Source organism: Candidatus Methylomirabilota bacterium (assembly GCA_035936835.1).
Lineage (GTDB): Bacteria > Methylomirabilota > Methylomirabilia > Rokubacteriales > CSP1-6 > AR37.
Genome location: DASYVT010000215.1, coordinates 1 through 55,856, shown reverse-complemented (window position 1 = coordinate 55,856; position 55,856 = coordinate 1). Strand labels below are relative to the sequence as shown.

57 protein-coding genes and 1 pseudogene (1 of these 58 running past the window's edge) are annotated in these 55,856 nt (G+C 68.3%); 33 read left to right on the top strand and 25 right to left on the bottom strand.

Going from position 1 to position 55,856, the window contains the following annotated elements; all coding sequences use genetic code 11:
- The 3 genes in view from VGV06_19780 to VGV06_19770 are tightly spaced (each overlapping or abutting the next) and all read right to left on the bottom strand, a layout consistent with a single transcriptional unit that may run on beyond the window.
- A protein-coding gene (locus VGV06_19780) for an MmgE/PrpD family protein (protein ID HEV2057382.1) crosses the window boundary here: on the bottom strand, positions 1-93 show its start. The gene continues 1,302 nt to the left of window position 1, outside the view; the window shows 93 of its 1,395 coding nt (coding positions 1-93); it begins with the start codon at positions 91-93; its stop codon lies off the left edge, out of view.
- Complete coding sequence (locus VGV06_19775; protein HEV2057381.1) at positions 93-1,508, bottom strand: amidohydrolase family protein; 1,416 nt, start codon at positions 1,506-1,508, stop codon at positions 93-95. Before VGV06_19775 ends, VGV06_19780 begins: the two co-directional genes overlap by 1 nt.
- Positions 1,505-2,389 carry a nitrilase-related carbon-nitrogen hydrolase gene (locus VGV06_19770; protein ID HEV2057380.1) on the bottom strand — a complete coding sequence of 295 codons (885 nt, stop codon included), beginning with the start codon at positions 2,387-2,389 and terminating at the stop codon, positions 1,505-1,507. Before VGV06_19770 ends, VGV06_19775 begins: the two co-directional genes overlap by 4 nt.
- Positions 2,390-2,673: 284 nt before the next feature.
- On the opposite strand from VGV06_19770, the gene VGV06_19765 reads away from it, so the two are divergent.
- Complete coding sequence (locus VGV06_19765; protein HEV2057379.1) at positions 2,674-2,958, top strand: type II toxin-antitoxin system RelE/ParE family toxin; 285 nt, start codon at positions 2,674-2,676, stop codon at positions 2,956-2,958.
- Between the two features lie 10 nt (positions 2,959-2,968).
- Complete coding sequence (locus VGV06_19760; protein ID HEV2057378.1) at positions 2,969-3,301, top strand: HigA family addiction module antitoxin; 333 nt, start codon at positions 2,969-2,971, stop codon at positions 3,299-3,301.
- Between the two features lie 192 nt (positions 3,302-3,493).
- On the opposite strand, the gene VGV06_19755 is transcribed toward VGV06_19760, so the two are convergent.
- From VGV06_19755 to VGV06_19745, 3 genes are read right to left on the bottom strand one after another with little or no spacing between them, the layout of a single operon-like run.
- Complete coding sequence (locus tag VGV06_19755) at positions 3,494-3,721, bottom strand: type II toxin-antitoxin system MqsA family antitoxin (protein HEV2057377.1); 228 nt, start codon at positions 3,719-3,721, stop codon at positions 3,494-3,496.
- Positions 3,722-3,759: 38 nt separating this feature from the next.
- The gene (locus VGV06_19750) at positions 3,760-3,993 is read right to left on the bottom strand and encodes a DUF4926 domain-containing protein (protein HEV2057376.1); all 234 of its coding nucleotides are present in this window, start codon (positions 3,991-3,993) and stop codon (positions 3,760-3,762) included.
- The gene (locus VGV06_19745; protein ID HEV2057375.1) at positions 3,990-4,331 is read right to left on the bottom strand and encodes a hypothetical protein; all 342 of its coding nucleotides are present in this window, start codon (positions 4,329-4,331) and stop codon (positions 3,990-3,992) included. The genes VGV06_19750 and VGV06_19745 overlap by 4 nt, the downstream gene beginning before the upstream one ends.
- A gap of 372 nt (positions 4,332-4,703) precedes the next feature.
- Between VGV06_19745 and VGV06_19740 the strand changes: the two genes are divergently transcribed.
- Genes VGV06_19740 through VGV06_19725 form a run of 4 tightly spaced genes read left to right on the top strand, consistent with a single transcriptional unit; the run spans position 4,704 to position 9,282 of the window.
- Positions 4,704-5,030: a DUF6569 family protein gene (locus VGV06_19740; GenBank protein ID HEV2057374.1), complete on the top strand. Its 327-nt coding sequence runs from the start codon at positions 4,704-4,706 to the stop codon at positions 5,028-5,030.
- A gap of 19 nt (positions 5,031-5,049) precedes the next feature.
- On the top strand, positions 5,050-5,970 hold the full coding sequence (locus tag VGV06_19735; protein HEV2057373.1) for an HNH endonuclease: 921 nt from the start codon (positions 5,050-5,052) through the stop codon (positions 5,968-5,970).
- Between the two features lie 54 nt (positions 5,971-6,024).
- On the top strand, positions 6,025-8,088 hold the full coding sequence (locus tag VGV06_19730; protein ID HEV2057372.1) for a DUF2075 domain-containing protein: 2,064 nt from the start codon (positions 6,025-6,027) through the stop codon (positions 8,086-8,088).
- Between the two features lie 6 nt (positions 8,089-8,094).
- Positions 8,095-9,282, top strand: coding sequence for a Gfo/Idh/MocA family oxidoreductase (locus VGV06_19725; protein HEV2057371.1), 1,188 nt, complete (start codon positions 8,095-8,097; stop codon positions 9,280-9,282).
- A gap of 96 nt (positions 9,283-9,378) precedes the next feature.
- Here the strand turns inward: VGV06_19725 and VGV06_19720 are convergent, their stop codons facing one another.
- Complete coding sequence (locus tag VGV06_19720) at positions 9,379-9,594, bottom strand: type II toxin-antitoxin system HicA family toxin (GenBank protein ID HEV2057370.1); 216 nt, start codon at positions 9,592-9,594, stop codon at positions 9,379-9,381.
- Positions 9,584-9,838 carry a hypothetical protein gene (locus VGV06_19715; protein HEV2057369.1) on the bottom strand — a complete coding sequence of 85 codons (255 nt, stop codon included), beginning with the start codon at positions 9,836-9,838 and terminating at the stop codon, positions 9,584-9,586. The genes VGV06_19720 and VGV06_19715 overlap by 11 nt, the downstream gene beginning before the upstream one ends.
- Positions 9,839-10,379: 541 nt before the next feature.
- Here VGV06_19715 and VGV06_19710 point away from each other — a divergent pair.
- Entirely contained in the window at positions 10,380-11,990 is a 1,611-nt protein-coding gene (locus VGV06_19710; GenBank protein HEV2057368.1) for an AMP-binding protein, read from the top strand.
- Positions 11,991-11,993: 3 nt separating this feature from the next.
- On the opposite strand, the gene VGV06_19705 is transcribed toward VGV06_19710, so the two are convergent.
- Genes VGV06_19705 through VGV06_19695 form a run of 3 tightly spaced genes read right to left on the bottom strand, consistent with a single transcriptional unit; the run spans position 11,994 to position 14,245 of the window.
- Positions 11,994-12,380 (bottom strand): carboxypeptidase regulatory-like domain-containing protein, encoded by a 387-nt coding sequence (locus VGV06_19705; GenBank protein ID HEV2057367.1) that lies wholly within the window; start codon positions 12,378-12,380, stop codon positions 11,994-11,996.
- Positions 12,381-12,394: 14 nt separating this feature from the next.
- On the bottom strand, positions 12,395-12,865 hold the full coding sequence (locus VGV06_19700; GenBank protein ID HEV2057366.1) for a tetratricopeptide repeat protein: 471 nt from the start codon (positions 12,863-12,865) through the stop codon (positions 12,395-12,397).
- A complete protein-coding gene (locus tag VGV06_19695; GenBank protein ID HEV2057365.1) occupies positions 12,866-14,245 on the bottom strand; it encodes an amidohydrolase family protein in 1,380 nt (459 codons plus the stop codon).
- 57 nt (positions 14,246-14,302) lie between these two features.
- Here VGV06_19695 and VGV06_19690 point away from each other — a divergent pair, with 57 nt between their 5' ends.
- On the top strand, positions 14,303-15,463 hold the full coding sequence (locus tag VGV06_19690) for an amidohydrolase family protein (GenBank protein ID HEV2057364.1): 1,161 nt from the start codon (positions 14,303-14,305) through the stop codon (positions 15,461-15,463).
- Between the two features lie 11 nt (positions 15,464-15,474).
- Here the strand turns inward: VGV06_19690 and VGV06_19685 are convergent, their stop codons facing one another.
- Positions 15,475-15,672 (bottom strand): hypothetical protein, encoded by a 198-nt coding sequence (locus VGV06_19685; GenBank protein HEV2057363.1) that lies wholly within the window; start codon positions 15,670-15,672, stop codon positions 15,475-15,477.
- A gap of 13 nt (positions 15,673-15,685) precedes the next feature.
- Positions 15,686-16,072, bottom strand: a complete 387-nt coding sequence (locus VGV06_19680) for a hypothetical protein (protein HEV2057362.1) — start codon at positions 16,070-16,072, stop codon at positions 15,686-15,688.
- Positions 16,073-16,565: 493 nt separating this feature from the next.
- On the opposite strand from VGV06_19680, the gene VGV06_19675 reads away from it, so the two are divergent.
- Positions 16,566-18,884 (top strand): xanthine dehydrogenase family protein molybdopterin-binding subunit, encoded by a 2,319-nt coding sequence (locus VGV06_19675; GenBank protein HEV2057361.1) that lies wholly within the window; start codon positions 16,566-16,568, stop codon positions 18,882-18,884.
- Between the two features lie 22 nt (positions 18,885-18,906).
- Here the strand turns inward: VGV06_19675 and VGV06_19670 are convergent, their stop codons facing one another.
- The 6 genes from VGV06_19670 to VGV06_19645 all read right to left on the bottom strand — a co-directional run bounded on the left by VGV06_19670 (position 18,907) and on the right by VGV06_19645 (position 24,260).
- Entirely contained in the window at positions 18,907-19,236 is a 330-nt protein-coding gene (locus VGV06_19670; protein HEV2057360.1) for a type II toxin-antitoxin system RelE/ParE family toxin, read from the bottom strand.
- Positions 19,233-19,502 carry a type II toxin-antitoxin system prevent-host-death family antitoxin gene (locus tag VGV06_19665; protein ID HEV2057359.1) on the bottom strand — a complete coding sequence of 90 codons (270 nt, stop codon included), beginning with the start codon at positions 19,500-19,502 and terminating at the stop codon, positions 19,233-19,235. Before VGV06_19665 ends, VGV06_19670 begins: the two co-directional genes overlap by 4 nt.
- 83 nt (positions 19,503-19,585) lie before the next feature.
- Positions 19,586-20,413, bottom strand: coding sequence for an ABC transporter permease (locus VGV06_19660; protein ID HEV2057358.1), 828 nt, complete (start codon positions 20,411-20,413; stop codon positions 19,586-19,588).
- A complete protein-coding gene (locus VGV06_19655) occupies positions 20,406-21,356 on the bottom strand; it encodes an ABC transporter permease (protein HEV2057357.1) in 951 nt (316 codons plus the stop codon). Before VGV06_19655 ends, VGV06_19660 begins: the two co-directional genes overlap by 8 nt.
- Positions 21,357-21,366: 10 nt before the next feature.
- On the bottom strand, positions 21,367-22,932 hold the full coding sequence (locus tag VGV06_19650) for an ABC transporter substrate-binding protein (protein ID HEV2057356.1): 1,566 nt from the start codon (positions 22,930-22,932) through the stop codon (positions 21,367-21,369).
- Positions 22,929-24,260 carry an aminotransferase class III-fold pyridoxal phosphate-dependent enzyme gene (locus VGV06_19645; GenBank protein ID HEV2057355.1) on the bottom strand — a complete coding sequence of 444 codons (1,332 nt, stop codon included), beginning with the start codon at positions 24,258-24,260 and terminating at the stop codon, positions 22,929-22,931. Before VGV06_19645 ends, VGV06_19650 begins: the two co-directional genes overlap by 4 nt.
- Positions 24,261-24,344: 84 nt before the next feature.
- Here VGV06_19645 and VGV06_19640 point away from each other — a divergent pair, with 84 nt between their 5' ends.
- Positions 24,345-26,399 (top strand): hydantoinase/oxoprolinase family protein, encoded by a 2,055-nt coding sequence (locus VGV06_19640; GenBank protein HEV2057354.1) that lies wholly within the window; start codon positions 24,345-24,347, stop codon positions 26,397-26,399.
- Positions 26,396-28,441 carry a hydantoinase B/oxoprolinase family protein gene (locus tag VGV06_19635; GenBank protein ID HEV2057353.1) on the top strand — a complete coding sequence of 682 codons (2,046 nt, stop codon included), beginning with the start codon at positions 26,396-26,398 and terminating at the stop codon, positions 28,439-28,441. Before VGV06_19640 ends, VGV06_19635 begins: the two co-directional genes overlap by 4 nt.
- A 13-nt stretch (positions 28,442-28,454) precedes the next feature.
- Here VGV06_19635 and VGV06_19630 read toward each other — a convergent pair whose 3' ends face one another.
- On the bottom strand, positions 28,455-29,510 hold the full coding sequence (locus tag VGV06_19630; protein HEV2057352.1) for an isocitrate/isopropylmalate family dehydrogenase: 1,056 nt from the start codon (positions 29,508-29,510) through the stop codon (positions 28,455-28,457).
- A 329-nt stretch (positions 29,511-29,839) separates the two neighbouring features.
- On the opposite strand from VGV06_19630, the gene VGV06_19625 reads away from it, so the two are divergent.
- The 21 genes and pseudogenes from VGV06_19625 (at position 29,840) to VGV06_19525 (ending at position 50,998) form a co-directional block, all read left to right on the top strand.
- Entirely contained in the window at positions 29,840-30,544 is a 705-nt protein-coding gene (locus tag VGV06_19625; protein HEV2057351.1) for a hypothetical protein, read from the top strand.
- 178 nt (positions 30,545-30,722) lie between these two features.
- Positions 30,723-33,533, top strand: a complete 2,811-nt coding sequence (locus VGV06_19620; GenBank protein ID HEV2057350.1) for an insulinase family protein — start codon at positions 30,723-30,725, stop codon at positions 33,531-33,533.
- A gap of 43 nt (positions 33,534-33,576) precedes the next feature.
- A complete protein-coding gene (locus VGV06_19615; GenBank protein ID HEV2057349.1) occupies positions 33,577-33,882 on the top strand; it encodes a hypothetical protein in 306 nt (101 codons plus the stop codon).
- 12 nt (positions 33,883-33,894) lie between these two features.
- A complete protein-coding gene (locus tag VGV06_19610; protein HEV2057348.1) occupies positions 33,895-34,854 on the top strand; it encodes a TauD/TfdA family dioxygenase in 960 nt (319 codons plus the stop codon).
- Positions 34,855-34,924: 70 nt separating this feature from the next.
- A complete protein-coding gene (locus VGV06_19605; GenBank protein ID HEV2057347.1) occupies positions 34,925-35,680 on the top strand; it encodes an N-acyl homoserine lactonase family protein in 756 nt (251 codons plus the stop codon).
- Positions 35,681-35,705: 25 nt separating this feature from the next.
- Positions 35,706-36,035, top strand: a complete 330-nt coding sequence (locus tag VGV06_19600; GenBank protein ID HEV2057346.1) for a carboxymuconolactone decarboxylase family protein — start codon at positions 35,706-35,708, stop codon at positions 36,033-36,035.
- A 9-nt stretch (positions 36,036-36,044) separates the two neighbouring features.
- Entirely contained in the window at positions 36,045-36,983 is a 939-nt protein-coding gene (locus VGV06_19595; protein ID HEV2057345.1) for an NAD(P)-dependent oxidoreductase, read from the top strand.
- A gap of 33 nt (positions 36,984-37,016) precedes the next feature.
- Entirely contained in the window at positions 37,017-38,165 is a 1,149-nt protein-coding gene (locus VGV06_19590; protein HEV2057344.1) for an amidohydrolase family protein, read from the top strand.
- Positions 38,166-38,220: 55 nt separating this feature from the next.
- Positions 38,221-39,345: a hypothetical protein gene (locus tag VGV06_19585; GenBank protein ID HEV2057343.1), complete on the top strand. Its 1,125-nt coding sequence runs from the start codon at positions 38,221-38,223 to the stop codon at positions 39,343-39,345.
- Positions 39,342-40,145 carry an alpha/beta hydrolase gene (locus tag VGV06_19580; GenBank protein HEV2057342.1) on the top strand — a complete coding sequence of 268 codons (804 nt, stop codon included), beginning with the start codon at positions 39,342-39,344 and terminating at the stop codon, positions 40,143-40,145. Before VGV06_19585 ends, VGV06_19580 begins: the two co-directional genes overlap by 4 nt.
- Before the next feature lie 45 nt (positions 40,146-40,190).
- Entirely contained in the window at positions 40,191-41,420 is a 1,230-nt protein-coding gene (locus VGV06_19575) for an LLM class flavin-dependent oxidoreductase (protein HEV2057341.1), read from the top strand.
- 30 nt (positions 41,421-41,450) lie between these two features.
- Entirely contained in the window at positions 41,451-42,215 is a 765-nt protein-coding gene (locus VGV06_19570; protein HEV2057340.1) for an SDR family NAD(P)-dependent oxidoreductase, read from the top strand.
- A gap of 89 nt (positions 42,216-42,304) precedes the next feature.
- Positions 42,305-42,775 (top strand): cupin domain-containing protein, encoded by a 471-nt coding sequence (locus VGV06_19565; GenBank protein ID HEV2057339.1) that lies wholly within the window; start codon positions 42,305-42,307, stop codon positions 42,773-42,775.
- Positions 42,776-42,786: 11 nt separating this feature from the next.
- Positions 42,787-43,602 (top strand): class I SAM-dependent methyltransferase, encoded by an 816-nt coding sequence (locus VGV06_19560; GenBank protein ID HEV2057338.1) that lies wholly within the window; start codon positions 42,787-42,789, stop codon positions 43,600-43,602.
- Positions 43,603-43,628: 26 nt separating this feature from the next.
- Positions 43,629-43,778: pseudogene (gene tatA / locus VGV06_19555) on the top strand (twin-arginine translocase TatA/TatE family subunit).
- Between the two features lie 189 nt (positions 43,779-43,967).
- On the top strand, positions 43,968-45,089 hold the full coding sequence (locus tag VGV06_19550) for a zinc-binding dehydrogenase (protein HEV2057337.1): 1,122 nt from the start codon (positions 43,968-43,970) through the stop codon (positions 45,087-45,089).
- Positions 45,086-46,621 carry an ABC transporter substrate-binding protein gene (locus VGV06_19545; protein HEV2057336.1) on the top strand — a complete coding sequence of 512 codons (1,536 nt, stop codon included), beginning with the start codon at positions 45,086-45,088 and terminating at the stop codon, positions 46,619-46,621. The genes VGV06_19550 and VGV06_19545 overlap by 4 nt, the downstream gene beginning before the upstream one ends.
- Before the next feature lie 24 nt (positions 46,622-46,645).
- Entirely contained in the window at positions 46,646-47,788 is a 1,143-nt protein-coding gene (locus VGV06_19540) for an amidohydrolase family protein (protein ID HEV2057335.1), read from the top strand.
- Positions 47,789-47,790: 2 nt separating this feature from the next.
- Positions 47,791-48,987, top strand: a complete 1,197-nt coding sequence (locus VGV06_19535; GenBank protein ID HEV2057334.1) for an amidohydrolase family protein — start codon at positions 47,791-47,793, stop codon at positions 48,985-48,987.
- Entirely contained in the window at positions 48,984-49,946 is a 963-nt protein-coding gene (locus VGV06_19530; protein HEV2057333.1) for a D-2-hydroxyacid dehydrogenase, read from the top strand. Before VGV06_19535 ends, VGV06_19530 begins: the two co-directional genes overlap by 4 nt.
- Positions 49,943-50,998, top strand: coding sequence for an LLM class flavin-dependent oxidoreductase (locus tag VGV06_19525; GenBank protein ID HEV2057332.1), 1,056 nt, complete (start codon positions 49,943-49,945; stop codon positions 50,996-50,998). Before VGV06_19530 ends, VGV06_19525 begins: the two co-directional genes overlap by 4 nt.
- A gap of 10 nt (positions 50,999-51,008) precedes the next feature.
- Here VGV06_19525 and VGV06_19520 read toward each other — a convergent pair whose 3' ends face one another.
- The 3 genes from VGV06_19520 to VGV06_19510 form a co-directional block, all read right to left on the bottom strand.
- On the bottom strand, positions 51,009-51,677 hold the full coding sequence (locus VGV06_19520; protein HEV2057331.1) for a hypothetical protein: 669 nt from the start codon (positions 51,675-51,677) through the stop codon (positions 51,009-51,011).
- A 6-nt stretch (positions 51,678-51,683) separates the two neighbouring features.
- A complete protein-coding gene (locus VGV06_19515) occupies positions 51,684-52,559 on the bottom strand; it encodes an alpha/beta hydrolase (protein HEV2057330.1) in 876 nt (291 codons plus the stop codon).
- Between the two features lie 75 nt (positions 52,560-52,634).
- Positions 52,635-53,429 carry an enoyl-CoA hydratase gene (locus tag VGV06_19510; protein ID HEV2057329.1) on the bottom strand — a complete coding sequence of 265 codons (795 nt, stop codon included), beginning with the start codon at positions 53,427-53,429 and terminating at the stop codon, positions 52,635-52,637.
- Positions 53,430-53,704: 275 nt separating this feature from the next.
- Here VGV06_19510 and VGV06_19505 point away from each other — a divergent pair, with 275 nt between their 5' ends.
- A complete protein-coding gene (locus tag VGV06_19505) occupies positions 53,705-54,025 on the top strand; it encodes a DUF411 domain-containing protein (protein HEV2057328.1) in 321 nt (106 codons plus the stop codon).
- Between the two features lie 178 nt (positions 54,026-54,203).
- Here the strand turns inward: VGV06_19505 and VGV06_19500 are convergent, their stop codons facing one another.
- Positions 54,204-54,641 carry a universal stress protein gene (locus tag VGV06_19500; GenBank protein HEV2057327.1) on the bottom strand — a complete coding sequence of 146 codons (438 nt, stop codon included), beginning with the start codon at positions 54,639-54,641 and terminating at the stop codon, positions 54,204-54,206.
- Between the two features lie 209 nt (positions 54,642-54,850).
- A partial coding sequence (locus VGV06_19495) for an LLM class flavin-dependent oxidoreductase (GenBank protein HEV2057326.1) occupies positions 54,851-55,856 on the bottom strand: 1,006 nt, incomplete at its 5' end.

The following is a 55,856-nucleotide window of genomic DNA, read 5'->3' as shown; positions in this document are numbered from 1 at the left end:
CAGCACGAGCTTCCCGGCGGCGATCGCGCTCGCCGGCAGCGCCGGGAGCCGCGTCTCCTCCACGAAGCGAGCGAGGCGGTCCAGGTAGTCCATCAGCGGACCCTTCCAGCGATGGGAGCCTGCGGCCCGCCCCGCGGCAGGTAGCATCCGAAGCCCGGCTTCTGCTCGATGGCGCCATCGGGGCCGAGCACCGTCTGGCCCCGCACGAGCGTCATCCACGGCCTGCCGCGCGCCGGCCAGCCCTCGTAAGGCGTGAAGCCCGCGATCCCGAGATGCTGCGTGCGCTCGATCGTCCACGCCGGCTCGGGGTCCCAGATCGTGAGGTCCGCGTCCGCGCCCACACGGATCACGCCCTTGCGTGGATAGAGGCCGAAGATGCGGGCCGGGTTCTCGGACAGCACGCGCGCCATCCAGGTCATCGGGAGATGACGGTTGGCCACGCCCTCGGTGTAGACGAGCGCCACCAGTGTCTCGAGCGACGGGGCGCCGAAGGGAATCGGCTTCCCCTCCGCGTCGACGAAGATGTTCTTCCATCCCGGCTCCTTGGCGGCCGGCACCCGAGGGGAGTGATCGCTGGCGACCGTCGAGACGAAGCCCCGCTCCAAGCCCGCCCAGAGCGCCGCGCGGTCGGGACCGCCGGAGGGCCTGAGCGGCGGACCGATCTTCGCGAAGGGCCCCAGGCGCTCCATCTCCGTGTCCGTGAGGAGGAGATACTGCGGACAGGTCTCCGCCCACACCCTCTGCCCGTCTCCTTGGGCCCGCACGATGCGCTCGAGCCCGACCTTGGTCGAGAGATGAACGACATAGACGGGGCAATCGGTCAACCGCCCGATGAGGATCGCGCGGTTGATCGCCTCCTCCTCCGTCCAGTCCGGGCACGTTGCGGGGAAGTCCGTCGGGGCCGTGCGGCCCTCGGCGATCGCCTTGTCCTCCAGGTAGCAGAGGATGTCGCCGTTCTCGCAGTGGAGCTGGCAGAGGCCGCCGAGAGGGCTCAGGCGCTCCATCGTCTTCGCGATGAACTCGTCGGAGACCATGCGCTTGCCGCGCTTCTTGTACGTCATGAACAGCTTGAACGAGGTCACCCCGAGCCGCACGGCTTCGGGGAGGCCGTCCAGGATCGCCGGCTCGTGGTTCAGGATGAAGTGGAAGCCGAAGTCGAGCACGGAGAGGGCCTGCGCCTCCTCGCGCAGCCGGACCAGCGCCTTCGGCAGCGTCTCACCCTCGTCGCACACGACGAAGGGCAGGAGCGTCGTAAGCCCCGTGCGGGCTGCGGCGAGCGGCGCCGTCTTCCAGTCGTCGTACTCCGGCCCGATGTGGAGGTGGCAGTCGATGAGCCCGGGCAGGACGTACTTGCCGGAGGCGTCGATGACCCGATCGGCGGGCGGCAGGAGCGCCTCGGACCCGAGAGCGACGATCCGGTCTCCCTTGATCGCCACCGCCGTCTCCACGACGTCGGAGGCGGTGACGACCTGCCCGCCACGGACGATCAGGTCCACGCCGGCCGTCATCGGTGCGGCTCCTTCTCGGTCACGGGCGTGAGCACGGCCGCGTAGTGCTGGGGCTGCCGCCGGCCGAGGAAGTTCCACCGCTTGCGGACGGGCGCCATCTGGTCGAGGTCCAGGCGGGCGATCACGAGCTCGTCGCCGGTCGTCGTCGCCTTGGCCATCACCTGGCCGAGCGGGTTCACGATGCAGCTGCCGCCGATCAGCTCGACGCCGTCCTCCACGCCGGCCTTGGCGATGCCCACCACGAAGCACGCGTTCGCGTACGCGCCGGAGCGCAGGCAGAGCTCGTTGAGGTCGAGCGCCAGCGCCGAGAGCGGGGTGTTGTAGCCGATCAGGATGACCTCGGCGCCCTGGAGAGCCAGGCACCGGTAGCTCTCCGGATAGCGCCGGTCCTGGCAGATCGCGATACCGACCTTCGCGCCGCACGCCTCGAAGACCTTGTAGCCGGTGTCGCCGTGCTCGAAGTAGTAGGGCTCGTACACCTGCGCGAAACCGTCCGCCGCCTTCGTGCCGGGCAGGTGGATCTTCCGGAACGTGCCGCAGAGCCGGCCATCGCGGTCGGTGAGGAGGGCGGTGTTGAAGTACTTCCCGTCCGCCTTCTCGCAGAAGCCCACGTGGACCGCCACGCGGGCCTCGGCCGCGCGCCGGAGCAGGGGCTCGAGGGCCTTGGGAGGAACCTCCGTCTCGAAGAACTGGTCGAAGTCTTTCCGGATACGCTTCGGGAAGTAGGTGGTCAGCGCCATCTCGGGATACGCGATCAGCTCGACGCCTTGGTGAACGGCATCGGCAAGCAGGGCGAGCATGCGCTCGACGATCTCGTCGCGGCTCGCGCCCTCCTGGTTCGGGCCCATCTGGGCTGCGGCGATCTTCAGATAGCGGGCCATAGTCGGCTCTCCTTGTCCCCGCCTCGCGGCCTGACGATCAGCCGGCGGAGGGGCCCAATTGTAGCGAACACGCAGAGCGCAGGTCCGGCTCTTTTGGGCCGCTGCTCGTAGCAGGGCGGTTGAGGACAACCTCCTCAGCAGAGGACCTGCCGAACGCCGCGGCCGCAGGTGTATCCGCGCAGCGACATTGACGAGACGCGGGAGCGCGGAGAAACTTGGGCCGTGGACCCCAAGCTCCCGATAGTTACGCTTGACGTAACGCGTACTCCTCGATACCCTTCGAGGTGATCCTCGGGTATCGAGACAAACGAACCAGGGCCTTCGCCGCCGGCAGGCGAGTCAAGGCGTTCTCCGCGATTGAGCGGTCCGCGCAGCTCAAGCTCGACCGTCTCGAGGCGGCTACGGCACTCAAGGACGTTGCTGGGTTACCGGGCAACCGTTTCGAGGCGCTGAGCGGCGACCGAGAGGGCCAGTACAGCATTCGCATCAACGACCAATGGCGGATATGTTTCGAATGGCCAGACGGTTCGGCCGGGCCCGTCAATGTCGAAATCGTGGACTATCACTAGGGAGAAACACATGGCACGCATGGCAATCCCCCCTGGCGAGCATCTCGCCGAAGAACTGAAGGCGCTCCACATGAGCGCTGCCGAGCTCGCACGCCAGCTGAATGTGCCGACCAATCGCGTAACCGGGATCCTCAATGGCCGGCGGGCCATTACCGGCGATACCGCGCTACGCCTCGGTCATTTCTTCCACACGAACCCCGAGTTCTGGCTCAACCTGCAAACCCTCTACGACCTGCGTCTCGCCGAGGGGAAGGTGGGGAAGACCCTCAAGACACTGCGCACGCTTCGGCATTGGAAGAGTAGGCAACGCCGCCATTCCCCCCATGCGGTTGCGCGCGGTTGAGTGCTGGTCAAGGGTTGCGCTGAAGAAGAGCGAAACGAGCGATTGCAGGGTCAGCGGGTATTGGCGGGAGGCACGGTCAGAAGAAAATAACCCCGCCCGAGGCCTTTCGGCATATCGAACGGGGAGGAAGTACTGGCAGAGTCTAACAGGCGGGCCTTGCGCGTCAAGTGCAGAACTAATGCAATTATAGATTCACGGCCCCACGTACTCGCGCACGTCTACCTCAACGCCCGCCCGCGACACCTCTTCAGCGGTGCGCAACAGGTGCGCCGTCGTGGCTTCACCGACGTACTCTTCACCGCAGTTGGCGCAGACGTCGGCGGGAACTCCCTTGATCACCAAGACCGTGGAGTCGTGCTTTACGGTGACCGTAGCAATGCCCGGGCGGGTCTCGCCGCGCTTACAAATCACGCATTCCATGGCCGCCGCCTTTGCCGGAAGCCCAGGGCTCGGCCGGCTCAAGCCGAGCGATGGCAGGGTCTGACAGATACCAAGTCGTCATCTGACACCGGGCGCACGTCCCGGTCGTTCAGCGTCAACAGCGCCGCGCTTCGCCCGGACGCGGTTACAAACTCGACCTCGAGCCCATCGGCCTCGTAGACTTCCACCACCGAGCCGAGATCGCCCTTGCGCAACCCGTGCTGAGGTAGGTCACGATCGAGAACGATGGTATCGAGAACCTGGTAACTCATCTGCCGCCCTCCGGATAGGCAGTCAGGAATCTAGGGAACTCCTCGCCTGTACGCACGACCCAGACGCTCACCACGTCCGCCCAGCTCCCCGATGGCCCAACCAGTGTAGCGCGGATCGCGTATTTTTGCCCATACCGCGTCTCCTCCCCGCGCGCGGCATCCTGAGGCAGGTGCTGGCCCCGAAGGTCCGCCTCGAGCTGGCGCCAGCCCTCCGGCGAGTATCCGAGTGTCAGAAAGAATGCCGCCTTGAACCGGCCGACCGGATGGTTGCGTGAAAGCAAGTACCCATGAAGCTTCGCCGGGTCGATGACAGCACGATCCGCATTCGGAATCTGCATGCGCTCGAGCCTCGTACCTGACCAACTTCATCGCTTGGCGTCCCTCGCACCGTCGCTGATGTACTTCCCTGTAGCACTCGAGCCGTGGCGATCCAATGCCTCGAATTGGATACACCCGCCTCAGCAGACTCACGACCACTCGCCGGGCCGGGAAGCGTTCTCCGAAAGACTGAGGAGCCGGTTGGCGAGCTGGCCTGCCTCGCTTCGTTTCCGTCTCCCTACCGCCTCCGCCGTGACAGCCGGGGTCACAGCCACCCGGCGGCAGCGAAAAGTCCCCTCACAGGCCGTGACCCTCCCTGTCACAGCACGGATACACACTGGCTGTCCGGGTCCAGAGACCGCGCAGCGCCCTCTACTAATAGGAGGCCCTACATGCCCACAGTCGCCGACGTCGAGATCATCGCGAAGACCCTCGGCAGCATCCTGGCCGGCCAGCCCCAGCGCCACGGCGCGCTGACCGTGATCCCAATCCTGGCGCCCATGCAGACGGAGCCCGAGTGGGTCACCCTGGCCGAGGCCGGGGACCGCGTACGCATCACGGAGGTGGACGAGGAGGGCTCCGTGCCCGACCTCCGGGTGGCCAACCTGGGGGACCTGCCCCTGCTGCTCCTGGACGGCGAGCAGCTGGTGGGCGCCAAGCAGAACCGCATCCTGAACATGACCGTGCTGGTGGCGGCGCAGAGCGTGGAACAAGCCTGACTCTGCTAGACTCCCGCCCGTGCGCGCTTACGTTGCCGTCACGGACCGGGACTGGTACCGCTTCCTGCGGGACCGCCCCGATCTGGACGAGGTGAACTTTTGGCAGCCCGGCGGCAACCGGTTGTTCGGAACGCTCAAGCCCGGCGAACCCTTCCTGTTCAAGCTCCACTACCCAGAGAACGTCATTGCCGGCGGAGGCTTCTTCACGCATGCCTCGCTGCTTGATGCCAGCATTGCCTGGGACGCGTTCGACCAGAAGAACGGGGCGCCCTCGTATCCCGAGATGTGCCGGCGGATTGACAAGTATCGCCGGGCACCCGTGGGTCCGCATGCGCAGTACACGATCGGCTGCATCATCCTGCAAGAGCCCTTCTTCTTCCGTGAGCGTGACTGGATCCCAGCCCCGGCTGATTTCAGCCGGAACATTGTCCAGGGCAAGACATACGATCTCGAATCAGGCACGGGCCGTCAGCTGTGGGAAGCTGCGCTCGAGCGCTATCGTTTCACTCGAGCGTCCGCTAGCGCCGAACCTGAGGGGCCCGTGCAGGGCCGAGTCGTCCCGGTGTGGCAGCGGCTGGGGCAGGGTGCGTTCCGCGTGCTCGTCACCGACACGTATGAGCGGCGGTGCGCGGTGACACGCGAGAAGGCCTTGCCCGTCCTTGAGGCCGCGCATATCCAGCCGGTTGCCGAAGGTGGACCACACAGCGTCAGCAACGGGTTACTGCTCCGCTCCGACGTCCATACGCTCTACGATCGCGGGTACGTGACCATCGCGCCCGACCTTCGGTTCCGTGTCAGCCGCCGGCTCAAGAAGGACTTCGACAACGGCGAGCACTACTATCAGCTAGACGGCAGCACCATCTGGGTGCCGCGAGGGGCTGATGAGCGCCCCAGGCGCGAGCTGCTCGAATGGCACGCCGACACGGTGTTCCGTGGCTAGAGCAGATGGCTGACCACCAGCGAGGGGTCGTTCCAGTTCTTCACCGAGGCCGAGTTGAAGCAGAACTGGTTCGATATGCGCGACGACGCTCGCCCTAGACTATACTTCTCCTCCGTGAAGAGTTCTTCGCTTCGCGCGGCAGCACAACGGTCCTACTACTCGGGCACGATCACGGAGTTCTGTGCGGCCGACCTAAACGAGATTTTTGCGCGAATGGCGCGGCGGAACGATTTCGACCTGACGGGAACCCAGCGGGACGCATGGCTCGAGCAGGCCGAAATCCTCAAGCGCGTTCTGGCGGGCCGTCAAGGCGCGCTCTACCTAGAGTTCACCATTCCCCGCATGGGTCGCCGAATCGATGCGCTTGTCATCATCGGACCGGTTATCTTCGTCCTCGAGTTCAAGGTCGGGGAACAAGCCTTTTCGTCCCAGGACGTAGATCAGGTCGTAGACTACGCCCTGGATCTCCACAACTTCCATGAAGGCAGCCACGACGCATACATCGCCCCCGTGCTGATCTGCACGCGGGCCCGTCGAGATCATCAGCGTATTCCGGACACGCGCCCCTCGGATCGTTTGTTCGAGGCGGCGCGGACGAACTCCGATGGCTTGGCGGCGGCCATCGAGGGAATCCTGAGTCTCGTTGGGTCGCCGGAAATCCGGATCGAACAATGGGAGGAGAGCGGCTACAAGCCCACACCAACGATTATCGAAGCGACGTTGGCGCTCTATCGTGGGCATTCGGTCAGCGAGATCTCACGGAGTGACGCAGGCGCCACCAATCTCAGCAAGACTGCGGGCACCGTCGCCTCTATCATCGCGGCGACGAAGGCTCGCTCGCAGAAGGCCATCTGCTTCGTGACCGGCGTCCCCGGAGCGGGCAAGACACTGGTCGGCCTTGACGCGGCCACGAAGCACATCGACCATCGAGATGAGCTCTACAGTGTGTTCCTGTCGGGCAACGGGCCCCTTGTGGAGATCCTGCAGGAGGCCCTAGCCCGGGACAAGGTCCGTCAGGAGCGGCTCCGGGGCCGGGTCGTACGCAAGGGCACGGCGTTGAGCGAGGTCCGCGCATTCGTCCAGAACGTCCATCACTTTCGGGACGAATGCCTCGTCGACGCGGAGAAGCCTCCGATCGAACACGTCGCTATTTTTGACGAAGCCCAGCGTGCCTGGACCCTGAAACAGACGGGCGACTTCATGAAGCGCAAGAAGGGCCGTCCGAACTTCAACCAGTCCGAACCCGAGTTCCTGATCTCCTGCCTCGACCGGCACGAGGACTGGGCGGTGGTCATCTGTCTCGTGGGGGGCGGTCAGGAGATAAATACCGGCGAGGCAGGGATCAGCGAGTGGCTGAATGCGCTGGATCAATCCTATCCGGACTGGAGGATCTACGTGTCCGACCGACTCGTAGATAGCGAGTACGGAGCAGGTCCGATCGTCGAAGCCCTGCGACACCGGGCGCACGTGGAGTTCAAATCGGATCTTCACCTAGCCACGTCGATTCGATCGTTTCGGAGCGAGAACGTGTCGAAGTTGGTCAAGGAGCTTCTGGACCTGGAGCTCGGTGCGGCCCGCGAGACCCTCCGGCACGTGCAGGAGCGCTACCCGATCGCGCTGACCCGGGACCTGAACAAGGCCCGGAAATGGCTCCGCGGCAAGGCTCGGGGTTCAGAACGGTACGGCATCGTGGTATCCTCTCAGGCTGAACGCTTGAAACCGCATGCGCTGGACGTCAAGACTCCCGTCAATCCCGTGCACTGGTTCCTCGACGGCAAGGACGATGTTCGCTCGTCCTACTATCTGGAAGACGTCGCCACCGAATTCCATATCCAGGGCCTGGAGCTGGACTGGGCTTGCGTGGTGTGGGATGCGGATTTCCGCTTCACGCCCGAAGGCTGGCAGCACTGGTCATTTCGCGGCAACGGCTGGCAGCGCATCCTTGCGAATGAGAGGAAGAGGTACCTGAAGAATGCTTATCGGGTCCTACTGACCCGGGCTCGGCAGGGCATGGTGGTGGTCGTGCCGTGGGGCGATAGCGAGGATCCAACGAGGGATCCCGTCTACTACGACCAGACGTTCGACTATCTTAGCCGCTCCGGGATGTCCCTGATCTAATAGGCCGTGGACGAGCCTAGGACGCTTCGTGTTGGATTCATCGGCGCCGGTTTCTCCGCGCGTCTGCACGCCGAGGCCTATCATCAGGTCCGCGGCGTGGACGTGGCGCTCACGCGGGTCGCGGCAGCCCGGCCGGAGCGGGCCGCGCGGTTCGCCGAGGAGTTTGGCGTCACCACGGTTGCGGCCAGCGCCGAAGAGGTGCTCGCCGCGCCCGACGTGGACGTAGTCGACCTCTGCGTGCCGACGTCGCTCCACGCGCCGCTGGCCATTGCGGCGGCACGGGCCGGCAAGCACGTGATCGTCGAGAAGCCGCTCACGGGCTGCTTCGCCCCGGCCGCGACCCCGCGCGCGGAGATGCTCCGCCGCGCCCTCGCTGCCAGTGACGAGATCCTCGCCGCCTGCCGTCAGGCAGGCGTCCGGCTCTGCTACGCGGAGAACTGGGTCTACGCCCCGCCCATCCAGCGGGCGCGGCGCCTGCTCACCGCCGCGGGGGGTCCCATTCTTCGGATCGTCGGCGAGGAAAGCCATGGCGGGACGCACGCGCCCATCAACAAGCGCTGGGAGACGGGCGGGGGCGGCTCGCTCATCGGCAAGGGATGCCATCCGCTCGGCGCCGCGCTCTACCTCAAGGCCGACGAAGGTCGCCGGCTCCGCGGCCGGCCCGTGCGCCCGCGCGCCGTCATGGCCGAGACCGCCCAGCTCACGGAGACGGACGTGTTCACGGCGGCTGGGCGGCCCTTCCTTAATACTGTGGCCGGCGCGGACGTGGAGGACTGGGGCACGCTGCTCCTCACGTTTGACGACGGCACCGTGGCGCAGATCACAGGCGGCGACACCGTGCTGGGCGGCATCCGGAACCAGTTGGCCGTGTACGCGGCGCGCGCCGTCGTCTTGTGCAATATCAATCCGAACGACGCGGTCCAGGCCTATGCGCCCGACGCGGCCGTGTTCGGCGACGAGTATCTCGTCGAGAAGCTCGAGACCAAGGCGGGCTGGAGCGCGCCCCAGCCCGACGAGGACTGGATGTCCGGCTATCCTCAAGAAATTCAGGACTTCGTGGAGGCCATCGCGCACGGCCGCGAGCCGCTCTCGGGCGCCGCGCTGGCCCGCGACGTGATCGCGGTCATCTACGGCGCGTACCTCTCGGCCGCGGAGGGGCGGCGCGTGGACCTGGCGCCGTATCTGGCGGACTAGAGCCCCCTCACCCTGCCCTCTCCCCCTTCGGGGGCGAGGGTACTGGGGGAGTCCCTCTCCCCCTCGGCGGGGGAGAGGGACTCCGGTTGGTCGCGCTTACAGGGTTTCCCAGTTCTCGACGCTCAGGCCGGCCTGACGAAGGATCGAGCGCAGGACTGGAACGGGAACGTCGCCGGGATGCATCGGGACAGTGACTCCACGGCCGTCTGGATGAACGTATCTGGTGTGGCTGCCGCTCTGCCGGCGGTACACAAAACCCGCCCGTTCAAGTTTTCGGATGATTTCCCGGGCTCTGAGGGGCCTAAGCGGCATGGGGAGGAAGCTTGACGCGAAGGTAGAACCCCGCTTCCTCCCTTTCTTCGGTGGGAACTGGCTTGCCCTCTTGAATCAGGCAATCGAGGTGGAAGGTCGCCATAGATTGCAAGCGATCCAACGCCTCCGGGACGTCTACCCCGAAGTCAGCGATCTGAAGCGCTGCAATCTCCGCTACCACGCTTGCAGTCTCCGGATCGCGCGTGAATGCGACCTGGTACTGCAAGACCGCCGGCCCACCCATGGATTGGACCTCCTTGTGATCCTTGCTCTAGGAGATTCTAACATGTCGCGGAATCCGCTCGTGGAGCTCTGCGATTGGCCCATCGAGCAGGGCTTCCCTCTCCCCCATCGGGGGAGAGGGCAGGGTGAGGGGGCGAGCCGCATTGACAAGGTGCGGGAGCGCGGCGAGACTTGGGCAGTGGACCCCGCGTTGGTCGCCCACGTTTGCGACGACATAGCCGCGTAGAATGCCGAAACATGCCGCCATATCGATGAGGTTGGCGAGCCGCTTCGTGCGGACGTCCGCGGCCTTGCCGTTCTCATTGCTCGTTATGGGGAATCGTTGGACCGGCGGTTCGACCAGCAGGCGAGGCGATTGGACCGCCTCGATGGCTGGATCTCGACGCTCGAGACGCGCACCTCGAGCCTGGAAGACGATCGGAAGCCTCGCCGGACCCGCCGGCCTCGGTAGCCTAGGGCGGTGGATGTCGGCAGCTTGGCAGGCCCCCTCACCCTGCCCTCTCCCCCTCGACGGGGGAGAGGGATGAGGAGAGGGTAGAGGTATGGACACGGTCTTCGACGCTTTCGTGGCCACGGCGAAGGCCGCGCCCGATCATTCCTTCCTCTGCGCGCCAGCTTCCCCCGGTCGCGCCTACCATCCGGAGGGCGTCGAGTACACCTACGCGCAGGTGCGCGCCGAGGCGCTGGCACTGCGCGAGCGCTACGCGGCCGCCGGGTATGGCCACGGCCATCGCGTGGGCCTCCTCTTCGAGAACCGGCCGGAGTTTTTCTTTCACTACCTGGCCCTGAATGCCCTCGGCGCCGGCGTGGTGCCCATCAATCCCGACTATCGGCATGACGAGCTCCTCTACCAGATGGATCATTCCGGGGCGGAGCTGGCGGTGACGATCCCGGCTCGCGTGGGCTCTCTAGAGGCGGTGGCGCGCGAGCGCGCGAAGCCGCTGCCGGTGGTCGACGCCGAGGCGCTGCCCGCGTCGTTCCCCAAGGCGGGCCCGGCGCCGCGCGACGGCGCGCCGGGGCTCGACACCGAGTGCGCCCTCCTCTATACCTCGGGCACCACGGGGCGGCCAAAGGGCTGCATCCTCAGCAACCTCTACTACCTCAACGCCGGGGCCTGGTACCGAGACCTGGGCGGGCGCCTCGCCATTGAGCGCGGGCGCGAGCGCTTTCTGAATCCGCTGCCGCTCTTCCACATGAACTGCATGGCCGTCACGGCCACGTGCGCCATGCTTACGGCCAACTGCTTGATCCTGTCCGAGCGCTTCAGCCCCCGCCGCTGGTGGCCCGACGTGGCCGCCTCGCGCGCCACGATCATCCACTATCTGGGCGTGATGCCCCCGCTTCTCCTCAACCAGGAGCCCGCGCCTGAAGACCGCGAGCATCGCATCAAGTTCGGTCTCGGCGCCGGCGTCGAGCCCCAGCTCCATGAGCCCTTCGAAAAGCGCTTCGGCTTCCCTCTCGTGGAAGTGTGGGGCATGACCGAGACCGGCCGCATCCTGGCCGATCGCTTCGAGCCGCGCGAAATCCACACGCGCGCGTTCGGCCGGCCCCACGGTGGGCTCGAGGCGCGCGTCGTCGACGAGCAGGACCGGGAGCTGCCCGCCGAGACGCAGGGCGAGCTTGTTGTCCGCTGGGGCGGGCCGGAAGGCGCCCGGCACGGATTCTTCGCCGGGTATCTCAAGAACGCGGAGGCGACGGAAGACGCGTGGCGCGGGGGCTGGTTCCACACGGGCGATGCGGTGCGCCGGGACGCGAGCGGCATGCTCTACTTCGTCGACCGCAAGAAGAACATCATCCGACGTTCAGGCGAGAACATCGCGGCGGCGGAGGTGGAGGCCTGTCTCCAGGCCCACGAGGCCGTGGCCCAGGTGGCCGTGGTCGCCGTGCCCGACGAGATCCGCGAGGAGGAGGTCATGGCCTGTGTCGTCGCCATGCCGGGCTCGGTGGCCGACGCGCGGCTGGCGGGCGAGCTCGCCGACTGGTGTCTCGGCCGGCTCGCCTACTTCAAGGCCCCGGGCTGGGTCCTCTTCGTCGATCGCCTGCCCACCACCGGCACCCAGAAAGTGCAGAAGACCCAGATTTTCCCTCCGGGCGAAGACCCGCGCCAACGGCCCGGCTCCATCGACCTCCGCGCCCGGAAAAAGCGCGGCTGAGTCCTACCAGCGAAGGTCCACCTGCCGCAGCCCCTGCGCCGCGATGGTCACTGTCCGGGTGAGCGTCTGACCGCCAGAGGTGGCCCTGATGGTGTACGTCCCGGGAACCAGCTTGGCCAGGAGAATCGGTCCCGTCATCGTGGCGTCGAGGACCTGCTCCTTCTTGGCCGACTCGATCACGACCTTCACGCCCGCCAGGTAGTCGCCGGATTTGTCGGCGGTGATGACCTTGAGGTTGTATTCCTTCTCCTTGGCAAGGAGCTCTTCTCGCGAGTCCGCGCCGGCTCCGCCGGAAATGTAAGGCGCGGGCACGTCGGCGGCTCGAACCTCCATAGGGAATGTGAGAAGGACGACCACCATCGTGGCGAGCACCTGGATGCGCCTGTTCATCGCGTGGCCTCCTCTTAGTTCAGCTTCACGATTTCGGCTAGGGCTGTCCGGAGATTGTCGCGCGCGCTGCCGAGATGCGGGTGCACGGCGAGCGTCCGGCGGAAGAGCTCCGCGGCCTCGTGGAACTGGCCCAGCATGAGGTGGCAGAGCCCCTGGCCGGAGAGCGCGCCGAAGTGGTTGGGATTGCGCGCGAGCGTCTCCCGGCAGTCCGCGATCGACGCCGCGTAGTCGTCGGCCATGTAGCGAACGGTGGCGCGCTTGTTCCAGCCTTCGGCGAAGGCCGGCGCCTCGTCGATCAACCGCGTGAACATCGCGTCGGCGGTGGGCAGGTCCTGGCGCTCCATCGCCTCGATACCTTCCTGCAGGAGCCCGTCGAGCCGCGGTTCGCCGGAGCGGTGCCACATCTCCCAGAGGACGCCGGCCGCGCGCGCCGCCTGGGCGACATCGTCGCCGCGCAGGGCCGTCAACGCCTCGCGCTCGGTCATTCAGACGATCGGCCAGCGCGAGCGGGGGAACGTGATGCCGGTCCTGGCCTGGAGCCGCTCTCCGATCTCCTGCACCTTGCCAAAAAGCCGGCCCTCGTCGACGAACGACTGACGGTGGTCCTCCACGACGACGCGACCGTCCACGACGACCGTGTGCACGCTGCGCCCGTCGGCGTTATAGACGAGGTTGTTGACGGGATTGAAGAGCGCCTGCCACTCCGGCCGCTCGGTGTCGAACAGCACCAGGTCCGCCCGCTTGCCGGGCTCGATGGAGCCCTGCTGGTCGCCGACGCCGAGAGCCTGCGCGCCGAGCAGCGTGGCCATCTCCAGCGCGGATTCAGCGGGAATCTGGCGCGTGTCCTGGCGGGCGTCTTTGTACTGGATCGCCGCCATGTTCATGGTCCGGACCATGTCAAGATGGTTGGAGTTGTTCGGCGAGTCGCAGCCGAGGGCCACCTTGACACCTTTCGCCAGCAGCTCCGGCATCCGGCCGTGCTCGGGCACGCCGCGGCCGCTCTTCGCGGAAGTGACGGGGCACATCACCACGCCGGTTCGCGTACGGGCCAGGCAGTCGATCTCGGCGTTGTCTATCCCGAGCACGTGGGCGAGGAGCACGTTCGGTCCGAGGACGCCGAGGGATTCGAGGTATTCGGTCGGTCGGAGGCCATGGCGGGCGGCGTATTCCTGGCGCGCCTTGGGTCCGCTGTTGTGGTGGAGCGTCAGGGAAGTGCCGCGCTCGTCCACCATGCGCTTGAGCGCCTGCAACAGCTCGGCGCTGCACGTCTCCGGCGAGAAGGGCATCGCCCAGGCCCGCACGCGGCCTTGCAGGCGGCCGTGCCATTTCTCGATGAACCCCGCCGTCCGGGCGATAGCCTCGTGGGTGGCGTAGCGCGGCACCTTGAACGGGGCGTCCCCGTCGGTGACGCACTCGCCCAGCATCACCCGGATGCCGGAGTCCTCGTAGGCCTGCAGGCACGCGTCGGGGAACTTCGTGCTGCCCGGATCCACGAAGCAGACCGTGCCGTTCTTCAGCAGCTCGACGAGGCCGAGCAAGGTTGTGAGGTACTCCTCTTCCTCGGTCATGGCGCCCTGCAGGGCAAACACGTGGACGAGCGGGCTCGCCAGCTCGTCGGGGAAGATTCCGCGCACGGCGTGCGCGTAGCTGATGTGCATGTGGCCGTTGACGAAGCCCGGCGTGACGAGCCGGCGCTTCGCGTCGATCACGCGGTCAGCACGGACCGCGGCAAGCTCGGCCGCCTTGGCAACGCGCGTGATCCGGCCGTCCTCCACGAGGATCGAGGCGTCGCGGATGATTCGGCGCTCCCCATCGAGCGTCAGGACGTACTGCGCGTTCTCGATTTTCAGGGTGCGGTCGGGCATGGGCGGATTCTAGCACCGTCCTTGACGTCTCCGGCCCGCCAGACTAAGCTCTCCGCCATGAAGAACGGATTCCGGGTCCTGGATAGCGATCTGCACACGATGGAGCCGGACGGCCTCTGGGAGCAGTACCTGGACGAGCCGTTCAAGAAATTCGCGCCCCGCTTCATGCGGTCCGCCGAGGGATCGGTGAACCAGCCGGTCATCCGGATCGGCGACGTCGAGATCGCCGAGATGTCGAAGCGCGCGCGGACGGCAGTGGTTGGCAAGAGCCTCCAGGAGCGCTCCTTCGCCCGCCATCCGCACTACGCGGTGGCGCACGCTCGCGGCTACGACGCGCCGACCCATCTCCAGGCGATGGATATCGAGGGCATCGACGTCGCCGTTATTTACGGCACGCGCGGCCGTCAGGTCCTGATGCACGATGATCTCGACCCGCAGGTGGCGGCCGCCCTGGCGCGCGCGCACAACAACTGGACGCGCGATTTCTGCTCGATCGACCCGAGCCGGCTCAAGTTCGCCGCCCAGCTGGCTTTCCACGACATCCCGGGCGCGATTGCCGAGGCCAAGCGAGCCGTGCGTGAGCTGGGCGCCGTTGCGGTGATCGGCAACCCGAACCCGATCAACGGCCGCCACGTCCACGATCCCGCATTCGAGCCGCTGTGGCACGCGATCGAGGAGCTCGGCGTGCCCGTGGGCTTCCACCCGACGGGACAGTCATCGTTGAGGGACGACATTGCCCGCCGGTACCTCGACACCCCGAACGGCCGGGTCATCGGCGTCGCCGGGCGCAACCCGATCGAGCTGATGATGGCGTTCGGGAGCATGGCCGCCGGCGGCGTGCTCGAGCGCCACCCGGGGCTCCGCTGTGCGTTCCTCGAGGGCACGTGCGGCTGGCTTCCGTGGTACCTCTGGCGGCTCGACGAGGCCTGGGAGAAGTTCGGGCCGGGCTCGGAGATCCAGATCTCACAGCTGCCGAGCCGGTACTTCTTTCGCCAGTGCTATATCGCCACCGACGCCGATGAGAAACCGCTCCGCCAGGTGGTGGAGGCGATCGGCGACGACAACATCGTGGTCTCGACCGACTACCCGCACTCCGACGGGCTCTTCCCGGTGGCCATCGAGGAGTTCGTCCGGATCGAGGGCGTCAGCGACAAGAGCAAGGCCAAGATCCTCTGGGACAACTGCGCCCGTCTCTACAAGCTGTCGGCGAGCACCTAAACCCGCTCCCTTTACCGCCGGCCCGCGACCAACCGCCGCCGACTCGTTCTTGCCGGGCGCTTGGCGACGTATTGGCTGATGGCCTCGCGGACAACATCGGCGATGGAGCGGCGCTGCTCGAAGGCGATTTCCCGCAGGGCCTGATGCTGCTTCGTCTCGATCGCCGCGAATAGCGTGACTGGGGCTTCCAGTTTTCTCTCCCGAGCCATGGTCGTCTCCTCCCTAAGAGTCGCTCGCGATTTCTTCGTCCGTGACCAGGAGCGTCTCAACGGGTCCAATGAACTTCAGGTAGATAGCCTTCTGACGGAACCTCTTCAGAAGGACACCTCGCGCATAGCCACGGAGCCAATCCCGCGCTCCGGCCGTATCCGGAACATCCACCTCGAGTAGGGCGAGGGTATCCCGGTCCACCACGCCCCGATCCCACCAGAAGCCTCTTGGGTCTTCTCGGCGGAACACGAAGAGGGTCCCACCCCCGAACTGTTGGGCAATCTCTTCGGCGGTTCGGATAAACTTTTCATCCTCTATAGGCTCCCGTCCGGCCCGGGCTCCCGAATTGTAGAAGAGCAGGAGCCGCAAGAGGACGGTGACGAGCCGTGGTTCCCTCATACCTATGATGCTAGTATGATTGTATATTGTCAACCGCTGAGGAGAACCGCGGTCTGGCCTTCCGCAGCCCAATTCGCATCGCGCGCATGCAGTGGAGTTACTGCGTAGCTCCACCGGCGTAAATGTCCACGTTTGGAACCGCCGCGGCCCCAGCTTCCTCGAGAGCCCTATTGGGACATTGACAAGGTGCGGGAGCGCGGCGAGACTTGGGCCGTGGACCCCGAATTGGTACACACTAACGGCGACATGATCGACGAGTCGACCGCCGAATTCTGCCGTCACATCGATGAGGTCGGCGAATCACTTCGTGCTGAGCTCCGAGGAGTTGCTGTGCTCATGGCTCGGTATTGGGAATCGGTGGACCGGCGATTCGACCACGAGGCAAGGCGATTGAACCGCCTCGCGGGCTGGATCTCGGCGCTGGAGACGCGCACCTCGAGTTTGGAAGCGGACCGGAAGCCCCGCCGGCCCCGGCGCCGGTAGCCCCTCGAGCATGGCCCAAGGAGAGCAGCCCGCAGACGGCGCGTGGATCGGCCGGCCGCTGAAGCGGCGGGAAGACCATCGCTTACTCGTCGGGTCGGGGCGCTACGTGGACGACATCTCCCCGCCCGGCTGCGCCCACGTGGTGCTGCTCCGCTCGCCCCATGCGCATGCGCGCATCGTGAAGATCGACGTCGAGCCCGCGCTGCGCGCCGCCGGCGTCGTGGCCGTCGTGACGGGGGCCGATGTCGGCCACCTGGCGCCGATGCCGGTGAACCGGCTCATGCCGGACATGCGCGTGCCGCCCCATCCGATCATCGCCGACGGACGCGTCCACGCCGCCGGCACGCCCGTGGCCGCCGTGGTGGCGGACAGTGTCTACGCCGCGCGAGACGCCGTCGATCTGATCGAGGTCACGTACGAGCCCCTCCAGGCGCTGCCCGAGCCGGAGGGCGCGGTAGCCGAGGGAGCGCCCACGCTCTATCCCGAGATCGCGGGGAACCGGTCCTTCATTCGCACGCTGCGCGAGGGAGACGCTGCGCGGGCTGTCGCCGGCGCGGCGCGCGTTGTCTCGCTCCGCGTGGTCCAGCAGCGGCTCTCAGCGGTGGCGATGGAGCCGCGCTCCGTTCTCGCCACCTTCGATGCGTCAACCGAGGAGCTGACGCTCTGGACGTCCTGCCAGGCGCCCTTCCGGGTTCGAGCCGAAGTGGCGCGGCTCCTCGATCTGCCCGAGTCTCGGGTGCGGGTGATCGCGCCTGATGTCGGCGGCGGATTCGGCGTCAAGACGGGTCCGTACCGCGAGGAGGTGCTGCTGGGTTGGCTGGCGCGTCGGGTCGGCCGACCGGTCAAGTGGATAGCCACGCGGGGCGAGGACCAGATCACCACGAACCAGGCGCGCGGCTCCGTCTGCGAGGGCGAGCTGGCCGTTGACGCCGAGGGGCATATCGCGGCCCTGCGTGCGCGCATCGTAGCACCACTCGGCGCGATGCTGATGAACGCCGCCGGCGGCTCGCCGTGGAACCACGCGCGTCTCTTGCCGGGCTGCTATGTCGTGCCGGCGTGCGACATCACCGTCACCGGCGCGCTCACCACGACGACGCCCGTCTCCGCCTACCGCGGCGCCGGCCGGCCCGAGGCCTGCTTCGTCATCGAGCGGCTGATGGACACGGCCGCGCGGGCGATCGGGCTCGATCCCGCCGAGATCCGCCGGCGCAACTTCATCCCGGCCGCGAGCTTCCCGTTCCGGACGGCGACGGGGCAGGTCTACGATTCGGGCAACTACCACCTGGCCCTCGAGCGCGCGCTCGCCGCCGCGGATTACACGGGGCTGCGGAGTGAACAGGCGGGGCGTCGAGCGCGCGGGGAGATCGTCGGGATCGGCCTCGCGTCGTACGTCGAGCCCTGCGCGCTCGGCTGGGAGAGCGGCAGCATCAAGGTCGAGCGGTCGGGGCGGGTGACGGCCATCACCGGCTCGAGCGCGCACGGGCAGGGACACGAGACGACGTTTGCCCAGATCGTGGCCGACCACCTGGGCGTCACGCCGGACGACGTGGTCGTGGTGCACGGCGACACGCGCTCGGGGCCCGAGGGCTTCGGCACCTTCGGCAGCCGGAGCGTCGCGCTCGGCGGCAGCGCGCTCCAGCGCGTCGCCGTCGACGTCCGCGAGAAGGGCCGGCGCATTGCGGCCCGGCTCCTCGAGGCCGCCGTGCCCGACATCATCGGCGTCCCCGGCGGCTTCCAGGTCACCGGCGTGCCGCAGCGGCGCGTGATGTGGCGCGAGGTGGCGGTCGCGGCCTACGCGGGCGGCCATGCCCTGCCGGCGGGCGACACGCCGGGCCTCGAGGCCACCACGTACTTTCAGCCCGAGACCGAGGTCTGGACCTTCGGCGCGATCGTCTGCGCAGTCCGGATCGAGGCGGAGACCGGCCGGCTCATCGTCGAAAGGCTGGTGTGGGTGGACGACGCCGGCACCATCATCAACCCGCTCCTCGCCGAGGGCCAGCTTCACGGCAGCCTCGCCCAGGGGCTGGGGCAGGCCCTCCTCGAGGCGATCGTCTACGACGGCGACGGCCAGCTCTTGACCGGCACGCTCATGGACTACGCGATTCCGCGCGCCGACGACGTGCCGCACGTCCTGATCGAGAAGACCTGCACGCCCTCGCCGCGCAACCCGCTCGGGGCCAAGGGCGTGGGCGAGGCCGGCTGCATCGGCATCCCGCCCGCCGTCGTCAACGCCGCGGTCGACGCGCTGGCGCCGCTGGGGATCACGCATCTCGACATGCCGCTGACGCCTGCGCGGCTCTGGGCGGCGCTCCGGGACGCGATGCGCTAGGCTTCCCTGGCCCGCCGTTGGGTTAGCGGCTAAGCAGACGCTGGCGCAGAAGGCGGCGGGCCAGCTCGTAGATGTCCTTCCTGTCGCCCTCCTTACGCCGACCGACTGCCACAATCAAGATCGTCACCAGCCGGCGCTCCACGCGGTAGATGATCCGATAGCGTTGGCCGGCGGCCCGGATCGTCCGATAGCCGGTCAGTTCGCCGACCAGCGGCTTGCCCGCCAGCTCCGGATCTCTCGTCAGCTCTTCGACGCGCGCGACGATCTGTGCGCGAATCCTCCGGTCGGCAATTGCCTCCACCATCTCGAGGGCGGTTTCAGTCCACTTGACCAGATAGGCCGGGGCGGTCATCCGCGAATACGCTTCAGTGCAACCTCATGGCTGACCAGGCGTCCCTTTCGGATGTCTTCGAGGCTCGACCGGAGGGCGGCCGTTGCCTCGGGATCGCCCAGCACTTCCAGGGTTTCGATGATGCTCTCGTACAGCTCCCACGGCAGCACCGCCAACACCGGACGGCCGTGCCGTGTGATGCTCACCGTCTTGTCGGACGCCTTCGCCAGGCGCTCGGGTAGATCGAGGAGCGCCTCACGGGCCTTCGTGATCGTCAACTGGGTCATGCTCTCTCACCTCCTCCATGAAATGTCCAGATGAATGTACACCAGGCTGGTCATACACGCAATTGAATACATCGGGGGAGCCCTCAGCGAGAATACGTGCGCGGATCGAGGAGATCGCGCAGGGCGTCGCCCACCAGGTTGAGCGCCAGCACGATCACGAAGATGGCGAGCCCGGGCAGGAGGACCACGTGCGGGCTCAGGATGACGAACTGCCGGCCCGTCGCCAGCATGCTGCCCCAGTCGGCCGTGGGCGGCTGGGTACCCAGGCCCAGGAAGGACAGCCCCGCCGTGGCGAGGATCTTCGCGCCGACATCGAGACTAAAGGCCACCACGACTGGCGAGATGAGCTGCGGCACGATGTGGCGGACGAGGATCAGGCGGTCGGGGCTGCCGAGCGCGCGCGCGGCCTCCACGAACTCGAGGCCGCGGACGGAGAGCACGATGCCGCGCACGAGGCGCGTGTAGATGGGGAAGCCCACGATGGCGATGGCGATCATCGCGTTGCGGAGGCCCGGGCCCAGCCCCGCCACGATGGCGATGGCCAGCAGGATGTACGGGAAGGCCATCAGGATATCGGTGAGCCGCATGATGACCGTCTCCGGCCAGCCCGAGTAGTAGCCGCCGAAGACCCCGAGCACCACGCCGAACAGCATCGCCGCGGCGGCAGTGGTGGCGCCCGCCAGGAGCGAAATGCGGGCGCCCCAGACGAGGCGCGAGAGGAGATCGCGGCCGAACTCGTCCGTGCCGAGCGGATGCCCTTGTGTGAGCGGCGGCCGTAGACGGTTCGGCGTGTCCACGGTGTCGGGGTCGGCGAGCGGCAGCAGCGGAGCCAGGAGCGCAGCCAGCACCACGCCCACGATGACGAGCAGGGCGAGCGTCGCCAGGCGGTTCCGGCCGAAGCGCCTACTCATACTGGATGCGCGGGTCGAGGTAGGCGTAGAGGAGATCGACGGCCAGGTTGATCAGGACGAAGGTGAGCGCGATGACGAGAACGCACCCCTGCACGAGGGGAAAATCTCGCGCCAGGATGCCCTGCACCATGAGGAGCCCGACACCGGGCCAGGCGAAGACGGTCTCCGTCAGCACGGCGCCGCCCAGCAGATAGCCCGCCTGCACGCCGACCACGGTGATGATGGGGATCAGCGCGTTCTTGAGCCCGTGGCGGAAGACGACGCGCCCTTCGACCAGCCCCTTGGCGCGCGCCGTGCGGATGTAGTCCTGGCTCAGGATGTCGAGCATCGTGCTGCGCGTGAGCCGGGCGATGATCGTCAGCGAGGCCGCGGCCAGCGTCACCGCGGGCAGGACGAGGTGCGCCGCCAGGTCGGCGAGATCGCCGCCGCCGTAGGGCGCCCACATGCCCGAGGCGGGCAGCCAGCGGAGCCACAGCGAGAAGACCACCATGAGAACGATCCCAAGCCAGAAGACGGGCATGCTGGCACCGAAGAGCGACGTGACGGCGCTCAGCCGGTCGAGGAGGGAATCCCGGCGCACCGCCGAGAGGACGCCCAGGACGATGCCGCCGAGCGTGGAGAGAAAGAGCGCGCTCGCCGTGAGCACGAGCGTCGCCTTGTAGCGGTGGAGGACTTCGTCCAGCACGGGGCGCCGCATCCAGAGCGAGCGGCCGAGGTCGCCGCGGGCGACATGGCTGACCCAGCGGAGGTATTGGATATGGAGGGGCTCGGTCAGCCCGAGCTCTGAGCGCAGGCGCGCCAGGTCTTCCTGCGTCGCCTGGGAGCCCAGCATGATCTCGGCCGGGTCGCCCGGCGAGAGGTGCAGCACCATGAAGACCACGATCGAGACGCCCACCAGCACCGGCACCAGCAGCAGGAGCCGGCGCGCGACGTAGCGCCTCACGGGCGCGGCCTCACTTGAGCGAGATCGTCTCCACGCGCAGGTCGAAGCTCGGGTGGAGCTTGAAGCCCTGCACGCGCTTGGCGAAGGCGGCGATCTGGATCTCGTGGTCGACGAAGACCCACGGCGCGTCGTCCACCAGGATGCGCTGGGCCTCGCGGTAGAGCTGGGCGCGCTTGGCCTGGTCGGTCGTGAGGCGAGCCTGCTGGAGCAGCTCGTCGAAGCGCGTGTTCTTGTAGAGCGCGCGGTTCGGACCGACGGGCGTCCACTGGCTGGAATGGAGCAGCGGGTACATGACCATGTCGGGGTCTTCCGTCCCCGCCATCCAGGACAGTGCGAAGAGCTCCTGCTCCTTCGAGCGCAGCTTGGTCAGGTACGCGCCCCACTCCATCGTTTGGAGCGTCACGTTCACGCCGACGGCCTTCATGTTCGACTGCATCACGGTGGACATGGCGACGGGCGCCTGCATGCCCGAGCCCGACTCGGGCACCCAGAGTGTCGTCGTGAAGCCGTTCGGGTAGCCCGCCTCGGCCAGGAGCTTCTTCGCGCGCTCGGGATCGTACGGATACGCCTTGAGCGAAGCGTCGGCGCCCCACGTGCCCGGCAGCACCGGGCCCTTCGAGAGCGAGCCCGTGCCCTTCAGCACGTCGCGCACGATCGCGTCCTTGTTGACAGCGTAGTTGAGCGCCTGGCGGACGCGCTTGTCGTCGAAGGGCTTCTTCTGGTTGTTCATGCCGAGGTACCAGACGTGCGCGCCCGTCTGCTTGAGGACCGTCACCTTCGGGTCCTTCTCGAGCGGGCCGACGAAATCGGCGGGCACGCCGACGATCAGATCGAGCTGGCCCGTGAGAAGCTCCGTCAGGCGCGCCTGGTCTTCCACGATCGGCCGGTAGATGGCGCGCTCGATCTTGACCGGATACTTCCAGTAGCTCGGGTTCTTCTCGAGGACCACGCGCTGGCCGCGGTCCCAGGAGGCGAAGCGGAAGGGCCCCGTGCCCACGGGATGGCTTGGATAGTCGGGGCCCCACTTCATCGCTGCCGTCGGGCTCACGATGGAGGCGGCGCCCGAAGTCAGGATGGCCAGGAAGGACGCGCGCGGCTCCTTGAGGAGGAAGGCCACGCGCTCGCTGCTCAGCACCTCGACGGCCTTGACGTTGCCGAAGAAGAAGTTGGCGAAGGGGTACTTGCCGAGCTTGTAGGCCGGGTGCTCGGTGTTGATCTGGCGCTCGATGGAGAACTTGACGGCTTCCGCGTTGAGCGGCGTGCCGTCGTGGAACTTGACGCCGCTCCGGAGCTTGAAGGTGTACTGGAGGCCGTCTTTCGAGATCGTCCATGACTCCGCGAGACCCGGCACGACCTGGGTGCTCTCCTCGGGGAAGGTCACGAGGCCCTCGACGATGCGGCGGCCCACGCGGTTCGAGTTGAGATCGGTCACCTGCGCGGGGTCGAGATTCACCGGCTCGGCGACGAGCCCGACCAGGAGCGTGCCGGTGGGTTGCGCTCCAACCACCCCGGAGACGAGACCCAGGGCCAGCGCGAGAGAGGCGATCATTGCTGCCGCGCGACGTGCTGTGGTCATCGAGATCCTCCGTCCCGGGTCTTCTTCTTGGGAAGGACCTTGAGCGCGTCCTCGCAGGCCTCGAGCGTCTTGGCCACGTCGTCCGCTCCATGCACGAGCGAGATGTACATCTTTTGCGTGTTCTTCACCACGCCGCGCTTGATCAGCTCGGTGGTGAAGGCCTTGGCGAGCGCGCCGTCCGCCTTCTGGACCGAGCGGTAATCCACCACGGGCTCATCGGTGAAGAGGATGTCGAAGACCACGGGCTCGCCGACCACCTGGGCGGGCAATCCCGCCTTCTGCACGAGCTCGCTCAGGCCAGCCATGAGGCGCTTGCCGGTGGTGTGGATGGTGTCGTAGGCGCCGGGCTTGCGCAGCTCGGCGAGGGTGGCGAGGCCGGCCACCGCGGCAATAGGGTTGCCGTTCAGCGTGCCGGACTGCGAGATGAAGTCTCCCTTGCCGTCGTATTCCGGATCGAAGGGGCGCATCAGCTCCTCGGAGCCGCACACGGCGGCCAGCGGGAAGCCGCCGCCCACGATCTTGCCGACGGCGGCGAGGTCGGGCACGACGCCGTAATACTCCTGGGCGCCGCCGTAGGCCAGGCGAAATCCCGTCACCACCTCGTCGAACACCAGGAGCACGCCGTGGCGGCGGGTGATCTCTCGCAGCCCCTGCAGGAAGCCGGGCTGGGGCGGAATGAGGCGCTGAAACGGCTCGACGATGACCGCGGCCAGCTCGTCGGCGTGCGTGGCGATGATGCCCTCCACCGTGCCGAGATCGTTGAACGGCGCGATCAGCACCTCGGCCTCGAGCGCGTGGGGGATGCCCGACGAGTCGGGCACGGGAGCGGGGAAGGCCTTGGGCGAGCGCGGGGCCGAGCTCATCATGGAATAGTCGTGGGCGCCGTGGTAGCCGCCCTCGAACTTCAGGATCTTGTCGCGCTGGCGATACGTGCGGGCGACTCGTAGAGCGAAAAAGGTCGCCTCCGAGCCCGTGGAGGTGAAGCGCACCTGTTCGGCGCACGGCACCGCCTGGCAGATCTCCTCGGCCAGCTGGATGATGGGCTCGTTGATCATGAAGTACGTGCTGCCGCCCTCGATCTGCGCGCGCACCGCGGCGACCACCGCCGGATGCGCGTGGCCGAGAATGAGCGGGCCCGAGGCGAGGACGTAGTCGATGTACTCGCGCCCGCTGACGTCGTAGATCTTCGAGCCCTTGCCGTGCTTGACGACGAAGGCGGCGTCCTCCGCGTACCGGGATGTGCCCAGCACGCCGCCGGGCAGGCGCCGCTTGGCGTGCTCCAGAAGCTCGGTTTCTCGGGCGGATCGGGTTCGGGTCGTCTCGGCCATGGCCTACCTCCTCTGAGGGGGGACATTCTATGCCGTCTTTCCCTGAAACGCACGCCCCCAACACCAATTGACGCCTCTGCTATCATGCCGGCCATGTTCCTGATCGGCATCGACGTGGGCGGCACGTTCACCGATCTCACCGCGATCGACGAGGCCACCGGCCGCGTGGTGGTCACCAAGGTGCCGTCGGAGCGGCGCCGCGAGGCGGCGGCAGTCCTCACCGGCCTCCGTACCCTCGGCATCGAGAGCCGCGACGTTCGGCGGGTGGTCCACGGGACGACGGTCGGCACCAACGCGGTGCTCGAGCGGCGGGGCGCTCCCGTCGCGGTCCTCACCACCGCGGGCTTCCGCGACCTCATCGAGATCGGCCGCACCAAGCGCAATATCCCCGCGCTGTTCGTGCCGACCTTCGTGCGCCCCAAGCCGGTGGTCGACCGCAAGAGCCGGTTCGAGGTGACGGAGCGGCTCAACGCCGACGGCTCTGTGCTGGTGCCGCTCGACATGGGATCCGTGGACCGCGCGCTCGACGCCGCTCTCGCCACCGGCGCCGAGGCCGTGGCCGTCTGCCTGCTTCACGCGTATCTCAACCCGGCGCACGAGCACGCGATCGCGGATGCGGCGAAGGGCAAGCGCCCCGGCCTGCCCGTGTCCTGCTCGGCCGACGTCGTGGCGGAGTACCGCGAGTTCGAGCGCTTCTCGACCACGGTTCTGAACGCCTACCTCCAGCCGCTGATGGACGTCTACCTTGCCGGGCTCGAGGAGCGCCTGCTCGCGGCCGGCTATACGCATGGCGTCCTCACCGTCGGCTCCTCCGGCGGCATGATGACCACCGAGACGGCGCGGCGCCTGCCCATCCGGACCATTTTCTCCGGGCCCGCCGGCGGCGTCAGCCAGGCCTGCCACCTGGGGGCGGTCTCGGGACCTCGTGATTTCATCACGTACGACATGGGCGGGACGTCCACCGACGTCTGCCTCGTCCGAGACCTCACGCTGGTGATGACCTCGGACAGCATGGTGGGCGCCTTCCCCGTCAAGGTGCCGCAGATTGATATGCACACGGTGGGCGCCGGCGGGGGCTCGATCGCGTGGCTCGAGCTTGACGGAAGCCTCCAGGTCGGCCCCAGGAGCGCGGGCGCGTCTCCCGGGCCGGCGGCGTACGGTCTCGGGGGCACGGAGCCCACGGTCACCGACGCGAACGTGGTGCTGGGGCGCATCGGGACGAGCCGGCGGCTCGGCGGCAGCATCACGATCGACCCCGGCCGGGCGCGCGAGGCCGTCGCCGCGCTGGCCCGCCGCATCGGAGGACTCGACGTCGAGCCGCTGGCCGAGGGCATCATCCGCATCGCCGTGGCGCGGATGACGTCGGCCATCCGCGAGATCTCGATCCAGCGCGGCCACGACCCCCGCGACTTCACCCTGATCGCCTTCGGCGGCGCCGGCCCCATGCACGCGTTGGCGCTCGCCGAGGAGATCGGCATTTCGCGAGTCCTGGTCCCGCGTCATCCGGGAAACTTCTCGGCGTTGGGCCTCCTCGCCTCGGACATCAAGCACGACGACGTCCGGACGCGCGTCGGCCCGCTCCGGGAGCGGGCGCCGGTGATCAACGCGCTGTTTGCCGAGATGGAGACGGGAGCACGACGTCAGCTCGAGCTGGAGGGCTTCGGCCCGGAGGCGCAGCGGCTGCTCCGCTCGCTCGACCTGCGCTACCGCGGCCAGGCGTTCGAGTTGAATATCGGCGCGGCAAGTGATCTCGACAAGGCTGCGGGCTTGGAGGCGATCGAGGACGCCTTTCACCGGGAGCACAGGAGCGTGTACGGCCACGAGAACCGCGCCGGGACCATCGAGCTGGTCAATGCGCGGCTTACCGCCTATGGCTTGGTCGCCAAGCCCGCCGCCGATCGCTATCGGAGTGCCAGCGTCTCGATGGACCAGGCGCTGATCGAGCGACGCCCCATATGGTTCGGGGGCGCGCCCGTGGACTGTCCCGTCTGGGAGCGGGAGCGCCTGCCCGAGCGCGCGCGACTCGCCGGCCCTGCCATCGTGGAAGAGTTCGGCGCGACTACGGTGCTGCTCCCGGGTTGGGCCGGCGTGGTCGACGCGCACGGCAACATCCTGATCGAGCGGGTGGCCGCGCCATGATCGATCCCATCACGCTCGAGGTCCTGCGCGAGTCTTTCGTCTCGATCGTGCGGGAGATGCGCGTCACGCTTGTGCGCACCGCGTACTCGTCCATCCTCTACGAGGGCGAGGATTTCTCCTGCGTCCTCATGGACGGCCACGCCCAGATCGTGGCCATGTCCAAGGGCCAGGACCACCCGCTCCACATCGTGCCCATCGCATGGTCGATGCGCGCGGTCCGCGAGAAGTTCGGCGCCGACATCAACCCAGGTGACATCTTTCTGCACAACGATCCTTACACCGGCGGTACCCATCTGAACGACGTGGCGATGATCCTCCCGCTCTTCGCTCCCGGAGAGATCGGCGCCGCCGAGCTCTTCGTCTTCCCGGTGGTGCGCGCCCACTGGGGCGACGTCGGCGGGATGAGCCCGGGCAGCCTCTCCGGCGGGGCGACGGAGATCTTCCAGGAGGGCGTCCGCATTCCCCCGATCCGGATCGTGGACCGGGGCCGGCCCAACGACGCCGCCCTCGAGCTGATCTTCGCCAACATGCGGGGGCGCCGCGAGAGGCAGGGCGACTTCCAGGCCATGATCGGCACCTGCCGGAAGGCGGCGGAGCGCATCGAGGCGCTGGCCGCGCGCTACGGCGCGTCGACGGTGCGCGAGGCCGTGGCGGAGCTGATGGACCGGGCCGAGGCGCGCATGCGGCACGCTATCGGGGAGCTGCCCGACGGCACCTACGTCTACGAGGCGCATCTCGAGAGTGGGCGCGAGCGGCTCGAGCCGCTCACCGTGCGCGCTCGGGTGATCGTCGCGGGCGATGCCATCACCGTCGACCTCACCGGCACGTCGCCGCAGACCGCGGGGCCCACCAACGTCGGCCCCGCCATGGCGCCGACGGGCGCGTTCACCATCATCAAGTCCTTTCTCGACCCGGGCAGCGACGTCAACTCCGGCGCCTTCCGCCCGCTCACCGTGATCACTCCGCCCGGCACCATCGTCAACGCCAGCCTGCCCGCGCCCTGCGGCGGCATGGTCGAGGTGAAGTACTGCGTCGAGACAGCGGTGATGGGCGCGCTCGGCCAGGCCCTCGGCGGCCGCGTGACCGGAGATCTCAAGGGCGGCGGCAACCACTGCTATGTCGGCGGGCCCGACCCACGCACCGGCGAGACGTTCATTTTCTACGAGTATCCCGCGGGCGGGACGGGCGCCCACGCGGACGGCGATGGCAACAACTCCGTGCGCACGTGGACCGAGAGCGACATGACCACGCTCCAGCCCATCGAGGCCGTGGAGCAGCTCTACCCGGTGCGCATCGAGAGCACCGCGCTGCGCGAGGACTCCGGCGGGCCCGGCCGGTGGCGCGGGGGCTTGGGGCTCAGGCGCGAGGTGCGCATCCGGACGGCGGGCAGCAGCTTGTCCGTCCTTGCCGAGAAGGCGGTGCTGCCGCCCTTCGGTGTGAGCGGCGGCGCGTCAGGCGCGACGAATCACTTCTGGGTGCGCCGGGGCGACCGCGCCATCGAGCCTTCTCCGCTGCCGGGCAAGGTGGGCGGCTTCCCCATCGAGCCTGACGACGTGGTGGTGATGGAGAGCTCGGGGGGCGGCGGATTCGGCGACGCTCTGACGCGCAATCTCGATGCCGTCGCCGCGGACCTCGCCGAGGGCTACGTCACCCCCGCGGCGGCCGAGGGGATCTATGGCGTCGTGCTCCGCGACGGCGCGATCGACGCCGAGGCAAGCGCCCGGCGCCGCGCTATCCTGCGCGACGCGCGGCCGCTAGTGCGCCTCGCCGCGGTGCCGGACCTCGAGACGGAGCGGGGGCGGGCCATCCGTCTCGATGCCGGCACCGCCGCGCGTCTCGGTGTCGGCGCGGGCGCCGTGGTCGAGCTGGTGAACCCGGCTGGCGCTCCGCTACGGGCCTGGGTCGAAAGCGTGGTTCCCGGCGACGGCCGCGTCGCCCAAGTGCCACCTGTCGCCTTGCGCATGCTCGCGCTGGCCGAGGGAGCCGAGGTCGAGATACGCGCTGTCCACAGCGGGACGCTCGGCGGCCCCGCGAAACGCTGAGGGCAGCGCGCGCTTATCCTCGATACGCCGCGAGGACGGCCTGGGCCATCTCGCGGGTCTTGGCCATGCCGCCCTGGTCGGGCGTCAGCGTCTTGCCGTCCCGGTACACGCGTCCCACGGCGGCGTCGAGCCGCTGCGCTTCGGCGCCCATGCCCATGTGTTCCAGCATCAGCGCGGCCGAGCGAATGGTCGCGGTGGGGTTGGCGATGCCCTGCCCCGCGATGTCGGGGGCCGAGCCGTGGACCGATTCGAAATAGGCCCAGCCGTCGCCGAAGTTGCCGGACGGCGCGAGACCGAGCCCGCCTGCCGTCTCGGCGCCGAGGTCGGACAGGATGTCGCCGTACAGGTTCATGCAGAGGACGACGTCCATGGACTTGGGAAAGCGCACGAGGCGCCGCGCGGCGTCGTCCACGTGGAAGTGCTCGAATTGGAGCCCGCCGGCTTCGCGCACGATGCGCTCGGCGGTCTCCTGGTAGAGCCCGTCGGTGCGAGGCATGACGTTCGACTTGGTCACGCAGGTGATCTTGCCGGGCTTACCCTGGGCCTTCCGCTTGCGGGCCAGCTCGACGGCGAAGCGGGCGATGCGCTCGGCGCCCTTGGGCGTGACCACCTTTACGGCGAAGCGCCCCACGGTGCCGTAGTCCTTCACCTTGCGACCCGTCCGGTCGGAGAGGTCGGGCATGACCTTGACGAGATCAGCCAGGTCACCCTCGCGGCCCGGGTAGATACCCTCGCTGTTCTCGCGCAGGAGGATATAGTCGATGCCCTCGGGGTCGGTCAGCGGCGAGCGCATCCCCGGGTAGAAGCGGATCGGCCGCACCCCGGCCCACGCGCTCATTTCCCAGCGGAGCCACGAAACCACGTGACTCGTGGACGGGCCGGCCGCGCCGAAGAGCACGCCGTCGGCCTCGCGGGCCGCGCGCTTGGTTTCCTCGGGTAGGGGATTGTCCTGGGGCGGGGTCAGGATCTTGAGCGGTAGACCCGTGCCCATCAGGAGCTCGCAGGTGGCGTCCACGACTTCGGGGCCGATGCCCTGGCCCGGCAGCGCAACGATGGTCTTCATGGCCATGATGGGAGCCTCCCTTAGTTAAATGGTGGGGGCACCATAGCACCCGGGCCCGTAAGGGGGGAATCCCCGAAGCGAAGTCGGGAATTCCGGGGCAGTTTGCCGCCGGCCGGACGCGGGTCTGCTCGGGCAGAACGCCGTAGCAAGCCGGAATATGCCTCCACTGCGGTTGTATAAATATCTGTTTTATATAGCTGAATAACTTGAAAGCCTGGTGGCACCGCTCCTGCACTCTCGGAGGCCGAGTTCAGAAGGATGCCCCCAAGCTCAGTGGGGAGCCGGACGGGGCGGGCGGAACCAAGGGCCCATAACAAGAGAGAGAGGAAGAACACATGAAGAAGCTCTTCGCAGCGGTTCTCAGCGTAGCGGTAGGGCTGTCGCTGTCGCCCTCCATGGGCACGGCACAGACCAATTGCCCGGCCGAAGTGGCCCAGGCGAAGGACATGCTGAGCAAGAAGACGGCGATGGTGAAGCCTGAGGACATCCAGGCTCCGCGGTCCCTGGCCGGCGCGCGTTCTAACGAGAACGTGCAGTCGCCGCGCGGCAACCAGGATGTGCAGTCTCCTCGCGGTAATCAGGAAGTCCAGGCTCCGCGGTCGCTGGCCGGCGCGCGCTCGAACGAGAGCACGCAGGCCCCGCGCGGTAACCAGGATGTCCAGTCGCCTCGCGGCAACCAGGACGTCCAGTCGCCCCGCGGTAACCAGGATGTCCAGTCGCCTCGTGGCAATCAGGACGTGCAGTCGCCCCGCGGCAACCAGGATGTCCAGTCGCCCCGCGGCAACCAGGATGTCCAGTCGCCTCGTGGCAACCAGAACATCCAGTCGCCCCGCGGCAACCAGAACATCCAGTCGCCCCGCGGTAACCAGGATGTCCAGTCTCCTCGGACGGCCACTGGGTCTACCACTACGGCCCAGGCTCCTCGCGCTGACATGACGAAGGCCGCCTCGCTGGTGAAGGAGGCCGAGGCCGCGTGCAAGTCCGGCAACATGACGCTGGCCACCGACAAGGCGAAGGCCGCGCTGGCGATCCTGAAGTAATAGCAGCCTAGACGTAGAAACACCGAGGCCCCGGAGATGTTGTCTCCGGGGCCTCTTCTTGTTCCAGGCTCGCGGCGAAGGGCAGGGGCAAGTGCAAACGCGGCATGAGACACTCTTCATGTCGCTCTCACGGGTTTCTTACACTCGGGGTGTAGCTTAGTGGGGAGGGAGGTGACCTATGCGTGCGGTCCTGGTCCTGGTGATGACGGCGGCGCTCCAACTGCTGCCCTTGGTTCCGGCCCGGGCGGCGTCGCTCGCCGATGAGAAGCTGCCGACCGATCCGGCCCTTGTGACGGGCACCCTGCCCAACGGGCTCGCCTACATCATCCGCCCGCATAAGAATCCCGAGGGCCGCGTGGGCATCTGGCTCCACGTCGCCTCGGGCTCGCTCAACGAGACCGAAGCGCAGCGGGGTCTCGCCCACTATCTCGAGCACATGGCGTTCAACGGCACCGCCAACTTTCCGCCGGGCTCGGTCGTGCCCTTCTTCCAATCGCTGGGCATGGCCTTCGGGCGCGACCAGAACGCGTTCACGGGCTTCGACCAGACCACGTACACGCTGACGCTGCCGGGCGGGGGACGCGACCTCGTCGAGAAGGGGATGCTGTACATGGCGGACATCGCCATGCGAATGAGCCTGGGGCCCGCCGAGATCGACAGCGAGCGCGAGGTCATCCTCGAGGAGAAGCGCGCGCGCTCGGGGGCGCGACAGCGCGTGCAGGATCAGGTCTACGAGCGGCTCGCGCCCGAATCGACGCTCGGCCGGCGGCTGCCCATCGGCATCGAGCAGACGATCAAGTCGGTGACGCGCCCGGATTTCCAGGACTACTACTCGCGCTGGTACGTGCTGAGCAACATGACGCTGATCGTGGTGGGCGACATGGACCCCGCCATGGTCGCCGACGTGATCGCGCAGCAGTTCGGCGGCGCCCCCGCGGCGCCGAAGCCGGCGCCTCGCGATGCGGGGGTCAAGCCGACGACGGGGCCGCGCGCCATCGTGGTCACCGACCCCGAGCTGACCCGGGCTGATGTCTCGATTGTGAGGCTCGAGCCGCCGCGGGGTCCGGTGACGACCGTCGGCCAGGAGCGGCACGAGCTGGTCGGGCGGATCGGCATGTGGACGTTCGACCGCCGGGCGAGCGCGGAGATCGCCGCGGGCCGCGCCTCTTTCCTCGAAGTGGACGCGTCGACACAGGAGTATCCCGGCACGATGCGGATGATCTCCGTCGAAGCCTCGGGCCTGCCGGGGACGTGGCGCGCCATGCTGAAGGACCTCGGGATCGCCCTGCAGCGCGCCCGGCTCCACGGCTTCACCGAGCGCGAGGTGCAGGACGCGCGCGTGGCTCTCCTCGCCGATGCGGAGGAGGGCGCGCGGCGGGAGGCGACGCGCCCGGCGCGGGAGGTACTGCGCCAGCTCAACGGGGATGTCACCCGCGGGAGCCGGTCGATTTCGGCGGCCCAGAAGCAGGCACTCCTCCAGCGCTTGCTGCCCGGCATCACGGCCCGTGAGGTCTCGGATGCCTTCGCCGCTGCTTTCGATCCGAGCCGCGCCATGTTCATCGCCGAGCTTCCCGCGAGTGACGAGGTGCCGAGCGGGGCCCAGCTCCTGGCGCTCGGCCGGGCTGCCGTCGCCGTCAAGCCCGGCAAGCCGGCCGAGGTGGCGCGGGCGACGACGCTCCTGGCAACCGCGCCCCGCGGCGGCGCCGTGGCCGAGAGCCTGCCGCACCCGGCGAGCGGCGTCACGTCGATGTGGCTCGACAACGGCGTGCGCGTGCACCACCGCTACATGGATCAGCGCAAGAACGAGGCGAGCATCGCGATCACGCTGGCCGGGGGGCCGATCCAGGAGACGGCGGCGAACCGCGGGATCACCGAGGCGGCGCTGCGCGCCTGGGACCGCCCGGCGACGAGCCGGCTGTCGAGCACGCAGATCCGGGACCTGATGACGGGAGCGAAGGTGCGCGTGCGTGGCGCGGCGACGGGAGACACCGTGACGCTGACGGTCTCCGGCGATGCCGCCGAGCTCGAGCGCGGGCTCCAGCTGGCCTATCTCCTGCTGACCGATCCGCTCATCGAGCAGCCGGCGCTCGAGCAGTGGAGGGATGCGGAGGTGCAGCGGATCAACCAGCGGAAGAGCCAGCCGATGCAAGTGCTGGTGGATACGAGCACGGCGGCCATCTATCCGCCGGGCGCGGTCCGGGCCAGGCCGCTGACCGTCGAGCAGGTCCGCGCGATCACGCGCCCGGCCGCGCAGGAGTGGCTCCGGCGCCTCATCACGGAGGCGCCCATCGAGGCGGCCGTGGTCGGGGACGTCGATCGGGATACGGCCACGCGCCTTGCGGCGAAGTACCTGGCCGCGCTGCCCGCGCGGCCGCGCATCAGCGACAAGACGCTCGCGGATCTCCGCGCCATCCCCCCCCCGCAGGGGCCGATCAGCGTCGCGGAGTCAATCGAGACGCTGACGCCCCAGGCCGGCGTCCTTGCCGGCTTCTTCGGCGCCGACCTCCGCGACGTGCGCGACACGCGGCTACTCAACGTGGCCTCGCGGGTGCTCACCACGCGCATGACGAAGTCCATCAGGGAGGAGAGGCAGCTTGTCTACAGCATCGGCGCGTCCTCCGAGCCGGCCGTGGTCTATCCGGGGTTCGGGCTTTTCGCGGCGATCGCCCCGACCGACCCCGGCAAGGCGCCGGCGCTGGCGGCGGCGATTGAGGAGATGTTCGCCGACTTCGCCAAGGGCGGGCCGACGCCCGACGAGCTCGCCGTGGCCAAGAAGCAGATGGCGAACCTCCTGGACGAGACGCTCAAGACGCCGAATTTCTGGCTGAACAGGCTCTCGACGCTCGACTACCGCGCGCTCGGCCTCGACGATCTCCTCGACGCCCCGGCCCAGTACCAGCGCTTCACCGCCCGGGAGATCCAGGACGCCTTCGTCCGCTACGACCGGCCCGACGCCCGCTTCCGCTTCGTCATCACCCCACGACCGTAAGCCGCCCCCGCGGGCCGTACGGCCTCTGCTACACTACCGGGTCATGAGCGACGACGCCCCGAAGAGCGCCTACGAGCTGGCGATGGAGCGCCTCCGCCAGAAGGACAAGGAGCAGAGCGTCGAGGAGCGCCCGCTCACCGCCAAGCAGAAGGCCGCCATCGCCGAGGCCCGCCAGTTCCACCAGGCGAAGGCCGCCGAGCGCGAGATCCTCCACCAGGCCGCGATGGCCGCCGCCCGGACCCACGAAGAGGTGGACAAGCTGAACGAGGAGCTGCGCCGCGACCAGGAGCGGCTGACGAACGATCGCGACCGCAAGATCGCCGAGATCAGGAAAGCCAAGTCCACGTAGGATAGCCTGACGATGGCACCCGCCAACACCTCCGACCGCCACGCGTGGGTCCGAAACAGCCTCTCCCACTCGGATTGGCTCGTGTCGCTGCCTGCTGGCGCCGTGGATGAGCTCGAATCGGTCGTGCACAGACTGCGGCGCGAGCCCCTGCCGACCCTGCTCCTGTCCCCGATCCAATTCGCGCTGCCGCAGTGCCGCCAGGTCATGGCGGCCGTCGCGCGGCAGCTTCGCGATGGGATCGGGCTGGCAGTGCTCGATCGGGTTCCCGTCGAGCGCTTCTCGGCGGAGGAGAACCGGGCTCTCGGGTGGCTCCTCGGATCCCTCCTGGGACGCCTCGTGGCGCAGAAGTGGGACGGCACGATGCTGTACGACGTCCGGGACACCGGCCGGGCCCTGACCTACGGAGTGCGGCGGTCCGTGACGAATCTCGATCTTCAGTTCCACACGGACGCGCCGTGGCTGGCGGAGCCGCCCGAGCTCGTCGGGCTGCTCTGCCTGCATCCGGCGCTCGAAGGGGGCATGAGCCGCTTCGTGAGCCTGCAGACGGCGCATGACGAGCTCGAGCGGCGCCAGCCGGAGCTGCTCCGCCGCCTGTACGCGCCCTTCCCCTGGGACCGGCAGGCCGAGCACGCGCCGGATGACTCCAAGGTCGCCCATGAGCCGGTGTTCGAGCCCACGGCCGCCGGCCTGCGCTTCCGCTACAACCAGAGCCTCATCGAGAACGCCGAAGACTTGACGGGAACCGCGCTCGACGATGCCGGGCGCGAAGCGTTGGCGGCCATGAGCGCCGTCCTGAACTCACCTGCGCTGTGGGTGGAGTTCACGATCGAGAAAGGCCAGCTCCAGTATCTGAACAACTGGCTCTTCGCCCACAGCCGGACACCGTTTCGCGACGCCGACGACCCCGAGCGAAAGCGCCACCTGCTCCGACTGTGGAACCGCAACGAGGGCCGGCAGACCTTCCACGCGTAGAGCCGGCTCTCCCGACCGCTCCCTGACTCGGCCGGGATAGGGTAGACTCCCGGTTCTGGGAGGGACATCCATGTACGAGGTCTACGCGCTCAAGTACTCGGAACGGGACACGACGAAGTGCCAGTTCTTCTACCGCGAGGCGTCGCACGACAAGCTCACGCTCCACTACTTCGTCTGGCTGATCCTGGGCGGCCCGCAGCCGGTCCTCGTGGACACGGGCTTCCTTGACGACGAGGCCACGTCGCGCGGCATGCGCAACTACGTCACCCCGGCGTCGATGGTCGAGCGCGCGGGGATCAAGGCCGCCGACGTGCCCATCTCGCTCATCACGCACCTGCACTACGACCACTGGGCGGGCCACAGCCTCTTCCCCAACGCGGAGTTCTGGATCCAGCAGGAGGAAGCCGCATTCTGGACGGGCAAATACGGCGGGACGCCGGCCTTTCGCGGGTCGGCCAACGTCAATGCGCTGGCCGGGCTCGTGACGCTGAACTACGCCAACCGCATCAAGTTCCTCGACGGCGACCGCGAGGTGTTCCCCGGACTCCGCGTGCACAGGGTCGGCGGCCACACCGCGGGGCTGCAAATCGTCAGCGTCGAGACCAAGCGCGGCACGGTCGTCCTCACCTCGGATGCCTCGCACTTCTACCACAACGTGGAGACGCGCCAGCCCGTGCAGATCATCACGAACCTGCCCGAGATGCTCGACGCCTTCGAGACCATCCACGCGCTGGCCGGCAAGGAGAAGCTGATCGTCGCGGGCCACGACCCGCTCGTGGCCGACCGCTTCCAGCAGGTCGAGCCCGGCATCATCAAGATCGCCTGAACACGAATTTAAAAGGAGGCATGGCATGGCCGCACAAGCAGCCGCATCACCAGCGAGGGAGGAAGTTCGCGGGGTCGTCCCCAAGCTGATCGAGCTGAGCGAGAAGGTGCTCTACGGAGACGTCTGGGAGCGCCCCGGACTCTCCAAGCGAGACAGGAGCCTCATCACCGTGGCCGCGCTCACGGCGATGTACCGCGGTGACCAGCTGAAGGGGCACATCGAGCGCGCGCTGGCGAACGGCGTGACGAAGGACGAGATCGGTGAAGTCATCACGCACATGGCGTTCTATGCGGGCTGGCCCACCGCCATGACGGCGGCGCGCATCGCAACCCACGTCTTCGACGGCAAGAAATAGGAGATCGCGATGAAAGTCGGGTTCATCGGGCTGGGCATCATGGGCACCAGCATGGCGTCGAATCTGATCAAGGCCGGCCACGAGCTGGTCGTCCACGACATCAAGCGCTCTGCGGCGGCGCCCCACCTCAAGGCGGGCGCGGTGTGGGCCGATACGCCGCGCAAGCTCGCCGAAGCCGTCGAAGTGGTGATGACCTCGCTGCCCGGCCCGCCCGAGATGGAGTCGGTTGCCCTCGGGAAAGACGGCCTGCTCAGCGGGATGGCCGCGGGCAAGGTCTACTTCGACCTCACCACCAACTCCCCCAAGGTCGTCCGGCGGGTGCACGCCGTGTTCGCCGAGAAGGGCGTGCATCTGCTCGACGCGCCCGTGAGCGGAGGGCCGAGCGGGGCGCGCACCCGCAAGCTCGCGCTGTGGGTCGGCGGCGACGAGGACGTGTTCCTCAAATACAAGCCCGTGCTGGACGCCATCGGCGACCAGCCGGTCCACGTCGGTCCCATCGGCGCGGGCTCCGTCACCAAGCTCGTGCACAACTGCGCCGGGTACGCGATCCAGACCGCGCTCGCGGAGGTCTTCACGCTGGGCGTGAAGGCCGGCGTGGAGCCGCTCGCGCTCTGGGAGGCGGTGCGCCAGGGCGCGGGCGGGCGCCAGCGAACGTTCGACCGGATTCCGCACCAGTTCTTCCGCGGCAAGTACGACCCGCCAAACTTCGCCCTGCGCCTGGCTCACAAGGACGTCACGCTCGCCACCGAGCTCGGCCGCGAGCAAGGTGTCCCGATGAGGATCGCGAACCTGGCCCTGGCCGAGCTGACAGAGGCGTTGAACCGCGGCTGGGGCGAGCGCGACTCGCGGATTCCCATGAGCCTCCAGGAGGAGCGCGCCGGGGTCCAGGTGCGCGTCGAGGAGGGGCGCCTCCGCGAAGCGCTTGAACGGGCGGGGCTCACGGGGTAGGCTCCTGCCTACCACACAGCCAAGGAGGGCGTGATGCCAGAGCGACTCATTTCGGGTGACAATCATATCGACCTGACCTACTGCCCGCCCGACCTGTGGGCCTCGCAGGCGCCGGCCAAGTGGAAGCTCCAGGTCCCTCGCGTGGAAGAGCTGGAGGACGGCCTGCACTGGTTCGTGGAGGCGCAGGACAAGGGGATGTGGAACGGGGTCGGGCCCGGGTTCCTGAAGTACCAGAAGGGCATGTTCGGCCACATCGATGAGATGAAGGCCATCGGGTTCGAGTGGGACAACCGGCGCGGCGCCCAGCCGAGGCCGACCACGCCTGAGCTGCGGCTGGCGGATCTCGACCGGGACGGGCTCGACGCGGAGATCGTCTACGGCTGCCTGATGATCAACGAAATGATCGCGAACGGTGACCAGCGCGCCTGGGCGAACCGGATCTACAACGACTGGGCCGTGGACTTCGCCAAGCGCGCCGACCCGAACCGGATCTTCCCGCTGGCCATCATCCCCAACAACGACCCGCGCGTCGCCGCCGAGGAAGTCCGCCGCTGCGCCGCGATGGGGCTCAAGGGCGGGGATCTCGCCTTCAAGCGCATGAGCCTGCCGCTCTACCACCATGACTGGTATCCCTTGTGGGAAGCCGCGGCCGAGTGCCGCTTCCCGATCTCGTTCCACTCGACCGGCTTCAAGGGCCTGCGCACCCCCGACACCCCGGAGATGGAGAAGGAGTACACGCTCCAGTGGCGCCTCGTGCGGTCGGCGCTCTTCCAGCTCGACACGATGGAAGTGTTCGTGTCGCTGATCGCCTCGGGCGCCTGCGAGAAGTATCCGGACTTCAAGTTCGTCCTCGGCGAGTCGGGGGTGACGTGGCTGCCGTACGTGTTCGACCGGCTCGATACGGAGTACGAGGACAGGGGGCGCGCCCTCGGCTTCTCCATGAAGCCCAGCGACTACTTCCGGCGTCAGGGCTTTACGACCTATCAGCAAGATAAGTTCATGGAGCCGATCATCCCGCTCGTGGGCGAGGACAGCATCATCTGGGGCGCCGACTACCCGCACCCGGACTGCATCTGGCCCGAGTCCCGGCGGACGATCGAGAAAAACCTCGGCATGCTGTCCGTGGGCACCCGCCGCAAGATCACCTCCGAGAACGTCATCAAGCTCTACAACCTGCGCTAGGACGGCGTCCCATGCCACTGCCGCCGGCCGAGTTCGCCAGGGCGCCCCTCCGCGCGTGAAGCCTCCCGCGAGCGCGCAGGGGTTGAAACAGGTCGGCTACTTCGACTGCCCGGGGGGCGGGCAGGTGGTCGTCGACCGGAACGTCGCCTACATCGCCCACATGAAGGCGCCCCACGGCACGAGCGTCGTGGACGTGAGCGATCCCGCCGCGCCCAGGCAGCTCGCCACGCTCGAGGTCCCGGCCGGCACGCATTCCCACAAGGTCCGCGCGGCCAACGGCCTCATGCTTGTGAACCGGGAGCGCCAGCCCGCGCACCAGCCGCCGCCTGGAACCGTCGGCGGGCTCGGCATCTACGACGTGTCGAATCCGAGCCGGCCGCGCGAGATCACCTTCTGGCCCAGCGGCGGCGCAGGAGTCCACCGCTTCACCTTCGACGGGCGCTACGCCTACATCTCCCCCGAGATGGACGGCTACGTCGGCAACATCGTGATGATCCTCGACCTGGCCGACCCGGCCCGGCCGCGTGAAATTGGGCGCTGGTGGATGCCGGGGCAGTGGACCGCGGGCGGTGAGACGCCGTCGTGGTCCGGGCGCCAGCACCGCTGCCACCATCCGATCCGCCTCGGCAACCGGCTCTACGTCAGCTACTGGCACGGCGGCTTCGTCATCCTCGACATCGAGGACATGTCCAAGCCGACGTTCGTCTCCGGGCTCGATTGGAGCCCGCCGTTCATCACCCCGACGCACACGGCGCTGCCGCTGCCGTTTCCGCTCCGGGGCCGCCGAATCATGATCGCGGCCGACGAGGACGTGGCGAAGCTCGAGCCCGGTCCCCCGTCCTTCCTGTGGCTGGTGGACATCACCGACGAGCGCCGGCCCATGCCCTTCGCGAGCTTTCAGCTGGAGGGTCTCGCGGGGCTCGCGCAGCCCGAGTTCACCGGCTGCCATCAGCCGTGCGAGCGCGTGACCGGGACGGAGATCCCGGTCGCCTGGTTCGCCCACGGTCTCCGCATCGTGGACGTCGCCGACCCGCACGCGCCCCGCGAAGTCGCGCACTTCCTCCCCGAGCCGCCGGAGGGACACTCCCGCGTGTCCAGCAATGACGTGGAGGTGGACGACCGCGGGCTCCTCTACCTGATCGACCGCGGCCGCGGACTCCATATCCTGGAACGCGCGTGACGCCGGTGCCCGCCACGACCGACATGGGCTGGTCCACGGAAGACATTCAGGTGGCAGGGGCGACGCTTCGCCTCCGGAAGGCCGGAGCCGGCGACCCACTGCTTGTGCTGCCCCACGACATCGGGAGCCTCGACCGCCTGCCCTTTTACGACGCCCTGGCGCGGCGGTTCTCCGTCTACGTTCCGTCGCATCCGGGCTACGACGGGTCGGAGCGACCGAGCTGGATGCGAAGCGTCCGGGACGTGGCGGTCACCTATCAGTCGTTCCTCGCGACGATCAACTTGGCGAACGTATCTTTGGTCGGCTTGGGCTTCGGCGGCTGGATTGCCGCGGAGATGGCGACCATGTCTCCCCAGGCCTTCCGGCGGCTCGTGCTGGTCGGCGCGATGGGCGTGAAGCCGGTCACGGGCGAGATTCTCGACCAGGCGCTCGTGAGCTACATCGACTATGTCCGCGCCGGCTTCGAGGACCAGGGCGTCTTCGACCGCCTGTTCGGCGCCGAGCCGCCGACGGAACTGCTCGAGCAGTGGGACCTGAACCGGGAGATGACGTTCCGGATCGCGTGGAAGCCGTATATGTACAACCCGACGCTGCCGCATCTCTTGGGGGGGGTGAAGGCGCCCGCGCTGATCGTCTGGGGGCGCGGCGACAAGATCGTGCCGCTGGAATGCGGAGAAGCGTACGCGCGGGCGCTGCCGCGGAGCCGCGTGGCCGTCGTCGCCGGGTCGGGCCATTTTGTCGACATGGAGCAGCCTGAGGCCCTCGCCAGGCTCATCGTGGAGTTCGCCGCCGAGCCGTGAGGACGGACGGGCCCGCTGAGGCCCGACACTGACCGGGAGACCAGCATGCATCTCATGTACTTCACCGAGCAGCCGATGTCGGCATATTCGGCCGACGAGGGGCTGAAGTTCGGCGCCACGGCCCTGATGTTCTCGAACAAGCACTTCGATCCCGTTGCCGGCAGCCGGCTCTACAACGAGTACCTGGAGCACTACCGGCTGGCTGAAGAAGTTGGCTTCGACGGCATCATGCTGAACGAGCACCACAACGCGCCGTTCTGCATGCAGGCCAAGTGCAACGTCTTCGCGTCGATCTTAGCCGCGATGACCAAGCGCGTGAAGCTGGTGCTGCTCGGCAACCCGCTGCCCCTGGCCGACAACCCGGTGCGCCTCGCTGAAGAACTGGCCATGATCGACATGATCTCCCGGGGCCGCCTGGTCTCGGGTTTCGTCCGCGGCGGAGGTCAGGAGCAGCTCGCCGCGGGCGTCAACCCGGCCTACAATCGCGAGCGCTTCGAGGAGGCGCACGAGCTGATCGTCCGCGCGTGGACGCAGCCGGGGCCGTTTCGCTGGGAAGGTGCCCATTACCAGCACCGGGTCGTGAACCCGTGGGCGGTACCGCTCCAGAAGCCGCACCCGCGCGTGTGGATCCCGGGCGTGGTGAGCAAGGAGACCATCGTCTGGGCGGCGCGCCAGCGCTACCCGTACATCGCGCTCAGCACCGCGATCGACGCGACGAAGAAGATCTGGGAGCTGTACGACTCGGTCGCCGCCGAGGTGGGGTATACGTCAGGGCCGGAGAACCGCGGCTACCTCCAGCGCTGCCACGTCGCCGAGACCGAGGAGAAGGCGATGGCCAATGCCCGGCAGTTCATGTGGATGCAGGGGGAATTCACCGGTCTCGCCCATCCGGTGTGGTCGAGCCCGTCGGGCTACTTTTCGCCGTCGTACCGCAAGGCGTTCGTCGAGTACGCGGTGGGACGCCGCGCGAACCCCCGCGGGGCGGAGTTCGAGGACCAGATTCGTGATCAGCAGATCATTGCCGGGACGCCGAAGACCGTCATCAAGAAGCTCCGCCGATTGCTCGAAGAGACGCGCCCGTCCATCCTAGGCTTCTGGACGAGCGACGGCTTCGTCAGCAACGAGGATGCCGCCGCCTGCATACGCCTGCTCGGGCAGGAAGTGCTCCCCGCGGTCCGTGAGATGGGCAAGGAGCTCGGCCTCTGGAGCCCGTTCGAGGCCAACGCTCCGGTGAGCATCGCCTTTGCTACAGGGCCGGCCCCGGCCGCGGCCTGAGCCAGCCGCGGCCTGACAAGGAGGTCGACGATGCGCTTCGACGGGAAGGTGGCGCTCATCACGGCGGCGGCGGCCGGGATCGGCCGGGCCACCGCCGGGATCATCGGCGCCGAGGGCGGCACCGTCGTTGCCGTGGACACCGACGAGGGCAGGCTCGACGCGGCGGTGGCCGCGATCAAGGCTACCGGAGGCCGCGCGCACGCCCGCCGGGCCGACGCGCTGGATCCCAAGCAGGTCGAAGGCGTGGTGGAGCAGACCGTCCGCGAGCTCGGGCGCATCGACATCCTGCTCAACGCGGTCGGCGGGAGCACGATCATCCCGCGGCCCGCCGCCACGGTGGACGAGCTCACGCTCGACGACTGGCAGCGCCTCATCGCGTTCAACCTCGAGGGCACGTTTCTCGGCTGCCGCACAGTGACGCCGGTCATGAAGCGCCAGCGGAGCGGCAAGATCGTGAACATCGCGTCCATCGCCGGCCGCGGGATCAGCCCGAGCAGCAGCAGCGCGTACGCGGCCGCCAAGGGCGGCATCATCGCCTTCACGACGAAGCTGGCGCACGAGCTGGGGCCCTTCGGCATCACGGTCAACGCCATCGCCCCCAGCATGACGCTGACCGAGCGCATCCGGCCGCTCTGGGAGAAGCGGACGCCGGAGGAGCAGGCGCGGGAGATCGCGCGCACGCCGCTGCGCCGCATGGCCGAGGCCCAGGACCAGGCGCGGGTGATCTGCTTCCTCGCTTCGAGCGACGCGGATTTCGTCACCGGCGTCACCATCAACGTGACCGGAGGCATGTGAGCCCGATCTCTCCGCCCCGTCTTTCGTGCTAGAGTACCGGGCTGCACCTGAAGTGATGCCCCCAACCCTATCGAGAGGACGGAGTCCCCATGGCGGAGGCGCCGGTCAGCATCGTCATAGGCAGGCTGGCGGACGGCCCGAGCCCGCCCGCGGCCGCCTCGACGTGGCCCAATGTCCTGCACACGCGCGTCGCGGACCTGGTCGCGACGATGGGTCCCGCGCCCTGGGCGAAGCGGCTGATCGCCGACGAGCGGCAGCTCGTGACGCTGATCGCGAGCGCGCCCGGGGGCGGCAACCGCCCGCACTGGCACCGGGAGTTCGACGAGTGGTGGGTCGTGCTCGAGGGGCGCCTCGAGTGGGAGCTGACCGGCGGCACCGTCATCCAGGCGGCCAAGGACGATATCGTGTGGGTGCCGCGCGGCACCGTCCACCACATCCGGAACGTCGGCGAGGGATTGTCGCTGCGCCTGGCCGTCGCCATGCCGCCCGCGGCGCACTACTACAGCCCGTGCGAGCAGTGCGGCTACGCCGACGACGGCCCGCGCGAATGGCGCGCGTGACGAGCGGAACCGTGGCTGACCGCAATGCGGCGTTCGTGGGCGAGATCCCCGGCAACTACGACCGGTATCTCGGCCCGATCTTCTTTCATGGCTACGCCGACGACCTCGCGGCCCGTCTGCCCGTGACGCCCGGGATGCGAGTCCTCGAGACGGCGTGCGGCACCGGCATCGTGACTCGGCGCCTGGCCGACCGGATCCGCGGACACGGCTTGCTCGTGGCCACCGACCTCAACGAGGCGATGCTCGCGCACGGCCGCGCCAACCTCCCGGCCGGGGCCGGCCTCGTCGAATGGCAGCAGGCGGACGCCACCAAGCTCCCGTTCCCGGAAGGCTCTTTCGATGCCGTGGTCTGCCAGTTCGGGCTGATGTTCTTCCCGGACAAGGCGGCCGGCGTTCGCGAGGCGTTCCGCGTGCTCAAGCCGGGGGGGCGTTACCTGTTCAACGTCTGGGATGCAATCGTCCACAATCCGATCGCGCGGATCGCCCACGAGTCGGCCGCCACGTTCTTCCCCGCCGACCCGCCGATGTTCTACACCGTGCCGTTCTCGCTTCACGACCCCGAGCCGGTGCGCGCGCTCCTCGCCCAGGCCGGGTTCGGACAGATCGCGTGGACGCGCCTCGAGAAGAGCGGGACGAGCCCGTCCGCCGCCGACGCGGCGACGGGGCTGATCGAGGGCAATCCGATCCTGGGCGCGATCATGGAGCGTCGCCCGGAGGCGCTCGGCGAGATCAAAGAGGCCGTGGCCGCCGCGATCGCGGCCGAGCTCGGCGATCACCCCGTGACGTTCCCCCTGCGCGCCCTCGTGTTCTCGGCGCGCCGGCCGTAGTATTGACCGAAGGGAGGTAGTCAGACATGTTTGGCATGGGCGCGCAAGAGCTGATGGTCATTTTGGTGATCGTGCTGGTGCTGTTCGGGGGGAGCAAGCTCCCGGACCTGGCGAAGTCGCTCGGCAAGTCGATGAAGGAGTTCAAGAAGGGGATCGCGTCGGAGCCGGAGGAGGAGCAGGCGCCCAAGCCCGGGCCTGCCGCTTCCGCGAGCCCGCCGCCGGTGTCGGTGCCAGGAAAGGTGTGCGGCACCTGCAAGGGCGCGCTCGAGGCGGCGTGGACGCACTGCCCCAGCTGCGGCGCGCCGGCCGCTAAGGCGCCGACGCCCGGAAGCTGACATGGGGCTGCGTTCCGTCGGGGAGGGCGTATGAAGGGCCGGGTGGCGGTGCTGCGGGCGTACGGAGGCGAGTTCGAGCTGCGGGAGTATCCCGTGCCGGAGGTCGAGCCCGGCGCCATCCTCGTGCGGCTGACGCGGGCGGGCGTCTGCGGCTCCGATCTGCACATCTGGCGCGGCGAGATGAAGGAGACCTACGGCGCGATCCCGCGGGACCTCACCTTCGGCCACGAGATGTGCGGGCGCGTCGAGCGGCTGGGAGCGGGCGTCACGGCGGACTCGATGGGCCAGCCGCTGCGCGAGGGAGACCGCGTGACGTATTGCTACTTCTTCCCCTGCGGCCGGTGTCCCGTTTGTCTCCACGACGAGATGGGCAGCTGCCCGCGCAAGATGCGGCCCAACCGGGTGGCGGGCACGCCGCCCTACTTCAACAACGCCTACGGCGATTACTACTACCTGCGTCCCGGGCACTTCGTCTTCAAGATCCCGGCTGAGATCTCCGACGACGTCGCGACACCAAGCAACTGCGCGCTCTCCCAGGTGCTCTACGGCCTCAGGCGCGCGGGGCTCCGCGCGGGGCACACGGTGGTGGTGCAGGGCGCGGGCGGCCTCGGCATCAACGCGGTGGCGGTGGCGCGCGACATGGGCGCGGACCAGATCATCGTGATCGACCGGCTGCCCGACCGACTCGAGCTCGCCCGCGCGTTCGGCGCCGACCACACGCTGAACGCCGTCGAGCTGGCAACGGCGGACCGGCGCGTGGAAGCGGTGAAGGAGCTGACGAGCGGCTTCGGCGCGGATGTCGTCGCAGACCTGGTCGGCTATCCCGAGGTCATTCCCGAAGGCCTGCGCATGCTGCGCGGCGGCGGCTGCTACCTCGAGGTCGGCAGCATCGCGCCCGGCAATGTCTTCTCCTACGACGCCACGGCGCTGGTGCGCGGCAACGTGCGCCTCGTGGCGACCTCGAACTATTCTCCATGGGCGCTCGAGCAGTCGCTGGCGTTCCTGCGACGCAACCTCAAGCGCTTCCCCTTCGAGCGCGTCGTCTCCCACGTGTTCCCGCTGGAGCGCATCTCGGACGCCTTCCAGCAGGCCGACTGGCGGGAGCGCCTGGCCGGGCCGCCGCGTCTCTCCCGCGCCGCGATCTCGATGTGAACACGCTCGTCCGCCTCGTCCTCCTGGCGCTCTGTCTCGTCTCCTCCGCGACGCCGGCGGTGGCGGCCGATCCGGCGCCGTCGGGCCAGATGACCTGGGCGGTGCACTTCACGCTCGCCCCACGGTGGCTCGATCCGGCAGAGAACGAAGGGTCGATCACGCCGTACCTGACGCTGTACGCCGTCCACGACGCGCTCCTGAAGCCGATGCCTTCGGGCGTGACCGTGCCCTGCCTGGCCGAATCGTGGTCGCTGTCCCCCGACGGGCTCGTGTACGAGTTCCTGCTTCGGAGCGGCGTCCGCTTCCACAACGGCGAGCTGCTGACGGCCGACGACGTGAAGTTCTCCTTCGAGCGCTATCGCGGCGCCAATTCGCAGCTCCTCAAGGACAAGGTGAAGGAGGTCCGGATCCTCGACGCGCGGCGCATCCAGTTCCGCCTCAAGGAGCCGTGGCCGGACTTCATCACGTTCTACGGCACCACGGCGACGAGCGCCGGATGGATCGTGCCCCGCAAGTACGTCCAGGCCGTGGGCGAGGACGGATTCAAGAAGGCGCCGGTCGGCGCCGGGCCTTACCGGGTAATCAGTGTTTCACCCGGCGTCGAGATGACGCTCGAGGCCTTCGAGGGCTACTGGCGAAAGGTTCCGCGCGTCAAGCGGCTCGTCTTCCGCAGCCTGCCGGACGAGACCACCCGCGCCGCCGCGCTCAAGCGGGGCGACGTGGACATCGCGTACTTCCTGAACGGGCCGATCGCCGAGGACGTCAGGCGCACGCCGGGGCTCAAGCTCATGGCGGTCCGCAGCAACACCATCTTCTCCCTCGACTTCCGCGACCAGTGGGACGCGATGTCGCCGTGGCGCGACGCGCGCGTCCGGCTGGCGGCCAGCCTCGCGATCGACCGCGCCGCGCTCAACACGGCCGAGCAGCTGGGCTTCGCCGGGCTGACGGGGAACGTGGTGCCGCGCGCGATGGAGTTCGCCCTGCCGATCGAGGCCGACCCGTACGACCCTGCCCGGGCCAAGCGTTTGCTCGCCGAGGCCGGACATCCGGGGGGCTTCGATGGCGGCGACTTCACCATCGCGCCGCCCTACGAGGGCGCCGGGGAGGCGATCGCGAATTACCTGGCCGCCGTCGGCATCCGGCTCAGGATCCGCACGATGGAGCGCGCCGCTTTCTTCTCCGCCTGGCGGGAGGGCAAGCTCAAGGGCGTGGTGTTTGCGGGGCTTGGTCCGTCCGGTAACGCGGCGACGCGGCTCCAGATCATGGCGGTCAAGGGCGGGGCCTTCGCCGCTGGGTCACTGCCTGAGGTTCAGGAGCTCTTCGAGAGGCAGGCGCGCGAGCTGGACCGGCGCAAGCGCGAAGAGCTGCTCCACCAGATCCAGCGGATCCTGCACGATCGCACCATTTTCGCGCCGATCTGGGAGAATGGGTTCATCCGCGGGGTAGGCCCGAGGGTCGAGGAGCCGGCGCTCGCCCTGATCCCGTTCCACCCGTACTCGGCGCCGTACGAGGATGTGCGCCTCAAGCAGTGAACCGACTCCAGAGAGGATGACACCATGAACTACACGCGCATCTCGGCCGACTGCCACATCGACCTGCCCTGGATTCCGCCAGACCTCTTCACCGCCAACGCCAGGGCGGCCATCCGCGAGCGCATGCCGTTTGTCACCGATGGGCCGGATGGCCCGCGCTGGACGTCGAAGAACGGCGCCTCGTTCGGGCTCGTGGGTGGCGTCGGGCCGTCGGGGACGAAGTACGCCCCGGGCGAGCACTACCGCGCCGACGTAATGGCGTCGACCGGACTCTACGAGGACGGCAAGAAGGGGATCCGGCGCCCGACCGATCCGCACCTGCGCATCAAGGACATGGAGCGCGACGGCGTGCAGGCCGAGGTCATCTTCGGCATCCTCGGCGCGGCGACGCGGCTGAACGATCACGAGGCGGCCGCCGAGATGTTCCGCATCTACAACGACTGGCTCGTCGATTTCTGCCGCCACTACCCCGACCGGCACATCGGCCTGGCGTGCCTGCCCTACGGCGATATCGGGGCGGCGGTGAGCGAGATCCATCGCGTGGCGAAGATGGGACTGCGAGGCCTCGAGCTCTCGTGCTCGTGGGACATGGAGCCGATGTGGCATCCGGTGTGGGAGCCCCTCTGGCAGGCGGTGAACGAGGTCGGCCTGCCGCTGCATTTCCACACCTTCCCGACGATGCCGCCCAGCGTGCGGGAGAAGGCCACCGGCCTCGCGAAGCGCGCCGCGCTCTTCACGGCCGTGTCGGGCTTCCAGATGAACCTCATCAATATCCTCGCCGCCGTCATCGGCGCCGCCGTTCTCGAGCGCTACCCCCGGATCCGGATCTCCTTCGGCGAGAGCGGCATCGGCTGGCTGCCGTACGCGCTCGACCGGATGGATTTCGAGTGGGAGGACCGCTTCCGCGACCTCGGGCTCACGATGAAGCCCAGCGACTACTGGCGGCGGCAGTGCAAGGCCACGTTCCAGTTCGACCGGATCGGCACTCAAATGGTGGACGAGATCGGCGAGGAGACGCTGATGTGGGGGTCGGACTACCCGCACGGCGACGGGGTATGGCCCGAGTCGTCCAAGTACATCGAGGAGCAGTTCGGCCACCTGCCGGCCGCGACCACTCACAAGATCGTGTGCGAGAACGCCGGGAAATTCTACGGCTTGATCAAATAGCCATGAAATACGAAATGATCTCCGCGGACTGTCATCTCGATCTCATCTGGCTGCCGCCCGATCTCTTCACGGCCAACGCCTCCGCCGCCATGCGCGACAGGATGCCGTACGTCACCGACGGGCCGAAGGGCCCGGTGTGGGTGACGAAGAAGGGCGCGAGCCTCGGGAACGTCAACGGCATGGGCTCGGCCGGCCGCGAGTACGTGCCGGGACGGATCCACCGCGCCGACCGCATGGCGTCGACGGGGCTCTACGAGGACGGCAAGAAGGGCATCCGCCGCCTCAGCGATCCGGATCTGCGGCTGAAAGACCAGGATCGCGACGGCGTGCAGGCCGAGGTGCTCTACGGCATCCTGGGCGCGACGGGCCGGATGAACGATCCGGAGGCGACGGTCGAGGTCATGCGCGTCTACAACGAGTGGCTCGCCGACTTCTGCGCGACGCACCCCGAGCGCTACGCCGGGCTGGCCTCGATCCCCAACAACCCGATCGACGCCGCCATCGCGGAGGTCGAGCGCGTCGCCAAGCGCGGCTCTGTCCGCGGCCTCGACATTGCGAACTCGCCCGATCTCAAGCCGCTGTGGGACCCGTACTGGAACCCGCTGTGGGAGGTGATCGACGCCTGCGGCCTGCCGCTGCACTTCCACACGATCGGTACCCGGCTGCCTGACCATCTCCAGAAGCTCGTGTTCATGGGCTCGGATCTCACCCGCGCGGGCGCGGACGTGACGGCCGACGAGAAGCGACTGGCGCGCATGGCGTTCGCCACGCACATCACCGGCTTCCAGATCAACATGGCGCAGATCCTGATGTCGATGATCTACGGCGGCGTCCTCGAGCGCTATCCGCGCGTGCGCGTCGTGCTCGGCGAGGCCGGCATCGGCTGGATCCCGTACATCCTCTGGCGCATGGACGGCGAGTGGGAAGACCAGTTCAAGGACCTCTCGCTGACCATGCCGCCCAGCGAGTACTGGCGCCGCCAGTGCTTCGCGACCTACCAGACGGACCCGGTCGGTCTCAAGCTCCTCGACGAGCTGGGCGCCGACAGGATCATGTGGGGATCGGACTTCCCGCATCCCGACGGCATCTGGCCCGATTCGCGCGAGTATATCCAGCGCGAGATGGGGCACCTACCTGCGGAAACGCGGCGGAAGATCGTCTGCGAGAACGCCGCGCGCCTCTACAACTTCGCGGCATGAAGATCCTCTTCGTCCCGAATCTGATCGTCTCCGCGCTGAGCGAAGCGGACCGGGCGGGTATCCTCGAGGCCGCTGGAGCGGGCAGCCGCATCGTAGAGGCCAAGGATCCCGCCACCCAGCGCCGCGAGCTGCCGGACACCGACATCATCTTCGGGCGCGTGCATAAGGACAACTTCTCTCTCGCCCCGAAGCTCCGCTTGTACCATTCGATCGGCGCGGGGGTGGACAATATCCTCACGGTCGAGCTGGCGAACAGCAACGTGCCGCTGGCCAGCGAAAAGGGCGACGTCGGCATCCATCTCTCGGAGCACGCCTTTGCGCTCCTCCTGGGGCTCACACGCGGGCTGCACACCGCGATCCGCACGCCGGACTACGACCTGCGCGAGCCCATCCGCGTGCACCAGCGCGAGCTCTACGAGCAGACCATGGGCATCGTGGGTTTCGGGGGCACCGGCCGCGCCGTCGCGAAGCGCGCGGTAGCCTTCGGGATGCGCGTGCTCGGCGTGGACATCGAGCCCGTCGAGCCCGAGCCGGGCGTGGAGGCGATCTGGACGCCCGATCGCCTCGCCGATCTGCTGGGCGCGTCCGACGTGGTGGTGATCGCGCTCCCGCTGACCAAGGCGACGCACCACCTCTTCACCCGCGAGCGCTTCGCCCAGATGCGGCGGCACGCCATCCTGATCAACGTCACCCGGGGCGAGATCGTCCGCGGCGAGGATGTGCTCGCGGCCGTCAACGAGGGCCTCATCTGGGGCGCCGGGCTCGACGTCACCGATCCCGAGCCGCTGCCCAAGAATCATCCGCTGTGGAGGCACCCGCGAGTCATTGTGACCCCGCACACCGCGGGCGGGTCGCCGCGCCGCGCGGGCCGGGTGATCGCCACCTTCTGCGAGAACCTGCGGCGGCTCCAGGACGGACGGCCGCTCCTCGCGCTGATCGACAAGCAGAAGGGCTATTGAAGGCCCCCCGCTTCGGGTTGAACCGGTTCGACTCGCACTCCGTGGACGCGTTTGCCGCCGACGTGCGGCGCGCCGAGACGCTCGGCTGGGATGCGGCGCTCCAGCCCGACTCGCAGCTCCGGCGGCGCGACACCTACGTCCTGCTCGCCGCGGCGGCCCGCGCGACCGAGCGCATCACGCTCGGGACGCTCCTTGCCAATCCCGTGAACCGGCACCCCACGGTCACCGCGTCGTCGATCGCGACGATCGACGAGCTGGCGCCCGGGCGCACGGTCCTCGGCTGGGGCGTCGGCGACACTGCCGTGAGACTCGCCGGCCTGAAGCCGGCGCGGGTGAAGGAGCTCGAGGCGGCCACGCGCCTGATGCGCGCGCTGCTGGACGGCGATGCGGTCGAGGTCGGTGCCGATCGGCCCGCGCGACTGCCGCACTACCGGCCCGTGCCGATCTGGATCGCCGCCGGCGGCCCGCGCACGCTCAGGATGGCGGGCGGAGTCGCCGACGGGGTCTTCATTCGCGTGGGCACGCATGAGGCGAACATCGCGACGGCCGTCGAGGCCATCCGCGCGGGCGCGGCCGACGCGGGGCGCGACCCGTCAGCCGTCCGCCTGGGCGCGGTGTTCCACACCGTGCTCGTGGACGATCCGGGCCGCGCGCTGACGATGGCCAAGTCCATGGCGGCCGGGTACTACGAGTACTCGCCGGCGCTGTTCGACCCGCCGCGCCTCGCGTGGACGGGGGCGGACCCGGAGACGCTCAAGCGCCTGCACAAGGTCTGGCCCGACTTCCACCACACGGTCGACCTCGAGGCGAGCGGCCGGGTCGTGGATTTCCTTCCGGAGAGCGCGGCCGATGCCTTCAGCCTCCGCGGCGCGCCGGCCGAGGTCGCCGACCGGCTGATAGACGTGCTCCGCAGGGCGCCGGCCGAGTTCGACTACGTCGTCCTGCACCCGATCCCGAACCCGCCGTCGCCGGACGATCCCGAGCGCGGCTACACCGCGCGGATGGCGCGCGAGGTGCTCCCGCGCGTGCGCCGCGCCCTCGGCGCTCGCTAGCGGCGCCGCGTCAGCCCTGGACCGTCTTCACCCAGATGCCGGGAGAGCCCGGCGCGTGCCGCATGTGCGGGCGTATACGGTGCGTCACCGGTGAGATGTCCCGCTGGGCGAGCCACGCGGCGCTCTCGGATACATCGGCCCGCTCGAACTCGTAGAGCGTGAGATACGTCGGCGCGCCGGCCACGGCTCGATAGCGCCGGCCGCGGATCACGCCGGGCACCGTTTCATAGTTGGGCACGTAGATGGTGTTGTACCAGTCGTTGAAGTCCGCATCGACCTCGGGCGGCACGTCCATGCGCCCGATCTGGAGCGCCGGCGCCATGCCGCTCTGCGCCGCCTCCGGCGTCAGCGTCTTCGGGTGGATCATCGTGTAGACGTTGCGGATGTAGGTCGTGCCGATGGCCTCGGGGGAGCAGCGCCGGGTCCATTCCGTCGGGTGCGCCTGGACGCGCTTGTACGCCGCGCTCTCCAGCACGGAGACGTCTTCCAGCTCGTAGCAGGCGAGGTGCTTCGGCCCGCTCTTGACCGCTTCATAGCGGGCTCCATTGAGGAAGCCCGGCACCGCGAGCCGCTCGCGCAGATGCTCCTCGTTGTACCACCGGTTGAACTCTTCCTCCTTATCGGCCGGGACGTCCGCCCAGACCATCAGGAGCCCCGCGCCCTTCCTCTTCGTCGCCATGCGGCGTTACCGGATCTGCTTGTGCACGAACTCGATGATCTTCTCCGTCGCCCGCGCGGCGTTTGGTGAAGTCGGGTTCCTCGTGATGAACGCCTGCCCTTCGCCCTCGTAGAGCTCCAGCTCGACCTGGCCGCCCGCCTTGCGGTAGCCCGCGACGAAGCGGTCGAGGTCGGGGCGCGGGTGCGCCACGTCCTTGGTGCCCTGGAGGTAGAGGACGGGCGGCATCTCGACCCGCTCGCTGCGCTCGAGCGCGAGGACCGGGTTGCCCTCGGCCATGGCGGCTTCCGTCTGCCAGTATTGATCGTGGAGCGGCAGCACGTTGTCCACCACGTCGGGGTAAGGCTTGCCGCCCGCCTTCAGCTTTTTCGCGTAGTGATAGCGCGACAGCGGGTCGATGACGGGCCAGCACATGACGACGGCGCGGACCGTGGCATCCACAGCGGGGGAGCCTGCGGGGAGCGGCAGCGCCGCGTAGCGCGGATCGCGCGGTCTCATCGCGTTCAGCATGGCCTGGTGCGCGCCGCTCGAGATGCCCAGGACGCCGACCATGTCCGGCCGGCTGCCGAGCTCGGCCGCGCGCGCCTTGAACCAGCGGATCGCGTAGTTGATGTCGGTCATCGAGGCGGGGTACCCGGCCTCCGGCGGCATGCGGAAGTCCAGGGCGGCCACGACGATGCCGCTCTTCGCCAGCGGCTCATTGAGCAGGGTGTCGTTCGTGCGGTCGCCCTTGCACCAGGCGCCGCCGTGGAGCTCGACGATCAGCGGGAAGGGTCCCACGCCGCGCGGCTTGAAGAGGCGCGCCAGCAGCGGCTTGTCCCCGTGGCGGAGATATTCGATGTCCTCTATATCGATCGCGGACGTGACGGCTGAGTTGATGGCCATGATTCGCTCCTTTTGCGCGCATCTCCCTCTCCCCCGCCGAGGGGTAGAGGGCAGGGTGAGGGGGCTGTGTTTCTGTCAGTGCCCCTGGAACTGCGGGCGGCGTTTCTCCGAGAAGGCTCGAACGCCCTCCTGATAGTCCTCGCTGTTGAAGCAGTCGGCGATCAGGCGCTCGAGCATGGCCAGATCGCGCTTCTCCGCCGGCCGCAGCAGCTCGTTCACCGTAGCCTTGGCCGAGCGGAGCGTCAACGGGGCGTTGCGCGCGATCGTGAGCGCGTACTCGCGCGTGAAGGCCTCTAGCTCCGCCTTGGGCACGACCTGGTTGACCAGGCCCATGCGGAGCGCGTCCTGGGCGCTCCAGTTGGTGCGCGCGGTGAAGAAGATCTCCTTCGTGTACGACGGTCCGATGAGAGCCATCACCTGCTCCATGCCGCTGTAGTGGTAGCCGAGGCCGAGGCGCGCCGCGGGGATGCCGAAGCGCGCGTCGTCCGACGCGATGCGCATGTCGCAGCCGATGGCGATGCTGAGGCCGCCGCCGACGCAGTACCCGTGGATCATGGCGAGCAGCGGCTTCGACAGCGTGGCGAGCGCCTCGCGCCCGCGCGCGCCGATGCGGCGGTATTCCGCCTCGTCCTCCATGTTGCGCCGGCGGTCCTTGAACTGCGAGATGTCGGCGCCCGCGACGAAGGCCTTGTCGCCGGCCCCGCGCAGGATGACCACGCGGATGGCGTCATCGGAGGCCAGGTCCTTGACGTAGTCCGGCACGAGCTGCCACGTCTCGATGCCCACGGCATTGCGCTTGTCCGGCCGGTTGAAGATGAGCCAGCCGATCGGTCCGTCCTTCTCTACCAAAAGGGGCGCCGCGTCACTCATGGATGCTCTCCTTGGGGTTCACTTGGAACGTAGATAACATAACACCCGTCCTCAGCCAACTGCTGCCTGCCGTGCTAGGCCGTCGAGCGCGAGCTGGCTGCCCGCGCCCGCGGCCGAGATCGTGTATGCTCGCTGTCATGAGCGCGGGTCGGATCTCTCGGAGAGGATTCCTGGCCGTCGGGCTGGCCGGCCTGATCGGGACGCCGGCCGTGGCGGCGAGCAAGCCCACGGTGACCGTGTACAAGGAGCCCACCTGAGGCTGCTGCGATGGGTGGGTGGGTCACCTGCGCGCCAGCGGTTATCCGATCAAGGCAGAGAACGTCCCCGACGTCACGCCGATCAAGCGGCGCTATAGCGTCCCCGAGCGCCTCAGGGCCTGTCACACCGCCCTCGTCGAGGGCTACGTGATCGAGGGCCACGTGCCGGCCGACCTCATCGACCGCCTGCTGCGGGAGCGCCCGCGCGCGGCGGGCCTCGCCGTGCCCGGCATGCCCGCCGGCTCGCCTGGCATGGAGTCGCCGGGCCAGGCGTCCGAGCGCTACCAGGTCCTGATCTTCGACCGCTCCGGCAAGACCGCCGTCTTCGCGACCCGCTAGGGCCGCGCGAAGAGCCAGGGAGCCGTCATGTGGCAACCCGACAGGGTGGGATCGCGAGCGCGCACTGTGCCGCTCGGATGGCAGAGCGGATCACGCGCCGGCACGGGGTGTAGTGTGAGGGAGGGCAGCCGCCGTTCGGCGGCTGCCCTCGCCCAGGTTGCTGCGGGGCGGTGATCGGTCAGCGGCAGACCAGAACCGGGGTCTTGCTGTGGGTTAGCACCTTGACGGTCTCACTGCCCAGAATGAGGGCCGAGGCGCCCTTGCGCCCGTGCGAAGCCATGAAGATCAGGTCGCACCCCGCCGTCTTCGCGGTGTCGATGATCCCTTCGTACGGGTGTTCGGCGTTCACGTGCGCGACCTCGCACGGCACGCCGGCGGCGCTTGCAGCGGTCTTGATGGCGCCGAGATACTTCACCGCCCGCTCCTCGCAGTCCTTCTTGTACGTCTCCTTTGTGTCGCTGAGCATCATCGGATCGAGGGCGAACGTGTGGAACGGGACCGAAACGGTCATCCCCACCACCTTCGCGCCCGTCGATTTGGCCAGCGCGACACCTTGCGCGATCGCCGCGGCGGAAAGCGGAGAGCCATCGGTCGGTAACAGGATCTTCTTGTACATAGCCTCCCTCCTTTCCCGGTTGAGTAGGGCCAGACAGACTTCGCTCCGCAGTCTGACATCTGATTACAGCATCAAGCATGCCTGCGGACGACGGTCGGGAAACCAAGGGCTTACGATGATTCCGTCTCAGCCGGGCGGGGAGCCGGACTCTCAGTTGGGGCAGTCTCGCCTCAGGGTCGGGTGCCCGGAGCATCAGATGTGAACGGTGCTCACTTGAACGCGGGCATGACCTCGCGGGCCACGATGCGGAGGCTCCGCGCGGCGTATTCCGTCGGGATCAGGCCGGCGGGATTTGGCTCGACCACGATGCCGTCGAGGCCCAGCTCCTCTCTGAGCTCGGTCAGGCGCGCGATCAGCTGGGCAGCGGTGCCGAAGGCGACGCGCGTGCGAAGGACTTCCTCGTACGGGAGCTGCCCCAGCCGCTCCGCCTTGGCCGCGCGCCGGTCCGCCGGACCCGCGCCCGCCCGCCCGACCGAGGTCTTCATGAGGTCGGCCTGGCGGCGGAAGAAGGCCGTGATGCTCTCCTTCGGCTCCTCGATCGCGCCCGCCTCCGTGAGACCCGCGTAGACGGGGATGCGGAGGTAGACGCTCGGCTGCCCCGGGTGGCCCGCCTCGCGCCAGGCGCGGCGGTACAGCTTGAGACACTCCTTGAGCTCGGGGATGTCCAGGTCACGCAGGCCCGCGAAGAGCGCCAACCCAAGCTCGCCGACGAGCGAAAATGTCTCGGGGGTATTGGCGGCCATGCGAATGGGCGGATGCGGCTTCTGGTACGGGGTCGGCGCGACGGTCGCGTTCTGGAAGCGGTAGAACGTGCCCTCGTAGCTGAACGGCTGGCCCTTCCAGGCTTCCTTGATGATCGCGAGCGCCTCGCGGAAGCGGGCCTGGCTCTCGCCGTAGGGAATGCCGAGGACGTCGTAGGCGCGTGGGGCTCCGCTGCGCCCGATCCCGAACTCGAAGCGCCCCCCGCTCAGGTGGTCCACGGTGGCGGCATCCTCGGCGATGCGGAGCGGGTGGTTCAGCGGCAGGACCTGCACCGCCGTCCCGACGCGGATCCGCTTGGTGCGGCCGGCGATCGCAGTGGCCATTGCGATCGACGAGGAGATCACGGAGCGGGCCGGGTTGAAGTGGATCTCTCCGAGCCACACGCAGTCGAGCCCAAGCGTCTCGGCCGCGTCCACGGTCTCGAAGCTTTCGCGGAACGCGTCGGCCTCGCTG

Excerpts from the sequence above, each read along its gene's own strand:
- VGV06_19760 (HEV2057378.1), top strand. The coding sequence starts at position 2,969 with ATGGCACGCATGGCAATCCCCCCTGGCGAGCATCTCGCCGAAGAACTG.
- VGV06_19675 (HEV2057361.1), top strand. The coding sequence starts at position 16,566 with ATGGCCCAAGGAGAGCAGCCCGCAGACGGCGCGTGGATCGGCCGGCCG.
- VGV06_19625 (HEV2057351.1), top strand. The coding sequence starts at position 29,840 with ATGAAGAAGCTCTTCGCAGCGGTTCTCAGCGTAGCGGTAGGGCTGTCG.
- VGV06_19565 (HEV2057339.1), top strand. The coding sequence starts at position 42,305 with ATGGCGGAGGCGCCGGTCAGCATCGTCATAGGCAGGCTGGCGGACGGC.
- VGV06_19645 (HEV2057355.1), bottom strand. The coding sequence starts at position 24,260 with ATGGCCGAGACGACCCGAACCCGATCCGCCCGAGAAACCGAGCTTCTG.
- VGV06_19605 (HEV2057347.1), top strand. The coding sequence starts at position 34,925 with ATGTACGAGGTCTACGCGCTCAAGTACTCGGAACGGGACACGACGAAG.
- VGV06_19615 (HEV2057349.1), top strand. The coding sequence starts at position 33,577 with ATGAGCGACGACGCCCCGAAGAGCGCCTACGAGCTGGCGATGGAGCGC.
- VGV06_19600 (HEV2057346.1), top strand. The coding sequence starts at position 35,706 with ATGGCCGCACAAGCAGCCGCATCACCAGCGAGGGAGGAAGTTCGCGGG.
- VGV06_19640 (HEV2057354.1), top strand. The coding sequence starts at position 24,345 with ATGCCGGCCATGTTCCTGATCGGCATCGACGTGGGCGGCACGTTCACC.
- VGV06_19515 (HEV2057330.1), bottom strand. The coding sequence starts at position 52,559 with ATGGCCATCAACTCAGCCGTCACGTCCGCGATCGATATAGAGGACATC.
- VGV06_19500 (HEV2057327.1), bottom strand. The coding sequence starts at position 54,641 with ATGTACAAGAAGATCCTGTTACCGACCGATGGCTCTCCGCTTTCCGCC.
- VGV06_19665 (HEV2057359.1), bottom strand. The coding sequence starts at position 19,502 with ATGACCCAGTTGACGATCACGAAGGCCCGTGAGGCGCTCCTCGATCTA.
- VGV06_19745 (HEV2057375.1), bottom strand. The coding sequence starts at position 4,331 with ATGCAGATTCCGAATGCGGATCGTGCTGTCATCGACCCGGCGAAGCTT.
- VGV06_19550 (HEV2057337.1), top strand. The coding sequence starts at position 43,968 with ATGAAGGGCCGGGTGGCGGTGCTGCGGGCGTACGGAGGCGAGTTCGAG.
- VGV06_19770 (HEV2057380.1), bottom strand. The coding sequence starts at position 2,389 with ATGGCCCGCTATCTGAAGATCGCCGCAGCCCAGATGGGCCCGAACCAG.
- VGV06_19660 (HEV2057358.1), bottom strand. The coding sequence starts at position 20,413 with ATGAGTAGGCGCTTCGGCCGGAACCGCCTGGCGACGCTCGCCCTGCTC.
- VGV06_19530 (HEV2057333.1), top strand. The coding sequence starts at position 48,984 with ATGAAGATCCTCTTCGTCCCGAATCTGATCGTCTCCGCGCTGAGCGAA.
- VGV06_19710 (HEV2057368.1), top strand. The coding sequence starts at position 10,380 with ATGGACACGGTCTTCGACGCTTTCGTGGCCACGGCGAAGGCCGCGCCC.
- VGV06_19695 (HEV2057365.1), bottom strand. The coding sequence starts at position 14,245 with ATGCCCGACCGCACCCTGAAAATCGAGAACGCGCAGTACGTCCTGACG.
- VGV06_19670 (HEV2057360.1), bottom strand. The coding sequence starts at position 19,236 with ATGACCGCCCCGGCCTATCTGGTCAAGTGGACTGAAACCGCCCTCGAG.
- VGV06_19540 (HEV2057335.1), top strand. The coding sequence starts at position 46,646 with ATGAACTACACGCGCATCTCGGCCGACTGCCACATCGACCTGCCCTGG.
- VGV06_19650 (HEV2057356.1), bottom strand. The coding sequence starts at position 22,932 with ATGACCACAGCACGTCGCGCGGCAGCAATGATCGCCTCTCTCGCGCTG.
- VGV06_19620 (HEV2057350.1), top strand. The coding sequence starts at position 30,723 with ATGCGTGCGGTCCTGGTCCTGGTGATGACGGCGGCGCTCCAACTGCTG.
- VGV06_19775 (HEV2057381.1), bottom strand. The coding sequence starts at position 1,508 with ATGACGGCCGGCGTGGACCTGATCGTCCGTGGCGGGCAGGTCGTCACC.
- VGV06_19705 (HEV2057367.1), bottom strand. The coding sequence starts at position 12,380 with ATGAACAGGCGCATCCAGGTGCTCGCCACGATGGTGGTCGTCCTTCTC.
- VGV06_19590 (HEV2057344.1), top strand. The coding sequence starts at position 37,017 with ATGCCAGAGCGACTCATTTCGGGTGACAATCATATCGACCTGACCTAC.
- VGV06_19685 (HEV2057363.1), bottom strand. The coding sequence starts at position 15,672 with ATGGCTCGGGAGAGAAAACTGGAAGCCCCAGTCACGCTATTCGCGGCG.
- VGV06_19535 (HEV2057334.1), top strand. The coding sequence starts at position 47,791 with ATGAAATACGAAATGATCTCCGCGGACTGTCATCTCGATCTCATCTGG.
- VGV06_19755 (HEV2057377.1), bottom strand. The coding sequence starts at position 3,721 with ATGGAATGCGTGATTTGTAAGCGCGGCGAGACCCGCCCGGGCATTGCT.
- VGV06_19700 (HEV2057366.1), bottom strand. The coding sequence starts at position 12,865 with ATGACCGAGCGCGAGGCGTTGACGGCCCTGCGCGGCGACGATGTCGCC.
- VGV06_19690 (HEV2057364.1), top strand. The coding sequence starts at position 14,303 with ATGAAGAACGGATTCCGGGTCCTGGATAGCGATCTGCACACGATGGAG.
- VGV06_19575 (HEV2057341.1), top strand. The coding sequence starts at position 40,191 with ATGCATCTCATGTACTTCACCGAGCAGCCGATGTCGGCATATTCGGCC.
- VGV06_19630 (HEV2057352.1), bottom strand. The coding sequence starts at position 29,510 with ATGGCCATGAAGACCATCGTTGCGCTGCCGGGCCAGGGCATCGGCCCC.
- VGV06_19595 (HEV2057345.1), top strand. The coding sequence starts at position 36,045 with ATGAAAGTCGGGTTCATCGGGCTGGGCATCATGGGCACCAGCATGGCG.
- VGV06_19610 (HEV2057348.1), top strand. The coding sequence starts at position 33,895 with ATGGCACCCGCCAACACCTCCGACCGCCACGCGTGGGTCCGAAACAGC.
- VGV06_19740 (HEV2057374.1), top strand. The coding sequence starts at position 4,704 with ATGCCCACAGTCGCCGACGTCGAGATCATCGCGAAGACCCTCGGCAGC.
- VGV06_19750 (HEV2057376.1), bottom strand. The coding sequence starts at position 3,993 with ATGAGTTACCAGGTTCTCGATACCATCGTTCTCGATCGTGACCTACCT.
- VGV06_19635 (HEV2057353.1), top strand. The coding sequence starts at position 26,396 with ATGATCGATCCCATCACGCTCGAGGTCCTGCGCGAGTCTTTCGTCTCG.
- VGV06_19570 (HEV2057340.1), top strand. The coding sequence starts at position 41,451 with ATGCGCTTCGACGGGAAGGTGGCGCTCATCACGGCGGCGGCGGCCGGG.
- VGV06_19680 (HEV2057362.1), bottom strand. The coding sequence starts at position 16,072 with ATGAGGGAACCACGGCTCGTCACCGTCCTCTTGCGGCTCCTGCTCTTC.
- VGV06_19720 (HEV2057370.1), bottom strand. The coding sequence starts at position 9,594 with ATGCCGCTTAGGCCCCTCAGAGCCCGGGAAATCATCCGAAAACTTGAA.
- VGV06_19715 (HEV2057369.1), bottom strand. The coding sequence starts at position 9,838 with ATGGGTGGGCCGGCGGTCTTGCAGTACCAGGTCGCATTCACGCGCGAT.
- VGV06_19520 (HEV2057331.1), bottom strand. The coding sequence starts at position 51,677 with ATGGCGACGAAGAGGAAGGGCGCGGGGCTCCTGATGGTCTGGGCGGAC.
- VGV06_19510 (HEV2057329.1), bottom strand. The coding sequence starts at position 53,429 with ATGAGTGACGCGGCGCCCCTTTTGGTAGAGAAGGACGGACCGATCGGC.